This window comes from Rhizobium sp. NLR8a (assembly GCF_019685235.1).
GTDB lineage: Bacteria > Pseudomonadota > Alphaproteobacteria > Rhizobiales > Rhizobiaceae > Rhizobium.
Window position 1 is genome coordinate 390,977 of sequence record NZ_JABDWI010000004.1, and the last position, 55,651, is coordinate 446,627.

58 protein-coding genes and 1 pseudogene (2 of these 59 cut by a window edge) are annotated in these 55,651 nt (G+C 60.9%); 44 read left to right on the forward strand and 15 right to left on the reverse strand.

From position 1 onward, the window contains the following. Positions 1-586, reverse strand: the 5' portion of a protein-coding gene (locus HJC04_RS10120) for a PAS domain S-box protein (RefSeq protein WP_210629234.1). It extends 1,559 nt beyond the left edge of the window; the window shows 586 of its 2,145 coding nt (coding positions 1-586); it begins with the start codon at positions 584-586; its stop codon lies beyond the left edge, outside the window. Between the two features lie 194 nt (positions 587-780). Between HJC04_RS10120 and HJC04_RS10125 the strand changes: the two genes are divergently transcribed. The 3 genes from HJC04_RS10125 to HJC04_RS10135 all read left to right on the forward strand — a co-directional run bounded on the left by HJC04_RS10125 (position 781) and on the right by HJC04_RS10135 (position 2,807). Beyond that, positions 781-1,158, forward strand: coding sequence for a PleD family two-component system response regulator (locus HJC04_RS10125; RefSeq protein WP_221145980.1), 378 nt, complete (start codon positions 781-783; stop codon positions 1,156-1,158). 478 nt (positions 1,159-1,636) lie between these two features. Beyond that, positions 1,637-2,341 (forward strand): helix-turn-helix transcriptional regulator, encoded by a 705-nt coding sequence (locus HJC04_RS10130; protein WP_210629232.1) that lies wholly within the window; start codon positions 1,637-1,639, stop codon positions 2,339-2,341. A gap of 28 nt (positions 2,342-2,369) precedes the next feature. After that, on the forward strand, positions 2,370-2,807 hold the full coding sequence (locus HJC04_RS10135) for a response regulator (RefSeq protein ID WP_210629231.1): 438 nt from the start codon (positions 2,370-2,372) through the stop codon (positions 2,805-2,807). A 136-nt stretch (positions 2,808-2,943) separates the two neighbouring features. Here HJC04_RS10135 and HJC04_RS10140 read toward each other — a convergent pair whose 3' ends face one another. The 4 genes from HJC04_RS10140 to ybaL form a co-directional block, all read right to left on the reverse strand. Next, positions 2,944-3,660 (reverse strand): ATP-binding protein, encoded by a 717-nt coding sequence (locus HJC04_RS10140; protein ID WP_221145982.1) that lies wholly within the window; start codon positions 3,658-3,660, stop codon positions 2,944-2,946. A 173-nt stretch (positions 3,661-3,833) separates the two neighbouring features. Next, a complete protein-coding gene (secD, locus tag HJC04_RS10145) occupies positions 3,834-6,383 on the reverse strand; it encodes a protein translocase subunit SecD (RefSeq protein ID WP_210629229.1) in 2,550 nt (849 codons plus the stop codon). Between the two features lie 85 nt (positions 6,384-6,468). Next, positions 6,469-6,846 carry a hypothetical protein gene (locus HJC04_RS10150; RefSeq protein WP_210629228.1) on the reverse strand — a complete coding sequence of 126 codons (378 nt, stop codon included), beginning with the start codon at positions 6,844-6,846 and terminating at the stop codon, positions 6,469-6,471. Positions 6,847-6,900: 54 nt separating this feature from the next. After that, positions 6,901-8,718: a YbaL family putative K(+) efflux transporter gene (gene ybaL, locus HJC04_RS10155; RefSeq protein WP_221145984.1), complete on the reverse strand. Its 1,818-nt coding sequence runs from the start codon at positions 8,716-8,718 to the stop codon at positions 6,901-6,903. Positions 8,719-8,797: 79 nt separating this feature from the next. On the opposite strand from ybaL, the gene HJC04_RS10160 reads away from it, so the two are divergent. Beyond that, a complete protein-coding gene (locus tag HJC04_RS10160; protein ID WP_221145986.1) occupies positions 8,798-9,049 on the forward strand; it encodes a helix-turn-helix transcriptional regulator in 252 nt (83 codons plus the stop codon). A gap of 16 nt (positions 9,050-9,065) precedes the next feature. Here the strand turns inward: HJC04_RS10160 and HJC04_RS10165 are convergent, their stop codons facing one another. Then, positions 9,066-10,487, reverse strand: coding sequence for a glycosyltransferase family 39 protein (locus HJC04_RS10165; protein WP_210629225.1), 1,422 nt, complete (start codon positions 10,485-10,487; stop codon positions 9,066-9,068). A gap of 641 nt (positions 10,488-11,128) precedes the next feature. Here HJC04_RS10165 and HJC04_RS10170 point away from each other — a divergent pair. The 13 genes from HJC04_RS10170 (at position 11,129) to visR (ending at position 23,375) form a co-directional block, all read left to right on the forward strand. Continuing rightward, the gene (locus tag HJC04_RS10170; RefSeq protein ID WP_221145995.1) at positions 11,129-12,760 is read left to right on the forward strand and encodes a globin-coupled sensor protein; all 1,632 of its coding nucleotides are present in this window, start codon (positions 11,129-11,131) and stop codon (positions 12,758-12,760) included. 63 nt (positions 12,761-12,823) lie between these two features. Next, the gene (locus HJC04_RS10175) at positions 12,824-13,120 is read left to right on the forward strand and encodes an STAS domain-containing protein (protein WP_210629223.1); all 297 of its coding nucleotides are present in this window, start codon (positions 12,824-12,826) and stop codon (positions 13,118-13,120) included. Next, positions 13,117-13,482: a chemotaxis response regulator CheY1 gene (gene cheY1 / locus HJC04_RS10180; RefSeq protein WP_003570362.1), complete on the forward strand. Its 366-nt coding sequence runs from the start codon at positions 13,117-13,119 to the stop codon at positions 13,480-13,482. The genes HJC04_RS10175 and cheY1 overlap by 4 nt, the downstream gene beginning before the upstream one ends. Positions 13,483-13,499: 17 nt before the next feature. After that, a complete protein-coding gene (locus HJC04_RS10185) occupies positions 13,500-15,779 on the forward strand; it encodes a chemotaxis protein CheA (protein ID WP_210629222.1) in 2,280 nt (759 codons plus the stop codon). A 3-nt stretch (positions 15,780-15,782) separates the two neighbouring features. Beyond that, positions 15,783-16,250, forward strand: coding sequence for a chemotaxis protein CheW (locus HJC04_RS10190; protein WP_011424005.1), 468 nt, complete (start codon positions 15,783-15,785; stop codon positions 16,248-16,250). Next, positions 16,247-17,155, forward strand: coding sequence for a protein-glutamate O-methyltransferase CheR (gene cheR / locus HJC04_RS10195; RefSeq protein ID WP_020920377.1), 909 nt, complete (start codon positions 16,247-16,249; stop codon positions 17,153-17,155). The genes HJC04_RS10190 and cheR overlap by 4 nt, the downstream gene beginning before the upstream one ends. Beyond that, positions 17,152-18,195 carry a chemotaxis response regulator protein-glutamate methylesterase gene (cheB, locus tag HJC04_RS10200; protein WP_210629221.1) on the forward strand — a complete coding sequence of 348 codons (1,044 nt, stop codon included), beginning with the start codon at positions 17,152-17,154 and terminating at the stop codon, positions 18,193-18,195. The genes cheR and cheB overlap by 4 nt, the downstream gene beginning before the upstream one ends. Then, positions 18,196-18,585: a response regulator gene (locus HJC04_RS10205; RefSeq protein WP_004672258.1), complete on the forward strand. Its 390-nt coding sequence runs from the start codon at positions 18,196-18,198 to the stop codon at positions 18,583-18,585. It begins immediately after the preceding gene. Beyond that, on the forward strand, positions 18,582-19,136 hold the full coding sequence (gene cheD / locus HJC04_RS10210; RefSeq protein WP_210629220.1) for a chemoreceptor glutamine deamidase CheD: 555 nt from the start codon (positions 18,582-18,584) through the stop codon (positions 19,134-19,136). The genes HJC04_RS10205 and cheD overlap by 4 nt, the downstream gene beginning before the upstream one ends. A gap of 16 nt (positions 19,137-19,152) precedes the next feature. Further along, positions 19,153-19,542, forward strand: a complete 390-nt coding sequence (locus tag HJC04_RS10215) for a hypothetical protein (RefSeq protein ID WP_088395213.1) — start codon at positions 19,153-19,155, stop codon at positions 19,540-19,542. A 197-nt stretch (positions 19,543-19,739) separates the two neighbouring features. After that, positions 19,740-21,431 carry a flagellar basal-body MS-ring/collar protein FliF gene (fliF, locus tag HJC04_RS10220; protein ID WP_221122741.1) on the forward strand — a complete coding sequence of 564 codons (1,692 nt, stop codon included), beginning with the start codon at positions 19,740-19,742 and terminating at the stop codon, positions 21,429-21,431. A gap of 442 nt (positions 21,432-21,873) precedes the next feature. After that, on the forward strand, positions 21,874-22,620 hold the full coding sequence (visN, locus tag HJC04_RS10225; protein ID WP_210629218.1) for a transcriptional regulator VisN: 747 nt from the start codon (positions 21,874-21,876) through the stop codon (positions 22,618-22,620). A gap of 8 nt (positions 22,621-22,628) precedes the next feature. Then, positions 22,629-23,375, forward strand: coding sequence for a transcriptional regulator VisR (gene visR, locus HJC04_RS10230; RefSeq protein ID WP_210629217.1), 747 nt, complete (start codon positions 22,629-22,631; stop codon positions 23,373-23,375). 64 nt (positions 23,376-23,439) lie between these two features. On the opposite strand, the gene HJC04_RS10235 is transcribed toward visR, so the two are convergent. The 6 genes from HJC04_RS10235 to motA all read right to left on the reverse strand — a co-directional run bounded on the left by HJC04_RS10235 (position 23,440) and on the right by motA (position 28,742). Beyond that, on the reverse strand, positions 23,440-23,880 hold the full coding sequence (locus tag HJC04_RS10235; RefSeq protein ID WP_210629216.1) for a hypothetical protein: 441 nt from the start codon (positions 23,878-23,880) through the stop codon (positions 23,440-23,442). A gap of 5 nt (positions 23,881-23,885) precedes the next feature. Continuing rightward, on the reverse strand, positions 23,886-24,965 hold the full coding sequence (flhB, locus tag HJC04_RS10240) for a flagellar biosynthesis protein FlhB (RefSeq protein ID WP_210629215.1): 1,080 nt from the start codon (positions 24,963-24,965) through the stop codon (positions 23,886-23,888). 232 nt (positions 24,966-25,197) lie between these two features. Further along, positions 25,198-26,238 carry a flagellar motor switch protein FliG gene (gene fliG, locus HJC04_RS10245; RefSeq protein WP_210629214.1) on the reverse strand — a complete coding sequence of 347 codons (1,041 nt, stop codon included), beginning with the start codon at positions 26,236-26,238 and terminating at the stop codon, positions 25,198-25,200. 27 nt (positions 26,239-26,265) lie between these two features. Continuing rightward, complete coding sequence (gene fliN / locus HJC04_RS10250; protein ID WP_210629213.1) at positions 26,266-26,853, reverse strand: flagellar motor switch protein FliN; 588 nt, start codon at positions 26,851-26,853, stop codon at positions 26,266-26,268. A gap of 65 nt (positions 26,854-26,918) precedes the next feature. Beyond that, on the reverse strand, positions 26,919-27,869 hold the full coding sequence (locus HJC04_RS10255; protein ID WP_221145996.1) for a FliM/FliN family flagellar motor switch protein: 951 nt from the start codon (positions 27,867-27,869) through the stop codon (positions 26,919-26,921). Then, positions 27,870-28,742, reverse strand: a complete 873-nt coding sequence (gene motA, locus HJC04_RS10260; protein WP_020920386.1) for a flagellar motor stator protein MotA — start codon at positions 28,740-28,742, stop codon at positions 27,870-27,872. A 253-nt stretch (positions 28,743-28,995) separates the two neighbouring features. Between motA and flgF the strand changes: the two genes are divergently transcribed. The 13 genes from flgF to fliP all read left to right on the forward strand — a co-directional run bounded on the left by flgF (position 28,996) and on the right by fliP (position 37,918). Continuing rightward, a complete protein-coding gene (gene flgF / locus HJC04_RS10265; RefSeq protein ID WP_210629211.1) occupies positions 28,996-29,730 on the forward strand; it encodes a flagellar basal-body rod protein FlgF in 735 nt (244 codons plus the stop codon). 3 nt (positions 29,731-29,733) lie between these two features. Continuing rightward, entirely contained in the window at positions 29,734-31,131 is a 1,398-nt protein-coding gene (gene fliI / locus HJC04_RS10270; protein ID WP_210629210.1) for a flagellar protein export ATPase FliI, read from the forward strand. Positions 31,132-31,133: 2 nt separating this feature from the next. Then, positions 31,134-31,676 (forward strand): flagellar protein, encoded by a 543-nt coding sequence (locus tag HJC04_RS10275; protein WP_210629209.1) that lies wholly within the window; start codon positions 31,134-31,136, stop codon positions 31,674-31,676. Between the two features lie 158 nt (positions 31,677-31,834). After that, on the forward strand, positions 31,835-32,227 hold the full coding sequence (flgB, locus tag HJC04_RS10280) for a flagellar basal body rod protein FlgB (protein ID WP_011424023.1): 393 nt from the start codon (positions 31,835-31,837) through the stop codon (positions 32,225-32,227). A 5-nt stretch (positions 32,228-32,232) separates the two neighbouring features. Then, the gene (flgC, locus tag HJC04_RS10285) at positions 32,233-32,649 is read left to right on the forward strand and encodes a flagellar basal body rod protein FlgC (RefSeq protein WP_064693821.1); all 417 of its coding nucleotides are present in this window, start codon (positions 32,233-32,235) and stop codon (positions 32,647-32,649) included. A 3-nt stretch (positions 32,650-32,652) separates the two neighbouring features. Next, positions 32,653-32,994 (forward strand): flagellar hook-basal body complex protein FliE, encoded by a 342-nt coding sequence (locus HJC04_RS10290; protein WP_210629208.1) that lies wholly within the window; start codon positions 32,653-32,655, stop codon positions 32,992-32,994. 19 nt (positions 32,995-33,013) lie between these two features. Further along, positions 33,014-33,802 (forward strand): flagellar basal-body rod protein FlgG, encoded by a 789-nt coding sequence (gene flgG, locus HJC04_RS10295; protein ID WP_210629207.1) that lies wholly within the window; start codon positions 33,014-33,016, stop codon positions 33,800-33,802. A gap of 16 nt (positions 33,803-33,818) precedes the next feature. Next, positions 33,819-34,301, forward strand: a complete 483-nt coding sequence (gene flgA, locus HJC04_RS10300; RefSeq protein WP_210629206.1) for a flagellar basal body P-ring formation chaperone FlgA — start codon at positions 33,819-33,821, stop codon at positions 34,299-34,301. Continuing rightward, positions 34,298-35,419 (forward strand): flagellar basal body P-ring protein FlgI, encoded by a 1,122-nt coding sequence (locus tag HJC04_RS10305; RefSeq protein ID WP_210629205.1) that lies wholly within the window; start codon positions 34,298-34,300, stop codon positions 35,417-35,419. The genes flgA and HJC04_RS10305 overlap by 4 nt, the downstream gene beginning before the upstream one ends. Further along, complete coding sequence (locus HJC04_RS10310; protein WP_210629204.1) at positions 35,416-35,955, forward strand: MotE family protein; 540 nt, start codon at positions 35,416-35,418, stop codon at positions 35,953-35,955. Before HJC04_RS10305 ends, HJC04_RS10310 begins: the two co-directional genes overlap by 4 nt. Continuing rightward, entirely contained in the window at positions 35,952-36,668 is a 717-nt protein-coding gene (flgH, locus tag HJC04_RS10315; protein ID WP_210629203.1) for a flagellar basal body L-ring protein FlgH, read from the forward strand. Before HJC04_RS10310 ends, flgH begins: the two co-directional genes overlap by 4 nt. Before the next feature lie 12 nt (positions 36,669-36,680). Then, positions 36,681-37,184: a flagellar basal body-associated FliL family protein gene (locus HJC04_RS10320; RefSeq protein ID WP_210629202.1), complete on the forward strand. Its 504-nt coding sequence runs from the start codon at positions 36,681-36,683 to the stop codon at positions 37,182-37,184. Then, on the forward strand, positions 37,181-37,918 hold the full coding sequence (gene fliP / locus HJC04_RS10325; protein WP_221145997.1) for a flagellar type III secretion system pore protein FliP: 738 nt from the start codon (positions 37,181-37,183) through the stop codon (positions 37,916-37,918). The genes HJC04_RS10320 and fliP overlap by 4 nt, the downstream gene beginning before the upstream one ends. 48 nt (positions 37,919-37,966) lie before the next feature. Here the strand turns inward: fliP and HJC04_RS10330 are convergent. After that, positions 37,967-38,499 (reverse strand): annotated as a pseudogene (locus tag HJC04_RS10330) (RBBP9/YdeN family alpha/beta hydrolase). A gap of 104 nt (positions 38,500-38,603) precedes the next feature. Between HJC04_RS10330 and HJC04_RS10335 the strand changes: the two are divergent. Next, on the forward strand, positions 38,604-39,080 hold the full coding sequence (locus HJC04_RS10335; protein WP_210629200.1) for an Lrp/AsnC family transcriptional regulator: 477 nt from the start codon (positions 38,604-38,606) through the stop codon (positions 39,078-39,080). A 54-nt stretch (positions 39,081-39,134) separates the two neighbouring features. Here HJC04_RS10335 and HJC04_RS10340 read toward each other — a convergent pair whose 3' ends face one another. After that, positions 39,135-41,051 carry a glycosyl transferase gene (locus HJC04_RS10340; protein WP_210629199.1) on the reverse strand — a complete coding sequence of 639 codons (1,917 nt, stop codon included), beginning with the start codon at positions 41,049-41,051 and terminating at the stop codon, positions 39,135-39,137. Between the two features lie 430 nt (positions 41,052-41,481). Here HJC04_RS10340 and HJC04_RS10345 point away from each other — a divergent pair, with 430 nt between their 5' ends. From HJC04_RS10345 to HJC04_RS10355, 3 genes are all read left to right on the forward strand, one after another. Beyond that, on the forward strand, positions 41,482-42,387 hold the full coding sequence (locus tag HJC04_RS10345; RefSeq protein WP_210629198.1) for a flagellin: 906 nt from the start codon (positions 41,482-41,484) through the stop codon (positions 42,385-42,387). Between the two features lie 281 nt (positions 42,388-42,668). Then, a complete protein-coding gene (locus HJC04_RS10350) occupies positions 42,669-43,577 on the forward strand; it encodes a flagellin (RefSeq protein WP_184457286.1) in 909 nt (302 codons plus the stop codon). Between the two features lie 245 nt (positions 43,578-43,822). Then, positions 43,823-44,734 carry a flagellin gene (locus HJC04_RS10355; RefSeq protein ID WP_210629197.1) on the forward strand — a complete coding sequence of 304 codons (912 nt, stop codon included), beginning with the start codon at positions 43,823-43,825 and terminating at the stop codon, positions 44,732-44,734. A 1-nt stretch (position 44,735) separates the two neighbouring features. Here the strand turns inward: HJC04_RS10355 and HJC04_RS10360 are convergent, their stop codons facing one another. Next, the gene (locus HJC04_RS10360) at positions 44,736-44,969 is read right to left on the reverse strand and encodes a hypothetical protein (RefSeq protein ID WP_210629196.1); all 234 of its coding nucleotides are present in this window, start codon (positions 44,967-44,969) and stop codon (positions 44,736-44,738) included. A 64-nt stretch (positions 44,970-45,033) separates the two neighbouring features. Here HJC04_RS10360 and HJC04_RS10365 point away from each other — a divergent pair, with 64 nt between their 5' ends. The 10 genes from HJC04_RS10365 to HJC04_RS10410 form a co-directional block, all read left to right on the forward strand. Further along, positions 45,034-45,996 carry a flagellin gene (locus tag HJC04_RS10365; RefSeq protein ID WP_210629195.1) on the forward strand — a complete coding sequence of 321 codons (963 nt, stop codon included), beginning with the start codon at positions 45,034-45,036 and terminating at the stop codon, positions 45,994-45,996. Between the two features lie 202 nt (positions 45,997-46,198). Continuing rightward, complete coding sequence (locus tag HJC04_RS10370; protein ID WP_210629194.1) at positions 46,199-46,828, forward strand: hypothetical protein; 630 nt, start codon at positions 46,199-46,201, stop codon at positions 46,826-46,828. After that, the gene (locus HJC04_RS10375) at positions 46,825-48,162 is read left to right on the forward strand and encodes a MotB family protein (protein WP_210629193.1); all 1,338 of its coding nucleotides are present in this window, start codon (positions 46,825-46,827) and stop codon (positions 48,160-48,162) included. The genes HJC04_RS10370 and HJC04_RS10375 overlap by 4 nt, the downstream gene beginning before the upstream one ends. Positions 48,163-48,172: 10 nt before the next feature. Next, positions 48,173-49,468 (forward strand): chemotaxis protein MotC, encoded by a 1,296-nt coding sequence (motC, locus tag HJC04_RS10380; RefSeq protein WP_210629192.1) that lies wholly within the window; start codon positions 48,173-48,175, stop codon positions 49,466-49,468. After that, positions 49,465-50,904 (forward strand): flagellar hook-length control protein FliK, encoded by a 1,440-nt coding sequence (locus HJC04_RS10385; protein WP_210629191.1) that lies wholly within the window; start codon positions 49,465-49,467, stop codon positions 50,902-50,904. Before motC ends, HJC04_RS10385 begins: the two co-directional genes overlap by 4 nt. After that, entirely contained in the window at positions 50,825-51,409 is a 585-nt protein-coding gene (locus tag HJC04_RS10390) for a lytic transglycosylase domain-containing protein (RefSeq protein WP_210629190.1), read from the forward strand. The genes HJC04_RS10385 and HJC04_RS10390 overlap by 80 nt, the downstream gene beginning before the upstream one ends. Positions 51,410-51,689: 280 nt before the next feature. Then, a complete protein-coding gene (rem, locus tag HJC04_RS10395; RefSeq protein WP_064709879.1) occupies positions 51,690-52,361 on the forward strand; it encodes a transcriptional activator Rem in 672 nt (223 codons plus the stop codon). A gap of 126 nt (positions 52,362-52,487) precedes the next feature. Further along, positions 52,488-53,786 carry a flagellar hook protein FlgE gene (locus HJC04_RS10400; RefSeq protein ID WP_184457300.1) on the forward strand — a complete coding sequence of 433 codons (1,299 nt, stop codon included), beginning with the start codon at positions 52,488-52,490 and terminating at the stop codon, positions 53,784-53,786. 19 nt (positions 53,787-53,805) lie between these two features. After that, on the forward strand, positions 53,806-55,293 hold the full coding sequence (flgK, locus tag HJC04_RS10405) for a flagellar hook-associated protein FlgK (protein WP_210629189.1): 1,488 nt from the start codon (positions 53,806-53,808) through the stop codon (positions 55,291-55,293). Between the two features lie 3 nt (positions 55,294-55,296). Continuing rightward, positions 55,297-55,651, forward strand: the start of a protein-coding gene (locus HJC04_RS10410; RefSeq protein ID WP_210629188.1) for a flagellar hook-associated family protein. It continues 698 nt past the right edge of the window; the window shows 355 of its 1,053 coding nt (coding positions 1-355); it begins with the start codon at positions 55,297-55,299; its stop codon lies off the right edge, out of view.

The following is a 55,651-nucleotide window of genomic DNA, read 5'->3' on the forward strand; positions in this document are numbered from 1 at the left end:
AGGGGCCCCAGCGGTAGCCCTGTTCGGCGTCGGTGAGATAGCCGGCGAGCGCGATCATGCCGAGCGTGACGACGACATAGGCGGTCAGCTCCTGCACCACCTGATTTCCAGACTTTTCCACATGAAGCGAGAGCAGCAGCGAAAGATTGGCGATCAGAAAGATCAGCGCTGTATTGGGTCCCATGCCGCCGCCGATCTCTGCGATGAAATCGGGCGGAATCACCCAGCCAGTGATCAACTGGTCGACATAGTGGACGGTCCGGCCGGCGGTGACGATTTCCACGAGCCGGGCTGCCGCGATCGCCGCTGCAAACCCAGTCATGACAGTTGCCATTGTAAGAAAGCGACGGGCGGAAAACGTCGATGCGGCAAGCCCAAGGCCGGACAGTATGAAGCAGAGCCCGGTGTTGAAGGCCATCGACGGAAAGCCGGGGAAGAGCGAAATGATGAGCTTGATCTGCAACAGCCAGCCGGCAAGGGCGCTCACCCCGAGAAGGAACAGCAGGCAACCGACCGCAATCGCGAAGGCACGGTAGCGCCATCGCCTCCGCTGGTCCTGCAGGTCCACGTTGCCCTTATCCTGCACCCGTGTATCCTCTCTCGGTTCGCGCGGCCATTTTTTCCGAAATCGAGGAATACTCAATAGGCAGTGGACGCCGCCATCGCGCTTTTTCCGAAATGATTTTTCGATCGGGCAGATCGAATTTTCGTGAAATCGCGATATCGTGACGTCGGAAGACAACGAGGTTCATTCGAACAATACCCAGATCACGGTGCCGCATGCCTACGATAGTTTACGTCGACGACAGCAGGGACGATCTCTTCTATCTCGACTATATCCGCAAGAAGCAGCAGATAGACGTCGATCTATTTTGTTTCTCGACGGGCGAGACGGCGCTGGAGGCGCTGAAGCAGCGCGTGGCGGAAGGCTGGGCCCCGCCGGAGCTGCTGGTCGCCGATCTCTACATGCCCCTCGACAGCGGCATTGGTCTGGTAAGCAGCCTGCGCGGGGATGATCGTTTCAGAACGATGCGTCTCGCCATCTGCAGCGGATCGGATGCCGATGAGGATCGCGCGCGCGCGTTCGAAGCCGGTGCCGATCTTTACCTTGAGAAGCCGCTTGACCTCGCCGCGATCCTTCTCAATCTGGAAGTGTAGGAAACAGCGAAACCGAATGGTGCGTTTCCTGGCGTTCGTCCGGGCGAAGTGACAAACCGCAATTGACAAGGCGGAGTGTGCATTTCAAGATGCAACCGAAGCGAAAAGGACGGAACAAAAAATAAGCGCTGAGAGAACCGATTGACCCGTGTTCGCCGCCACGAACTTCCAGCCAACCCCTTAGCTGAATGGGCCTATCGGCTCTCTCGCGCTTACGTCTGGCACTGCCTTCTCGCATTCATGGATGTTGAACGCGCGAAGATTTACGATACCCAGGTAAGAATTACTGCCCCTCAGTATATCTGCCCGTGCATCACCTGTAGTTGAGGCATTTGATGATATCCGCCTTGTATACCGAAAGTCCCCGTTTCGATATCTCTCATCAACCGTCTCGCAATTTTTGTAGCTGTTCGCGTTTAAGACGTATATCCCAAGATTTGGGGATCGGGGGCATGGCGGGAGGAGAGGAAGAGTGGGAATGAACAATGCCGCGGCAACTCCTTTTCATGCCGGACCGGAGCTGAGCCGGGCGATTAACCGCACCGATTTTTTCCGTCTGCTGAAAGCGGCGGCGCAGCATTACCACTTCGACAATTTCGCGCTTGCCCGCATTTCCGAGGCTTCGACTCCTTTCGGCGAGCGCGATATCGTCATCACCAATGTCGCCGAGCGACGGGTCGGCCTTTTCATTGCGACGTTGAGGGAGGCGCTCGGGACCGTCCGGGCAAAGAGCGCCCAGTTTTTGGCGACGCCCGTCCATGGCAGGAGCGCGCAGCCGGACACCTTTCCCTCCGATCTGCTTTTCAACGAGTTCCGCTGCGGCGTCTTCCTCTTCATTCCGCTGTTCACGCCCGAAGGGCGGCGATATTGCCTCGTGCTGAGCGGCGAGCGTGAAGAGCCGGATCAGGGTGAGATCGCCGACATGCTTCTGGATGCCATGCGCATTTTCGACAAGCTCTACGAGGAAATCCTGACGCCTGAGATGTCCGGACGGTTGACCCAGCGCGAATCGGAAATCGTCAAATGGACCAGCGAAGGCAAGACCTCGGCCGAAATCGCCATCATTCTCGGTCTGTCCGAACATACGGTCAATTCGCATATCACTGCGGCCGCGCGTAAGCTCGACGCCGTGAACCGCGTCCACATGGTGGCGATCGCCCTGAGGAATGGGTTGGTTTCGTGAAAATTGGCTTCGGGACTGGGAAAATGAAATGATCACCAAAACGGTCCGACAGAATGCCGTAAAGGTTCTCTTTGTCGATGACGAGTTCATCGAATTCCGCGCGCTCAAAAAGAAGATCGCAGATCTCTCCGAGCCGGCGGTCGAAGTCGAATATTCGCCGTCGATCGGAGACGCATTGGAAAAGGTCCGCGCGGCGCGCTTCGATCTCATCCTGCTCGACAATCGCCTTCTGCCCAATGCCGATTTCCGCGAGACGGTGCCGGAGTTGCGCGGCATCGGCTATACCGGCCCGATCGGCGTCGTCTCGACCGACATATCGGGTGGCTATTTCCAGGAATTCCCGGATTACGGCGTCGACTTCCGCATCGGCAAGGACGAAATCGACGTTCAGACGCTGCAGCACATCATCCGCGAATATGTGAACTATGATGTCCCGGATTTCTGGAAGGACGATTACAGCATTTGAGCGTGGCGCGCAAAATAGCGCGAACGTTTTGCGGTAGCGGCATGCGCAGAAAAGGACTGGAAGCACGTCCAGCGAATCTGAGATCGCAATGCGCTTCAAGCACGGCAAACGAAGCTGAGCGATTGCAATAGGTTGCTTAGCCGGCGGGAAGGCGAATGGTGAAGCGGCTGCCGGTTTCGTCGGAATGCTCGAGACTGATATCGCCGCCAAGCGCCTTCAGAAGTTCCTGCGCCGTCGTCAGGCCAAGGCCGGCGCCGGGGGCTGCCCCCGCCTTCGGCAATTTCCAGAACGGCTCGAAGATCCGTTCTCGATAAGCAGGATCGATGCCTATCCCGTTATCGGAAATCCGGACGAACCAGTTCGCCCCCTCTTGTTCCGCCGTCATCGCCACATGAGGCGGCGATGAGTTCCGATAGGTGAGTGCGTTGGACATGAGCTGCCTCAGCACCAGTCCGAACAGCGCGGGGTCGGTGCGGATGGAGGGGAGTCCCTTACTGGCGAACGTCGCGTCGCGAGCCCCCGTCTCATCGATGAGGTCGCCCCAGATTTTCTCGGCCAAGGCCTTCAGGTCGACCTTTTCGGGCGTTACCTGTGGTGTTCCACCGGCAAGGCTCATCAGTGCCTTGGTGAGGCGTTGTGCGGCTTGCGCCTTTTCCAGGATCATCTTGAGGCTCTGAAGCTGTTCGCCGTCGAGTGTCTCCTCGAGATCGTCGAGCAGCAGCTCGGCATACATGGCGATATGGCGCAGCGGCGATTGCAGGTCGTGCGAGGCGGTTGCGAGAAAGCGCTTGATGCGCTCCTCGTTATCGCCGGCAATATTGGTCTCAGGCGGTTTCGCCGGGTTGGGTGACATCTGGCGGTTTCCCGATCTCTGCTGCGGCGTCGCGCGCCTTTTTCAGCCGCGCGACGGACGCTGTAATATCTTGAATTGCTGCACAATTTTATCCTGGCAATAGGCAACAATAGAAAGAGGGCGCCGGCTCTGCAACCGGCGCCCTCTTCAAGGATACGTTAACAACCCGTTTTTCAGCTCACCGACTTGCGCGAGCGGCCCTCTTCCGGCGGGATGATTTCGGCTGCCGTATCGGTTGCCAGTGCCGCCTTGGCGTGGCGGCGGCGCCAGTCGCCGAGGAACAGCAGGATCGGTGCGGCGATGAAGATCGACGAGGCGCCGGCCACCAGAATGCCGAAGACCATCGGGATCGCAAAGCTCGAAACGGCGCTGCCGCCCCAGATCGCCATCGGCACCAGGGCGAGGAAGGCCGTTGCGTTGGTGTAAAGGCTTCGCGCCAGGGTCTCGTTGATCGACTTGTCGATGATCTCGCGCAGCGGCATCGACTTGTAGAGCCGCATGTTTTCGCGCATGCGGTCGTAGACGACGACCTTGTCGTTCACCGAATAGCCGACGAGCGTCAGGATGGCGGCAATGGCCGTGAGGTTGAAGTCGAGGCCGGTGATTGCGAAGAAGCCGATCGCCTTGGTGACGTCGAGCACCAGCGTAACGATGGCGCCGACGGCAAACGGCCATTCGAACCGCGCCCAGATATAGATGAGCATCGCGAAGCTGGCGATCACGACCGACAGGATACCGGCCGAGGCAAGCTCGCCGCTGACCTTCGGGCCGATAACGTCGGTACCTTCGACGGTAGCGCTCGGATCGATCTTGGCGACTTCGGCCTTCAGTTTGGTCACCGCAGCCGTCTGCGCCTCCTCGCCGCCTTCCTGCCGCTGCGCCCGAACGAGAATGCTGTTGTTGTCGCCAAAGGTCTGTAGCGTGATTTCGCCGAGGCCGAGACTATCAAGTCCCTCGCGGAACTTCGCAAGATCGGCCGCCTCTTTCGTCTTGACCGACATCTGGATGCCGCCGCGGAAATCGACGCCGTAGTTGAGTCCGGGATGGATGAAGAGCACGACGGAGGCAATCGAAAGCAGCGCCGAAACGGTGACGCCGAAGAAGCGCGCCTTCATGAACTGGATGTGTTTGTCATAAGGGCTGAAGGGGATCAACGGCCGGATGTTCAGCACCTTGAACCTGCGGCGGCGGGTAATCTCGATCATCGCGACGCGAACGAAGGCAACCGAGGTGAACATCGAGATGATCAGGCCGAGCGCCATGGTCACGGCAAAGCCGCGAACCGGTCCGGAACCGAACCAGAACAGGATGGCCGCAGCGATCAGGGCCGTCATGTTGCCGTCTATAATGGTCGAATAGGCACGATTGAAGCCCGTGTCGATGGCGGCAAAGGCGCCCTTACCCTTGCGGGTCTCTTCTCGAATGCGCTCGTTGATGAGGACGTTCGCGTCGACCGCAAGGCCGATGCCGAGAACGACACCGGCAATGCCGGGCAGCGTCAGCGTCGCGCCGACCAGAGTCAGGGCCGAGAAGGTCAGGATCGTGTGGATCAGCAGCGCCACATTGGCGAGGATGCCCCAGGTGCCGTAGAGAACGAAGATGAAGGCGGCAACAAGGGCGAAGCCGACGATGCCGGAATAGATGCCCATCTTGATGGCGTCAGCGCCGAGATCGGCGCCGACCGTGCGCTCTTCGATAACAGTCAGCTTGGCGGGCAGGGCGCCGGCGCGCAGCATGGCGGCAAGAGTCGTGGCGCTGTCGGCCGAGAAGTTGCCGGAGATCTGGCCGGAACCGCCGGTGATCGGCTCGCGGATGACGGGAGCGCTCAGCACCTTGTTGTCAAGGACGATGGCAAAGGGACTACCGACATTCTGGCGGGTGATCTCGGCAAAGCGGGTGGCGCCGGCACTGTCGAAGCGGAAACTGACGATGGGTTCGCGCGTGTTGGGATCGAAGCTGACGCGGGCATCCGAAAGGCGGTCGCCGGAGATTTCGACACGATCGAGCACTGGATAGGATCTGCCTTCGTCGTCCTGCAGCATGGTGACGCCGGGGCCGGGCTGGTTGTTCGGCGCCAGCATGTGGAACGACATCTTTGCCGTGGAGCCCAGAAGTTCACGCAGGCGCGACGGATCCTGCGCGCCCGGAAGCTGGACGAGCACGCGGTTGCCGCCGATGCGCTGGATGGTCGGCTCGGACACGCCGACCTGGTCGACGCGCTGGCGGATGACTTCAAGACTCTGCTGGACGGCATTGTCGACATTGGCGGAGATGCCGGCTGGCGAGAAGCCGACAGTGATGGTCGCTCCGTTTGCGGTGACATTGAGATCTGCCTGGCCGGCGCTGAGGCCGGTGCTGATCGGGTTGGCAAGCGTCTTCAGATCGGTGACAGCCGCATCGCTCTGCGCGGCATCGGCGAGCGTCACGACGATCTGATTCTGGCTGCGCACGACGGCCTTTGGCTGGATGCCCTTTTCGCGCAGGACGCGGCGGGCGTCCTGAAGCAGCGATTGCAGCCGCTCCTTGGTCAGGTCCGCTTCGTCGACTTCCAGGACGAGGTGCGAACCGCCGCGAAGGTCGAGGCCGAGTGACACCTGCTCATGCGGCAGCCATGCCGGAATGCGCTGGAGGGTGGACTGCGGCAGGACGTTCGGCAGGGCGATGAATAAGCCGATCACGATGATCACCGTATAGGTGAACACCAGCCATGGTGAAGTACGCATGTTGTATTCCTTAGATAATCGAGGGCCGGCGCCCGGGCGCTGGCGGCATGTCGTCAATGGTCGGAAGCGCCGCTCGGCGCAGGCCTCAGGCGACGATCGGCGGTGCGCGCGCCTGATGGGTCCTGGAAACTGCCTGATGAAGCGCAGGCTCGAATGCCGCAAGAGGAGCGGCGATGTCCCAGCCGGTAAAGTCGACAGCAGGGGCGGCGGCAAGGGCCGGCGGTCCGGCGTCGTAGCCGGTCTGTTTCGGCGCAAGCTTGCGCTCGGCGACGAGCACCCCGCGCACGGCTTCGCGCGCGCTCAGTTGCTGCGGCTGGGGATCGCGGCCGGAAGAGGAAAGCGTGTTGACGGCGGTCGCCGGCTCAATGAGATTGCCGCCGAAAAGCAGGCCGATATAGGCAAGAATGGCGAAGAGGAGGGAAGCGGCGATACGGCTCGTCAGACGGTGCTGGTCCAGCTCCATCTCCTCCGTCCCGGCGATGTCACTACCGTATCGGCTCAAAAGCGCGCCAATCTCTCATTCTCTTTCCGGCGGAGCAGTGCCCCTCGGGATGATTGTATCAGGCTCCTGCCTGTCTTCATAGGAAACACTCTCATGATGCACTTGAGCGAGCCGGTCAACCATGCCAAGCGCGATTTCGCGTTCGCCCATGATGACGGTGTCGGCGCCGTATTGTATCAGTTCGTCGACCTCGCCGTCGGAATGGGCGCGGGCGACGATGAGGATTGAGGGATTGACGCTGCGCGCCTGCTCGGCGATGCGACAGGCCTCAAAGGCGTTCGGGATGGCGATGGCGAGGCTGCGCGCAGTCGAAAGATTGGCGAGATCGAGCGTCTCCCGCGCCACCGCATTGCCCATGAAGGCTTCGATCCCTTGTGCTTTCAACTCGCCGATGCGCTTGTCGGAATCCTCGATGACGAGGAAGGGCGTGCCGGACGATTTGAGATTCTGCCCGACGATCCTGCCGACCCGGCCATAGCCGACGAGGATCGCGTGGCCGGTTAGCGTGGTCGGATGCGCGTCGTCGTTGTCAGACGCCGCCTGCTCTTGAGCGGGATCCGCAACCGCGGCGGAAGCGGGGTCGGCCACGGTTTCCTCGCGCTTTGCACCTTCGAGAAGAGGCCGCATGCGGTCGCAGAGGAAGAACAGCAGCGGATTGAGGACGATCGAGATGATGGCGCCGGCAAGGATCAGGTCGCGGCCCTCCTCCGGCAACAGCCCGAGTTCGGTGCCGAGAGCGGCGAGAATGAAGGAGAACTCGCCGATCTGACCGAGGCTTGCCGAAATCGTCAGCGCCGTGCCGGGCGGCTTCCTGAAGGCGAGCACGATCAGAAAGGCGGCGACGGACTTGCCGATGACGATGATGAAGACGGTGGCAAGGATCGGCAGCGGCCTGTCGAGCAGGATGTTCGGATCGAACAGCATGCCGACCGAGACGAAGAAGAGCACGGCAAAGGCGTCGCGCAGCGGCAGGCTTTCCTGGGCCGCGCGGTGGCTGAGCTCGCTTTCGGCCAGCACCATGCCGGCAAAGAAGGCGCCGAGCGCCAAGGACACGCCGAAGAGCTTCGCCGCGCCGAAGGCAACGCCAAGAGCGATGGCGAGCACACCGAGCCGGAAGAGCTCGCGCGAGCCGGCGTGGGCGATGCGGTGCATCGTCCAGGGAATGAGCTTGCGGCCGAAGACCAGCATCAGCGCCACGAACAGCGCCACCTTGACAAGCGTCATGGCGATTATCCCGCCGATGCCGAGATCGAGGCCGAGCAGGCTGTTCAGAGCCGCCGACAGCGGCTCGACCGGACCATGGCCGCCGCCGATGCTGGCTGCCGCCGGGATCAGCACCAGCGCCAGCACCATGGCGAGGTCTTCGACGATCAGCCAGCCGACGGCGATCCGGCCGCGCTCCGTCTCCACCAGCCGGCGCTCCTGCAGCGCCTTCAAGAGCACGACGGTAGAGGCGACCGACAGCGCCAGGCCGAAGACCAGGCTGCCGCCGGTCGGCCAGCCCATCAAGGCGCCGAGCCCCCAGCCGAGCAAAGTCGCAAAACTGATCTGCACGATGGCACCCGGCAGCGCGATGCCGCGTACCGACAGCAGGTCTTTGAGCGAGAAATGCAGCCCGACGCCGAACATCAGCAGGATGACGCCGATTTCGGCAAGCTCCGGCGCAAGGCTCTGATCCGCCACGTAGCCCGGCGTGTGCGGTCCCACCAGCACGCCGGCGATCAGATAGCCGACGAGCGGCGGCATGCGCAGCCGATGAGCAAGGGCGCCGAAGATGAAAGCCAGCACGAGGCCGCCGACGATTGTCGAAATCAAGGGCGTATCGTGCGGCATTGCTGTCTCCCGATCTGGAAATCCCGTGCGCAATATGACATATATGGTCTATCTCAACCAATATGGGCAACATTAAACCATGGGTCAAGGCGCAAGGGAAACAATTCTCACCCCGGCTCTCTGCCGCGCGGCGCGCGGCCTGCTAGATTGGACCCAGGCCGATCTGGCCGAAAGAGCCGCCGTCTCGCGCAGCACCATCCGCGATTACGAGGGACGCCACCACGACATCCACCGCGCGACGGAGGCGCAGTTGCGCCTTGCCTTCGAAAGCGGTGGTGTCAGGTTCGTCGAGATCGAAGGGGCAGGCACCGGCCTCTGCCTGCACAATTGAACAGGCTGAAGCCGGCTCAGGGCGCCAGGCAGCCGGCGGAGACTTTGTAGATGGAAAGCGCCTTGCCCTTGTAATAGCCCGCGGTCGGCTGCCATTTCTTCAGTACCTCCGGCGTTTCCGTGGCACAGCTAAGGGGGACGTCCGTCAGGAAAAGCACCTTGCCGGTGACGTCGGCGGGCAGCGCGAACTCCTGCTCGTAGTAGCTCTCCGGAAGTCCTGCGGGCGCCCGGGCGTAGATCCTGTAGGATGCGTCGCGCAGTGTATAAAAGAGGTCGGCGACCATATCGCGGTTGTCGGTGACGATAATGTCGGTGCCGGCCTGAGCTGCAAGGGCTCCCGCCTCGCGGCTGACCTCGGCGCGACCAAGATAGCGCTTCATCAATTCGTCGCCGTTCGGCAGCAGCAATTGCTGCGGAAAGATCGTCGCCAGCGGAAAGAGCAGGCTTGCGATGCCGTTGATGGTGAGCGACAGCCTCAACCCCTTAGGCCACATCCGGTAAAGCAGCCAGACGGCAAGAATGGTCCCCGCGACATAGGCGGTCACGGCCCAGTTGGCATAGGCTTTCGCGACGGTCGCCTGCAAGGTGATCAGCACCACCACCGGCATCGACAGCCAGATCAGCATCTTTTCGCGGTCGTCGCTCCGGCCCTTGATCATGCGATAGACCGCCCAGAGCATTGCGAAAAAGATGATCGGTCCGACGACGCCGAATTGGGCGGAGAAGAATTCGAGCCCGCGCCGCAGATTGATGCCGATGTCGCTCCAATGGGCGATATCCTGCGTATGGCGCACCGTCGTATTGTCGTGTTGCAGGTTCCACCAGAGGTTTGGCAGGGCGACGACAGCCGCAACCGCGACCGCGATGATGAAGTCCCGGACGGCGATGCGCGCCGACGGAATGAGCAGGAGGGCGATCGCGCCGCCCGGCACGACGAACAGCACGGCATATTTCGTCAGGAAGGCGAGGCCGACGCCGAGGCCCATGATGAGCGCCAGTCCGACCGAGCGCCGCTGCGTCAGGCCAAAATAGGCGTGCAGAGCGATCGCGATGAAGAACAGCAGGATGACGTCGGTCGAGAAGAACACTGAAGAAAGCGCCACCCCCGGCAGCGTAATATAGGTGGCGCCCGTCCAGCCTTCGATCTCCGGCCCGACGAAACGCTTTGCCACCTTCATCAGCACCAGTGCTGCCGCCATGTGGATCAGCGGCCCGAGCAGCCTGATGAAATAGATGGCGTTGGAGCCGGAAAGCTCCGTCATTGCCCGGATCACCCAGGCGATCATCGGTGGTTTCGAATAATAGCCGAGATCGAGATTCTGCGACCAGAACCAGTACTGCGCCTCGTCGACAAACAGGTCAGTAGCATCGAAACGCAGCGTGACGACACGCCAGAACGTGAAGCCGAGAACGATGAGGAGACCAGATCTGGGGGACATGAACCGAGTGTTCCGCTGACATGAAAGGCGCGAGTGCGATTACACCAAAGGCGCCGGACTGCCAACGGGGAATGGATCGGCTTGGAGCGGGAGAGCTTTCAGAACACCCGAAGCATGCGGATGTCGCGGTTTGCGGCAAGGAAATCGAGGCTGGCGATGGCGGCAAGTACGCCCATTGCGATCAAGCAGGAACCCAATCCGAGAACAATCATTGCTCTGTCCTTGTCGACGTCATGTCTTGGTTGTCGACCGGCCTATAACACGGAGCTTGCGTGTGCCTTGTAGCAGCCGTGCAACTCCGTGGAAGTATTTCCTGCGAACTGCCTTGAATTGCTCCAAAAGCCTGCGCCTGGAACGGCGTATTAACCTTCGGGCAAGGAATTAACCATAAACATTGGGTTACACGTCGGAATGGGAAGATGTGCTCGTTCCCAGCAGGCATGACGCCGTACCGCCGTACCGGGTCGATCCGGTATCCATCTCTTCAGACAGCTTCGAAACATAGCTGATCAGGGGCTTTTACCTGCCGGTCGTCGCCGGTGGTGAAGACCGGCTCCGCGCTTGCGTTCATCGAATGCTGCAAAAGTTTTTGCCGGGCATTCGCCTGGAAAGTGGGTCGGGGACAGGCGTTGAGGCAGGACATGCCATCAGATCAGGCTCGTGGAGCGCAGGCAGGCAGCTTGCGCGACCGCCTGCGTTTTGCCGGTCTCGATGCCGATCAGTGCGAACTGGTGCGCCGTAACCGACCGGCCCTCGAAGCGCATCTGAAAGCGGGCCTGCGCGATCTCTTCCACAGGTTCCAGTCCTATCCCGACGCCGCTCGCAATTTCGAGAGCGACCGACAGGTCGATCGTCTGCATGATCTGCAGTCCTCGCATTGGGACCTGCTGACGGATGCGCGCTTCGACAGCCTCTATGCCGAGCGTGTCAAGGTCCTCGCCGACACCGAAAGCAAGATGGGCCTCGAGCCGCGCTGGCACGTGGCCGGCCATGGCGTCATGCTGGAACACGTCCTTTCCGGCCTCGCCGAAGAGATCGCCGGCCGGCCCCTGCTGCCCTCGGCCAGGCGCCGCACCCGCGAAATTTCCGATCTGATGACGGCGATCATCCGCATCGTCATGGTCGATGTGGAAATTGCCGTTTCGCTTCGCTTCAATGCGCTGCGAGCCGCCCAGAGCCGCGCGCTCGCCGATCAGCGCGCCGGAAGTGAAGCGGAGATTGGGCGGATCTTCGGTGAGGTTATCGAGGGCCTCGCCGCCCGCGACCTGACGCGGCGCGCGCCTGTCGAGGCCGACGGCGCCTATGCCGGCATCGCCGCCGCCCTGAACGGCGCCTTGGATGGCCTGCAGGCAGAATTCGCCGCCATGACCGAACGCGCTGATAAGGCCGAGACGGCGACCGCTTCGCTTGCCGCTCAGTCGCGGCAGTTCGCCGGCACTGCGTCCGGCCAGGCAGGCCGGCTGCAGCTTTCCGCCGCTGCCCTTGCCGGCATTGCCGGAAGCGTGCGCGACGGCGCCGCCGACAGCCGCGCCGCCGAACAGGCGGCCGCCTCGACGCGCGCTGCGGTCGAACAAAGCGGCGAGGTCGTCGGCCGCGCCATCAGCGCCATGGCCGACATCGAGCAGTCGGCCGAGAAGATCGGCCAGATCATCGGCGCGATCGACGAGATCGCTTTTCAGACCAATCTGCTGGCGCTGAACGCCGGCATCGAGGCGGCCCGCGCTGGCGATTCCGGCCGCGGCTTTGCCGTCGTTGCCCAGGAAGTCCGCGCGCTTGCCCAGCGCTCGGCCGACGCCGCCCGCGAGATCAAGACCCTGGTAACGACGACCAAGGCGCAGGTCGACGCCGGCGTGCAGATGGTCGGACGTACCCAGGATTCGATCGGCAGCATCGTGCGGCAGGTCACCGACATCAACGCCGCCATATCCGGCATCGCCACCAGGACCAGCGAGCATGCCGCAAGCCTCGACGGCGTGGCGGCCGACGTCAAGGGTCTCGGCGCAGAGGTGGCGGACAATGCCGGTTTGGCCGAATGCTCCGCCGAAGGCGCCGACCACCTCCATACCGTCATTCTCGAGCTCGGCCAGACGATTCGCGAATTCCGCATCGCCCGGGAAAATGCGCACACCGGGCGTGCAGCATCGGTCCGCGCGGCGCCGTCGCGCGCGATCGAAGCGGCTGCCCGTCCTGCGGTCGAAGACGAATACGAAAATGATGATTTTGGCCTTCCGCAATCGCTCGTAAGCGTCGGAGGTGGGCGGAATGTTTACTAACCTATCGGATGATCGCCGCAGCTCATCTTTTCGGGCCGGGGACAAAGGGACAAGGACAAGCTGATGGTAGCAAAGAAGAGTGGCAAGACGCTGAATTTGACAGCGGTGCTCGATCTCAACGAGGCTTCCGCCTTGCGTGACAAGCTCCTTTCTCTCAGGGGCAGCGGTCTTTCAATCGACGCATCGGGCGTCGAGCGGATCGGGGCTCTTTGCGCTCAGGTCCTGATGTCCGCCGAGAAGACCTGGGAGCAGGACAAGCAGCCATTCACCTTCTCCAAGGTGTCCGACGCATTTCACAAAACCATGCAGCTGGTTGGCGTCAATATTGACCACCTGCTTGCCAAGGAGATTCGGCAATGAAGAAAAAAGTGCTTACCGTGGATGATTCCCGCACCATCCGAAACATGCTGCTCGTGACGCTGAACAATGCCGGTTTCGAGACGATCCAGGCGGAAGACGGCGTCGAGGGCCTTGAGGTGCTCGAAGAATCCAATCCTGACGTGATCGTGACCGACATCAATATGCCGCGCCTCGATGGCTTCGGCTTCATCGAAGGTGTGCGCCGCAACGAAAAATATCGGGCGATCCCGATCCTGGTCCTGACCACCGAGAGCGATGCGGAAAAGAAGAACCGCGCCCGCCAGGCCGGCGCCACCGGATGGATCGTCAAGCCTTTCGACCCGGCCAAGCTGATCGATGCAATTGAGCGCGTAACCGCTTAAACCCAGGATTTGCTCCTATGGATATGAACGAAATCAAAGAGATCTTTTTCCAGGAGTGCGAGGAACAGCTCGCCGAGCTGGAATCCGGTCTGCTGAAAATGAACGATGGCGATCGCGATCCGGAAACCGTCAATGCGGTGTTCCGTGCCGTGCATTCGATCAAGGGGGGTGCCGGCGCCTTCGGCCTTGATGATCTGGTTGCCTTCGCCCATGTTTTCGAGACCACTCTCGATTGCGTTCGTTCCAACAAGCTCGAGCCGACCCAGGACGTCCTGAAGGTGATGCTGAAGTCGGCCGATGTGCTCGCCGACCTGACCAATGCTGCACGCGACGGCGGCAGTGTCGATGAAAGCCGCAGCCGCGGCCTCGTCAAGGAGCTCGAGGCGCTGGCCAACGGCGAGCTGCCGTCTCCTTCGGCCGAAGCGCCTGCGCCCAAGGCCGCCGCAAAGGCGTCTCCGGCCGCTCCGGCGCCGGCCCCCAAGCCGACCGACGACAGCGGCTTCCAGCCCGTCCCCTTTTCCTTCGACGATTTCGCCGACGAGGACGGCGCAGAGACCGGCCTGCCGGCCTACGAGATCACCTTCAAGCCGCGCCACGAACTCTATTCGAAGGGTAACGACGCCACCCTGCTGCTGCGCGACCTTTCGCGCCTCGGCGAAATGACGATCTACTGCAATACGGATGAGCTGCCGGGTCTCGAAGAGCTCGATCCGGAGGCTGCCTATTTCTTCTGGAACGTCACGCTCAAGACCGACAAGGGCGAGGATGCGATCCGCGCCGTCTTCGAATTCGCCGAGTGGGATTGCGAGCTGACGGTGAAGCCGGTTGAGGAGACCAGTGGCGCCGCTTCGAGCAACGAGGAACTGCCGATGGTGCCGGTTCCCTTCGACCTCTCGATCCTGGACGAGACCGACGCAACGGAGAGCGTTTCCGCTGCACGGTCCGAAGACACGGTCGCTGCCGTTGCCGCCGCCGAAACCGCTTCCAACGTCACGCAGATGGCGGCAGCCGCCGCTCGCGTCGAGAAGAAGGAATCGGCCGCCGCGGCCGCCGCGGCCAATGCCGCCGCCCAGAACAATGCCGCCGGCGCCGGCCAGACAATCCGCGTCGATCTCGACCGCGTCGACCGTCTCATCAACCTCGTCGGCGAACTGGTCATCAACCAGGCAATGCTGTCGCAGAGCGTCATCGAGAACGACACAACAGGCACGTCCTCGATCAACATGGGTCTCGAGGAGCTGCAGCAGCTCACCCGCGAGATCCAGGACTCGGTCATGGCGATCCGCGCGCAGCCGGTCAAGCCGGTCTTCCAGCGCATGTCGCGTATCGTCCGCGAAATCGCCGATATGACCGGCAAGTCGATTCGCCTCATTACCGAAGGTGAAAATACCGAAGTCGACAAGACGGTTATCGACAAGCTGGCCGAGCCGCTGACCCACATGATCCGTAATGCCGTCGACCACGGCATCGAAACCCCGGAAAAACGCGCAGCCGCCGGCAAGAACACCGAAGGCACGGTTCGCCTCACCGCCAAGCACCGCTCAGGCCGCATCCTGATCGAGCTTGCCGACGACGGCGCCGGCATCAACCGCGAGAAGGTCCGCCAGAAAGCGATCGACAACGATCTCATCCCCGCCGACGCCAACCTGTCGGATGAGGAAATCGATAACCTGATCTTCCTGCCGGGCTTCTCGACGGCCGACAAGATCTCCGACATATCGGGCCGCGGCGTCGGCATGGACGTCGTCAAGCGCTCGATCCAGGCGCTCGGCGGCCGCATCAACATCACCTCCAAGCCGGGCCACGGCTCGGTTTTCACCATGAGCCTGCCGCTGACGCTTGCCGTTCTCGACGGCATGGTAGTCACCGTCGCCGGCCAGACGCTGGTCGTGCCGCTGACCGCGATCGTCGAAACCCTGCAGCCGGAAGCGTCCGCAATCCACTCCTTCGGCGCGAACCACCGGCTGATCTCGATCCGCAACTCGTTCTGCCCATTGGTCGATGTCGGTCGCATCCTGAACTTCCGCGCGACCCAGGCCAACCCCGTCGAGGGCGTGGCGCTGCTGGTGGAATCGGAAGGCGGCGGCCAGCGCGCCCTGATGGTCGATGCCATCCAGGGTCAGCGCCAGGTGGTTATCAAGAGCCTGGAGGCCAACTACACCCATGTGCCCGGCATCGCCGCCGCCACCATCCTTGGCGACGGCCGCGTGGCGCTCATCCTCGATGTCGACGCGGTTGTCGGCGCCTCGCGCGGCCAGTCGCTCAAAGCGGAAATGTCGTTAGCAGCGGTAGGGTAAGGAATGTCGTACGCTGTAAAAAGTCTGAACCAGGGGGATCGCGAGCTGATCGCGTTCCGCATCGGAGATCAGGAATTTTGCGTGAATATCATGTCGGTTCGCGAAATCCGGGGCTGGACCCCCGCGACCGCGATGCCGCACTCGCCTGCCTATATGCTGGGGGTCATCAACCTGCGCGGCGCGGTGCTGCCGATCATCGATCTTGCCGCCCGGCTCGGCATGAAGCCGGCCGATCCCACAGCCCGTCATGTCATCATCGTCGCCCAGGTCCGTCGCAAGGTCGTCGGCCTCCTGGTCGACGCCGTCTCCGACATTCTGACCGTCACCGACGAGATCATTCAGCCGACGCCCGAAATCTCCTCCGACCTCGAGCGCCAATTTGCCCGGGGCATTCTCGCCATCGACAAGCGCATGATCTGCCTGATCGAACTTGAAGCCCTCTTTTCCGAGACCGAAAGCGAAGCCGCATGAGTGCAATGGGTGCAAAAGATCAGAGGCAGGGAGCCGATGAGGTGCTGGCGAGCGGAGAATATCCGCTGACGCGCCGCGACCTTACGGAAATCGCCGCCATGATCTACTCGGATGCCGGCATCTTCCTCAACGAGACGAAGGCCTCGCTCGTTTATTCGCGTCTGTCGAAACATATCCGCAATCTTGGTCTGTCCGGCTTCCGGGAATATTGCGAACTCGTCGCTTCGCCGGCGGGGGCTGCGGCGCGCCGCGAAATGCTCTCGCATCTGACGACCAATTTCACTCGCTTCTTCCGCGAAAACCATCATTTCGAGCATCTGCGCGATCATGTTCTGCCGGAGCTTCTGCAGCGGGCGAGATCGGGCGGCAGGGTGCGCATCTGGTCGGCTGCTTCCTCCGACGGGCAGGAGCCCTATTCGATCGCGCTGACCGTGCTGTCGCTGATGCCGAACGTCGCCGATTACGACTTCAAGATCCTGGCCACTGACATCGATCCGAAAATCCTCGCCATCGCCCGGGCCGGCGCCTACGACGAGAGCGCGCTCGAAACCGTTTCACCCGCCATGCGCAAGCAATGGTTCAGCGAAGTCGAGGTGCAGGGCCGGCGCAAGTTCCAGGTCGACGACCGCGTCAAGCGGCTGATCACCTACAATGAGCTGAACCTGATGGCGCAATGGCCGTTCAAGGGCAAGTTCGACGTCATCTTCTGCCGCAACGTCGTCATCTATTTCGACGAGCCGACGCAGATGAAGATCTGGCAGCGTTTTGCCGGCCTGCTGCCGGAAGGCGGCCATCTCTATATCGGCCATTCCGAGCGCGTCTCCGGTGAGGCGAAGCACGTCTTCGACAATATCGGCATCACGACCTATCGCTACACGACCAAGGGTCTCGGGAGGAAGGCATGAGCGCTCCGGCCAGAGTTCTCGTTGTTGATGACTCGCCGACCATGCGGGGTTTGATTACCGCGGTGCTGAGCTCCGACCCGGAAGTGAGCGTCATCGGCCAGGCCGGCGACGCGCTGGAAGCGCGGGAGGCAATCAAGCGGCTGAATCCCGACGTCGTGACGCTCGACATCGAGATGCCGAACATGAACGGCCTCGATTTCCTTGAAAAGATCATGACCCTGCGGCCGATGCCGGTGATCATGGTCTCGACGATGACGCATCGCGGTGCCGAAGCGACGCTTGCGGCGCTTGAGATCGGTGCCTTTGATTGCGTCGGCAAGCCAGGTCCCGGCGAACCCAGGCCCTTCGGCGATCTCGCCGAGAAGGTCAAGGCGGCCGCGCGCACGCAGCGTCAGTTCTCCCAACCGACCGCCGCCGTCGCGCCCCCGCCCTCCGTCGCCGATTTTCGCGTCGGCCGCAAGATCGTCGCGATCGGCTCGTCGACCGGCGGCGTCGAGGCGCTGATCGCCGTGCTGCAGAAATTCCCGGCAAACTGCCCACCGACCGTCATCACTCAGCATATGCCGCCGACTTTCACCAAGAGCTTCGCCGAGCGGCTGAACCGTCTCTGCGCGCCGGTGGTGCAGGAAGCGACCGACGGCGCCCGTCTCGAGATCGGCAAGATCTATCTGGCGCCGGGCGGCGAACGTCATCTTCAGGTCAGCGGCGGCTCCGCGCCGTGCTGCCGTCTCGTCGACCGGGCGCCCGTCAACGGTCACCGCCCGTCCGTGGACGTGCTCTTTGATTCGGTCGCGGAACTCGCAGGCCGCAATGCCGTCGGCGTGATTCTGACCGGAATGGGCCGCGATGGCGCCGCCGGATTGTTGAAAATGCGCCACGCGGGCGCCAGAACGCTCGGCCAGAACGAAAAAACCTGCGTCGTTTACGGAATGCCAAGGGTTGCTCACGAACTTGGCGCCGTCGAGCAGCAGCTGCCACTGACTGCCATCGGTGAAGAAATATTGAAATTGACAGCCGCCCGAAAGGAAGGGACCGAATAAATGTCGATCGCGGAGAAAATCAAAGTTCTGATCGTCGATGATCAGGTAACGAGCCGGTTGCTGCTCAGCGACGCGCTGACCCAGCTCGGCTTCAAGCAGATCACATCCGCAGGCGACGGCGAGCAGGGCATGAAGATCATGACCGAGCAGCCGCACCACCTGGTGATCTCTGATTTCAACATGCCGAAGATGGATGGCATCGGCTTCCTTCAGGCCGTGCGCACCAACCCGAACACCAAGAAGGCGGCCTTCATCATCCTCACCGCCCAGGGCGATCGCGCGCTGGTGCAGAAAGCGGCCCAACTCGGTGCCAACAACGTGCTCGCCAAGCCATTCACGATCGAGAAGATGAAAGCTGCTATCGAAGCCGTGTTTGGAGCTCTGAAATGATCATTGAGGGGGCAGCCCGCCGCGTGCACATCATTCAAGGCGAGTACAAGGTTCTGAGCGATCCGAATGCGGTTCTCTCGACCATTCTCGGCTCGTGCGTGGCTGCGTGCCTCAGAGATCCGGTCGCCGGTGTCGGCGGCATGAACCACTTTCTGTTGCCCGGCTCGGCGACGTCGCCGACATCAGGCGGCGATGCCACACGCTACGGCGTGCATCTGATGGAATTGCTGATCAACGGTCTCCTGAAGCAGGGCGCCCGGCGCGACCGGCTGGAGGCAAAGATCTTCGGCGGCGCCAAGACGATCTCGACTTTCTCCAACGTCGGGGAGCAGAATGCGGCCTTCGCCATGCAGTTCCTGAGGGATGAAGGCATTCCGGTGGTCGGCTCCTCCACAGGCGGAGAGCATGGGCGCAAGCTCGAATATTGGCCGGTCTCCGGTCGGGCCCGGCAATACCCTTTGACCGGCGCCGAAACGCAGAGAACCGTCGCTCTCGAGCAGCGTCCCGCCGCTCCGCAGAAGCCCGCCGAAACCAGCATCGAATTTTTTTGATGGCGAGGATTTTGATATGACATTTACTCCGGTGATGGAGCCGCCCGCGCCTGTCGAAGCGCTGAGCGACATCCTGATGCGCATCGTTTCGGAACTGCACGATGTGGCTTACCTGATCGAGCGCATCGAGCCGCAGCTTCTCGACCTCGGTGGCGCTGAAATTCTGAACTCGCCTGACGCCATGAAGGTCATGCAGGGCATCGACCTGGCCGTGCAGAAGTCACGCGGCCTTGCCGAATTCATCGACACCATCACCGGCGAAATCCCGCTCGGCTGGACGGTCGACGTCGCCACCGCGCTCAGCCTCGTCAAGCTGGCGGAGATGCAGAAGGCGCTGGGCGGCTCCACGCGCCACGGTCATTCGCAGCCGCTGAGCAAGGCCGCCGGCGACTTCGACTTCTTCTGAAGCGAACGGTTTTTCAACTCCGCTTCTCGCGCCTCGGGTCCTTTTCAAGCATGTCGTTCTCGCAAACTCGCCGCGCGACATGCTTCAGCCTTTCGCTCTCGCGCGCTCCTCACGAAACGCTCGCACAAGTTTCGCCTATTATTCGTCGGATGAGGCAATAAGCCTGCTTTGTCTTTGACGGATCGTGCGAGAACAGAATGAATCTGTTAAATCAATTAGTTCAGATTTTTAAGAACTTTGGCGCCCTGGGCCGGACACGCCTGATGATTCTGGGAGGCGTCGGCGCCGTTTCCATCGCAATCATCCTTGCGGCCGCCCTTTTCGTCAACAAACCGGCACAAGAAACGCTCTATGTCGGTCTCGACGCTCCCGATCTCAACCAGATCAGCATGGCGCTTGCCGAAGCCAACATCAATTTCCAGGTCGGCACGGACGGCTCCAGCATCACCGTTCCGGCTGGTATGACGGGCAAGGCCCGCCTGATGCTTGCCGAGCGCGGCCTGCCGAACAGCGCCAATGCCGGCTATGAACTCTTCGACAATGTCGGCTCGCTTGGGCTGACCTCCTTCATGCAGGAGGTGACGCGGGTTCGAGCGCTGGAAGGCGAAATCGCACGCACCATCCAATCGATCTCGGGCATAACGGCCGCGCGCGTCCATATCGTCATGCCCGAGGTTGGAAACTTCCGGAAGGCGGAGCAGAAACCGACCGCCTCCGTGATGATTCGCGCCAGCGCCGCCACCGGGCGCGGCGCGGCGACCTCGATCCGTCACCTCGTCGCCTCGGCCGTGCCGGGGCTTGATGTCGATGACGTCACGATTCTTGATTCTGCCGGCCAGCTTCTCGCGTCCGGCGACGAGGCGAGCAACAGCTCGCTGAACCGCTCGCTCAACATCGTCCAGAACGTTCAGCAGGAAGTCGAATCCAACATCGACAAGGCGCTGGCGCCCTTCCTCGGCATGGACAACTTCCGCTCCAGCGTCACCGCCGACCTCAACACCGATGCTCAGCAGATTCAGGAAACGGTCTACGATCCCGAATCCAAGGTCGAACGCTCCGTTCGCTCGACGAAGGAAGCCCAGCAGTCGCAGCAGAGGCAGTCCGACAACGCAACGACTGTCGAACAGAACATTCCCCAGGCGGCCCCCGATGCCGGCGGCGCAAGCGGTCCGGAATCACAGGACAAGTCGGACAAGCGCGAAGAGCAGACCAACTACGAAATCAACAGCAAGACGACGGCGACGACCCGCAACAGCTATCAGGTCGAGAAGCTTTCGATCGCCGTCGTTGTCAACAAGGGCCGCATCGCCAAGATGGTCGGCGAGCCCGTCGATCAGGCCAAGATCGACGCCTATCTCGCCGAAATGCAGAAGATTGTCGCTTCGGCAGCCGGCATCGACGCCAAGCGTGGCGATGTCGTCACCGTCACGGCGATGGACTTCCTCGAGAACCAGCTGCTGGAAGACGCCACCGGCGGTGTCCGCGTCATGGATATGCTGAGCCGCAACCTTGCCGGCATCATCAACTCGCTCGCCTTCGTGGCGGTCGCCTTCGTGGTGGTCTGGATGGGTCTGCGGCCGCTGGTACGCAGCGTCAGCGGTAACGGCGCGAGCTCGGTGCTTGGCGACGCCACGCCAGAAGCGGCCGGTCTCGAACTTCCGGACTTCGCGCCGGCGGCCGGCGCTCCTGGAGGCGCTCTCATGGACGGCTTCGGCTCCGATTTCGGCTTCGACAGCACCGAGGATCTGCTCAGCCTCGGCGACGACGACGGCAACTTCAACCGACGCGTCAAGGAGGGCCCGGAACGCAAGCTTGCCCGCATGGTGGAGATCAACGAGGAGCGCGCCGCCAAAATTCTCAGGAAGTGGGCGATCGACGACGCAGCATAAGAAAGAGGCCGGGCAACCGGCCCTTTTCATGTCTGTATCAGGCTTTTCACTGCCGGAGCAGGATTGTTATCGGTCCTCCGCGGGGGAGCCGACAGCTCCCCGGTTTGTATTCGGCTCCGGCTGTCGAACGGGAATAGAAACGGCCGCGTGAAGGATTTGAATAATACTGTTGAAGATCACTCGCGTAAAACGCGAATGAAGTTGCGGTACAGCCAGAATCATCTTAGCCTTCCCAGTATTCTGAGGGGCGCAAGTCGTCCTCGAATCACGGCATGAGCGACAGCGAAAGTAAATCCCTAGAAGTCGGAGATGGTGATTTACACCGGCTGGCTTACCCTTAGGTGATTCGAAATGGGATTCGAGCGGGGCTTGAATTGAATCCTTCACAAAAAAATCGCTGTTGCACCGAGTTTGATCGTTCCTCAGCCGCAGGAAATTGCCAATGGATATGACGATATTTCAGGCGAGCAAAGGCGAGAGGCAAATGGCGAATTTCGCGAGCGTGGTGGCGCCGGCTCTCTTGCCGCGCGACGAGCTGATTCGGCGCCTGCACGGTGTCGCCGACACTGGGAGGTTGCAGTCCGGTCTGCGCGCGCTGACGGACTATGTGGGTGCGTCGCACTATCTTCTGGCGCGCTGTGATCTCATCCAGGAAAGCGGTCTCGATTTCATCGTTTCGTCGGACTGGCCGTTCGATCTGGTTAAGGATATCGCCAACGATCTGGTCAGCACCTATGCCCGTTCGACCGAGCTGGAAAAATGCATGCAGGTTTTCCAGCCGAACTTCGCTCTTCTGCCCGATGACGCCGATGTGCCTGATGGCGCCAGCCGCCAATATTGCTCATTGACCTTCAATGTCGGCCGCTCGCGGCTCGCCTTGATGTTCCTGTTCGGCGAAGGCTTCATCCTGTCGCCGGAGCGCCTGCGGGATGTGGGACTGCTTGCCGGCTACGTCGCGAGCTTCCTTCGCTGCGGGGGCGCAAAGGTCGACCGCGATTTCGAACTGACCGACCGCGAGCTGGAATGCCTGTTCTGGATCGCCGAGGGCAAGACCAGCGATGAGATCGCGATGATTCTCGGAATATCCCGCAATACCATCAACAATTACATCACCAGCGTGATGCGCAAGACGGCGACCAAGACCCGGTCGGAGGCCATTGCCTTCGCGGTCCGCAACAATCTCGTATAGGGGAATCCATGGCACATCCATCAAGCAGGGCGATGAACGGCGCCGATCCGCTGCGCGTGGTGCGGGTGAACAGGATTTCCAGCCGTTCGGATCTTTTTCCGCGGCTGGTCGCGATGCAGAAGCTCGCCGACGCTCAAGGCTTCGCGATCTACCGTGTCAGCGGCTCGGGATTGCCGGCAAAGCAGCGCCTAGTCTGTGAGCTCGAGAACTGGGGGCCTTCGAATACCGGTTTTGCCAAGGCCTTCACGGATGCTTATGGCGATATTCTTCTTGACCATATCGAAAAGTCGCTGCTGCCGCTTTCATGGGCCGGCGCTCACGACCGAGCGGCCCCCGGTCCGGCGGATTTCGCGCCCTTCATGACACGCCTGAAGGATGGAATTCTGCCTTTCTCCGGCCTTGCCTTCCCGGTGCGGCTCGGCGCCCTCGGCAACGGCTTCATCCTTTTCACCGGCGATGATATCGATCCTCCAAGCGACACGATCGTCGAGCTGCACGGCCGCTGCTGCCACGTGATGATGGATCTGCTCTCTCTCGACGAACGCCGCTCGGCCGCCGCCGAAGCGCTGAGCGAACGCGAAATCGCCTGTCTCCAGCTCGCCGGCGATGGCCGTATCAGCGAAGAGATCGCCGAAAAACTCGGCCTGTCCGTGCACACGGTCAATGCCTATCTCGGCTCGGCGACCATCAAGCTCGATTCCGTCAACCGCATCCAGGCGATCGCCAAGGCGATCCGGCTCGGCTACATCAGCTGAACCGGTTCCTGCCGCCTTCATGAAAGGCGGCGCGAAAGCGAGGCTGGATTGTCCTGGGGGCAAATCAGCTGGCGAGCGCGCGCGGCGGTTTCACGCTGTAGCGAGACTGCTGAAGGCTCTTTTCCAGAAAGGTAGTGTTCTCGTCGGGGTCGGAGGAGGGGTCCTCGAAGGCGATGTGGTTGATTTCGATGCCGGCATGATTGTCGGCAAGGGTGAGCTGGGCGTAGACGGTGACGCCCCGCGGCTTGATTTCCAAGTCAAGAACGACTTCGGGCTTGCCGCCCCATTCCAGCGTATAGTTTCCACCGAGGCCGAAATTGACCGTGCCCGGATGAAAGAAAAGCTCCGCCGCCGAAGCGACGAGATCGGCCAGATTGCCGTAATACTCGAAGCGCAGCAGTGAAATGAGGTCAGAGGCATCCAGAAGGCGCAGTTCGGTGGCGACGGGGCTGATCGCGTCTGCGAGGATCTTTTCACGCTGGGCAGAGTGAGGGCATTTTTTCATTCGGCTTATCTTACCCGTTTGTTCTTGGCGTCTGCGGCGTAGACCCTGTGTATGAGCTCCGCAACGGCCTTATAGAAGACTGACGGTATGACACTATCGATCGAGACTTGCGCAAACATGGAGCGCGCGAGCGGCGGATCCTCGAACACCGGGATGCCGTTCTGCTCGGCGATCTCTCTGATTTTGAGTGCAATCAGGTCCTGGCCCTTTGCCAGAACCACAGGCGCGTCGTTCTCTTCACGCGCATAGCGCAGCGCTACGGCATAGTGCGTCGGGTTAGCGATGACAAGCGTGGCGCGGTGCACGTTGGCGATCATGCGCCGGCGCGCGCGGTCGCGCATCAGCGAGCGCTGCCGGCTTTTGACAAAGGGGTCGCCCTGCGCCTGCTTGTTTTCTTCCTTCACCTCATGGCGCGTCATCTTGAGCTCGGTGAACCAGTGATGGCGCGTCCAGAAAAGATCGGCGATCGCCACGATCGCGGTGGCGATCAGCATGACGATGATGATCTTGCGCATCGCCGTCATCATCCGCACGAGGATTGTCTGCGGATCGGAGAACATGGCGTCGATTGAGCTGAAATATTCGCTCCTGAGCACAAAAAACAGGACGACCCCGACGACGACGACCTTGAACAGCGACTTTCCGAACTCGACGAGGCCGGGCAGGCTGAAGAGCCGTGACCAGCCCTTGACCGGAGAGATGCGTGAGGCCTGAGGCCTGATGCGTTCGAGCACAGGCGTCGGCAGGTTCTGGAAGATCGAGGAGGCGATGCCGAAGACCATGAACAGGATGAGGGCGGGTGCCAGCAGCGCCGCGCTCGCCCAGCCGAGCCGGACGAAGAGCGCCAGAATGTCCGGTCCCGTCTCGATTTTCCATTGGTCGGGCTGCTCGAAAATGTCGCGCAGCGTTTCGCCCATGCGGCCGACGCTATCGGGAAGGAAGAACACCAGATAGATGAAAGTGGCGAGGATGGTCGCGAAGATCGACAGCTCGCGCGAAAACGGCACATTGCCTTTCTCCGCGGCGTCGGTTTGCTTTTTCGCGGTCGGGGCTTCTGTTTTGCTGTCCTTGTCATCATCGGCCAAGTCGCGGCCCTCCGTCAAAGAAACAGGCCGCAGCGAATGCATGCCACCCCGAACAGGGCAGCGATTCTGGGATGACGAGATGCGTCAAAACAAAAACCCAAGGCGCGGCGCAGGAGCCATGTGCTCTGCGACACGCCATAGAGTGCGGCCGATCGATGAAAGGTAGTCGCCCGCGGCGCGGCGATCAACAGCGGCCTGCTTGCCGGCCGGATTTGTCAACAGTCTCAGAGGGTCAGGCGGCGGCCGAGGCCTCGCCTTCCTTCTCCTTGAGCTCGATCTGGCCTGAGTTGGCCAGGCGAATCGCTTCCTGTGCCACGGCGCGGCGCGCAATGGCGATCTCACGCGGATTGACGCCGCCCATGCCGCTCTGCAGATCCGATTCGATCATGCGGCGCTGGCGCGGACTGATGGCGGACAGAACCGATTCGCGGATCTCGGCCGGCGAGCCGCGCAAGGAGACGGTGAGCACGTCGGTCGAAATATCGTTGAGCAGCAGGACGCGGCTGCGCTGCGGCATGTACATGAGGTCCTCGAAGAGGAAGATCTTCGGCCGAACCTTGTTGACCGCCTCGCGACTGATCGATTCGAGCGAGGTGAGCAGCGTGTCGACCTGCGGCTTGTCGAGCTCGTTCATGAGATCGGCGACCTTCGTCGAGCCGGCAGCGTTGCGCTCTGCCTCGATTTCGGCAAGCAGCGTCATCACCTGGTTCTCGATGATCTGCGCCGCCTTCGGGCTGACGGCCTTCATATTGACCGTCCGGTTCATGATGTCGGCGCGGCGGTTGTCGGGAAGCTGCAGCAGCACCTTGGCGCCGAAGGAGGAGGGCATCATCGAAAGGATGTAGGCGACGGTTTGCGGATGTTCACGCAGCAGGAACTGTGCGACGAATGCCGGCTCGGCTTCGCTGAGGCGATCCCAGATCGAGGTCTCGTAGGCCTGGAATGCCGTGCGGCGGCCGAGCAGGCTGTCCACCTCGTCGGGGGTCAGGCCTTCTTCCAGAATGGCCTCGATCGCTTTGGCATTGTCCATCAGTCCAGCGCCCTCGGTGAAGAGGTCCTCGAACTCGGAGACGAGCGACAGGAGTTCGTCCGGCGGAATGGCGCGCAGTGACTGGGCCGATGCGATAATGGTCTGCAGCTCGGCCTGAGTGAAATATTTCAACAGCCGGCCGGCGACACCCTTTCCCATGGCGAGAAGGACCGCCGCCGCCTTTTCAGCCTGGGTCAACGGTTTCCCGGCTAGCGCGCCGCCGAAATCGTCAAAGTCCATCATGGTCTAACCTCTCCGTCCCCACAGGGATCAGGCTTTTTTCGTACTCAAAACTTCTATCAGCTTCACGCCGAACCGGGTGTCGTCGTTATCAAGAACCGTAATCTCGCCGCGTGCAATCCTGCGGCCGTTCACCATGATCTCAACGGGTTCGCCGATTTTCTTGTCGAGGGCGATCGTCGCTCCTTCATTGAGATTCATCAGACTGGAGACCTGCATCCGGCTGGTGCCGAGCATGATCTGGACATCGATCGGAATGTCCATGATCAGCTCGAAATTCGAGGTCAGCGCGCTGCCGAGCGGCGCCGATGACGCCTCGAACGAAGAGCTGCCGCCGAAATCCATGCCTGCAGCCGGGCTGGCATTGCCGGCGCCGAAATCGCCGCCGAAATCATCGCCGCCGAAAGGGGAATCCGAAATCTCGCCGCCGAAGGCGGTCAGATCCGTTCCTGCCGCGAAGCCATCATTCTCCAGTTCGGCGCCAAACTGCGACAGGTCGCTATCGGCATCCTTCTTCAGCACGCCGCGCAGATCGTCGATCGCTTGGTCGAGATCGGCCTCGCTGCCCGGCATATCCAGGGAGAGGTCACTGTTCTGCTGTGTTTTCTTCGTTGCCATGAAATCACTATTCCAGTTGAAACTTGCCTCAAACTGCCTTTGCAGCCCGGAAGCCAGAGAACCGATCAATTCATTAAATGACGGATGAGTTCGTCATCCGAGTTCATCGTATCCTTGACGCGGACCATGTAGTTTTCGCCAGAACGCCCGAACTCGCATATATACAATTCCTTGCTGTTGGCGCTGACCTCGACGCGGACGTCGCCGCCGTCGCGGAACGGGATGACGTCGCCGACCATCAGCTTCGATATGGTGCGCAGCGTCAGGTCCTGTAGCCGGATCCTGGCCTCGAGCGTGACATGCGAGCGGCGGACCTGATCGCCAAGCTGTTCGGCCCATTCCGGCGAATTGCCGCCAGTCTGGCGCTTCGGCTTCGGCGGCGTCACCTTGGTTTTGAGCAGCGCCGTCTGCGGAATGATCAGTGCGAATTCCGAAACAATGCCGGCGAGCGTGATCGACATGTTGATGGCGGCGGCAAATTCGTCCGGCTTGTCCTCCGCCGGCCGGGGGCTGGCGTCATGGGCGTGCGGGGCCGAAAGACTGGGCTCGAAACCGCCAGGTGCATTGACCGCCGAGCGCAGCACCTTGGCTATCTTGTCGAAGACCATGACCGCCAGATCGAGTTCGATGACCGAGAGCAGCCGCTCGGCCGGCTCCTCGATCGTATCGGCGGTGGCGCCGAGCAGGTGTTCCATCAGCGTGATGACGAAACCGTTGCCGCAGGCAAGCGTGACATTCTGAGACCAGTTGCGCAGCGTCGCGTCGACGAGCGTGACGTTGTGGCTGAGGTCGTCAACCAGGTGGTTCTTGTAGCCGATCTCGCAGCCGAGATAGCTGACGGTCACGTCGAGGCCGGTCTCGCTTTTGATGACGTCGGGAAAGAACTCGCTGTAGACCTCCCCGAAGGCGCTGCAGATCTTGGCGACCCTGCCTCTGTCTCCGAGCCCGCCGGTCAGCTTGGCGAGAAGGGCGGGATCCATTGCCGGTTTGTCATGCGAAGCATCGCTCATGGTCATTTAAGCCGCCTTGTTTTCGCCGCCTGGGTTCATCATTTCCTGTTCGACCGCATCGATGGAAGGACGTTCGTAGGCCGAGATCGTCTTGCGGCCGTATTCGAGAGCGACCTGCGGCACCGAACCGTTCATATAGGCAAGCAGCGTCTGCTTGACGATGACATAGAGGCGATGCTGCTTGTTGCGGACGACCTTGATCTGGGAAACCAGCGGCGAGCAGACGCAATAGGATAGGAGAATGCCGAGGAAGGTGCCGACGAGCGCCGAACCGATCAGATGGCCAAGCACCTCGGGCGAATCGTTGATGTGGGCCATCGCCTTGATGACGCCGAGAACGGCCGCAACGATACCGATCGCCGGGAAGGAATCGCCCATGATCTGGATCGCGTGATAGGGCTTCATCTTGTCGTGCATGATGGTGTTGAGCTCTTCGTCCATCAGCGCCTCGATTTCGTGGCTACGGGCGTTGCCGATAATGATCAGGCGCACATAATCGCAGATGAAGGCCGTCAGTTCCTTGTTCTTCAGAACCGTCGGAGCCTGCTGGAAGATCGTCGATTCGGCAGGATTGTCGATATGGGCTTCGATTTCGTTTCGCGACTTGGTGCGCAGGTCCCGCATCAGCGAGTAGAGCACGCCGAGCGTATCGAGATAATTGCGCTCCTTCGGTACGGCGTGCTTGAAGGCCTCTGCAAGCGCCTTACCGGAATCCTTCACCACCTTCATCGGGTTCGCCATGATGAAGCTGCCGAGACCGGCGCCGCCGATGATGAGAAATTCGAAGGGCTGGAACAGCGCATCCACTTCGCCGCCCATCGCCATGAAGCTGCCGACGATGCAGCCGCAGACAACAATAAATCCGATAATGATGTTCATCGTCAGCCCAATCTGAACGTTGCTTTTCTTCGAGACGGATAGGGTTTCTGCCTTGCGTGAGGCTGATGAAAGGGTCGGTCCCAGGCATTTCCACGTGCCAGCTTCGCGCAAGCATCTGCCGCCAATCTAAAGGAGACGAATGGGCGCTCGCGCCCGTTTCTGAGATGCCGCCTCAGCGAAATCCCGGCCGAACCAGATCAGACGACGCCCGGCTTTTCGTCCCGTTCATCGCCAATGCTTGGAGCTTACAGACATGCAATCCGGTCTTTACGTTTCTCTGTCGTCGCAGATGGCGCTTGAAAAGCGCTTGAACACCATCGCCGACAACATGGCGAACGTGAACACCACCGGTTTTCGCGCCACCGAGGTGAAGTTCGACGAGATGGTGGCGGCCACCAAGAACAAGCTGAACACCAAGGTCGCCTTCGTTTCCCAGGGCAACGACTACCTGAACGAGCAGAACGGCGAGTTGCAGCACACCGGCAACATGCTTGATTTCGCCGTCAAGGGCGATGCCTGGTTTGCCCTCGACACACCGGCCGGCCGCGTCCTCACGAGGGACGGCCGCTTTACGCTCAGGGATACCGGCGAACTCGTTTCGATCCGCGGATATCCGGTTCTCGATGCCGGCGGCGCACCGATCCAGCTCGACACGAAGGGCGGCGAGCCTGCTGTCGGTACCGACGGCATCATCTATCAAGGCGACCGCCAGGTCGGTTCGCTGGGCCTGTTCGAGGCCGATATCGGCAAGGGTTACCTGCGCTACGAAAACAGCGGCATCCTGACCACCGACCAGCCGCGCGCCGTCGTCGACCGCTTCAATGTCGGTGTCGAGCAGGGTTATCTGGAAAATTCCAACGTCAACGCCATGCGCGAGATCACTCAGCTGATCGAAGTCAACCGTGCCTTCGAAAGCATTTCCTCGCTGATGCGCGACAGCGAGGATTCGTTCAAGCAGGCCGTCCAGACGCTTGGGGGCAGCCGCTAAGCAATGAGCACGACGCTACTGTCCGAAGACGGCCTTTCTCCGAAGCTCGCGCATCTGGCGGGTCTCGTCGACCGATACGCATCGCCGGAATTCGCCGTCGCTCATGGCGGTCGCGTCCAGACCATCGCTGCCGGCCACTATACGGTTCGCGGTCTCTCCCGTCATGTTCGTCTCGGTGAATTCGTAGCGCATAAATCGGCGACTGGCATCCATCTCGGCGAGGTCGTTCGTGTCGAGCCGGACCTGATCTATGTCTGCCCGATCGAACCGGGCGAGCCGATCGGCATCCATGACACGGTCATTCGCAAAGGCGCCTTCCGAATTTCGCCATCCGACAGCTGGTGCGGGCGCACGATCAATTCGCTGTGTGAGCCGATCGACGGGCTGGGTCCGATCGGCCAAGGGCTCGATCGCCGCTCGATTTCCAACGCTGCGCCACCCTCGATGACGCGCCAGCGCGTGGCGACCGGCTTCAAGACCGGCGTGCGCGCGATCGACATCTTTTCGCCGCTCTGCCTCGGCCAGCGTCTCGGCATCTTTGCCGGCTCCGGCGTCGGCAAGTCGACGCTTCTGTCCATGCTTGCCCGCGCCGATGCCTTCGACAAGGTGGTCATCGCGCTCGTCGGCGAACGCGGCCGCGAGGTGCGCGAATTCATCGAGGATACGCTCGGCAGCAATATGAAGAAGGCGATTGCCGTCGTCGCGACCAGCGACGAAAGCCCGATGCTGCGCAAGATGGCGCCGCTGACGGCGGTCACCATCGCCGAGCATTTCCGCGACAAGGGCGAAAACGTGCTCTTCATCGTCGACAGCGTCACGCGTTTTGCCCATGCGATCCGCGAGGTGGCGACCGCCTCCGGCGAACCGCCGATCGCCCGCGGTTATCCTGCCTCTGTCTTCACCGAATTGCCGCGCCTGCTCGAACGCGCCGGTCCTGGCCCCGAAGGCGCCGGCACGATCACCGCCATTATCTCGATCCTCGTTGATGGCGACAACCACAACGACCCGATCGCCGATTCGACGCGCGGCATTCTCGACGGCCATATCGTCTTGCAGCGCAGTCTCGCCGAAGAAGGGCGCTATCCTCCGATCGATCCGCTCGCCTCGATCTCGCGTCTTGCCCGCAAGGCCTGGACTCCGGATCAGGAAAAGCTGGTGTCGCGCTTGAAGGTATTGATCCACCGCTTTGAGGAAACGAGGGACCTGCGCCTGATTGGCGGTTATCGCCAGGGGGCCGATCCTGATCTCGACATGGCGGTCAAGCAGGTCCCTATCATTTACGACGTCCTGAAACAGTCTCCGGGCGATCGCGACTCGGTTGACGCTTTTGCCGATCTCGCCGGCGCGCTCAAGGCTGCTGCCGGCATGGGCAATCAGGGCGCACCCATGCAGAGGAGATAAAAGTGGCTGATTTTGATGATGAACGCATCGCTTCCCTGAAGCAGCGCAAAAAGACCGCCACTCTGGATCGGTTTCTCACCTTCGCCGGCCTGGCGCTTGCCGGCGCCTCCGCCTTTTTCCCCTGGTATGTCTTCTTCAATGCGGACAAGTTCGGCATCAACGTCGCCACCAGCAGCAATTCGCGCGAACTGCCGGATTGGCCCGCCCGCAACGTCTTCAGCGTCTCACCGCTGGCCATGGTCAACAAGAACGAGGCAGCCAAGAAGGCTCCGCCGATCGATCCGCTGACGACGGCGACGGTCTCCGATCTCGGCAAGCAGCGTGACGGCGGCGTGATGCTGGAAGACCAGCCTTTCCCGGGCAAGTCTTCCTTCCGCCTTCTCCACGTGTCCAACGGCCGGGCGCTGATCGAGGATCCCTCGGGCATGTATGTGGTGCGCATCGGCTCGGTCCTGCCCGACGAAAGCCGCCTGGCGATGATCGAGCAGCGCGAGGGCAAGTGGGTCATCATCACCTCCAAGGGCGATATCTACAAGAACGACTGAATCCCTTCGCAACGGCTGAAGACAAGAGGGGCTCCGCCGCGAACCGGCAGGGGCCCTTTTCTATTGCGGTTTTCGGCGAGGCCTCGAAGGCCGAATTCCCGTAAGTCCCACGCAAGATTACCGCTCTAGGTTCCGGATAGTAAAAACGGAGAGTTCTCATGCAACCGATCCAACTTTTCGACTTGGCTTCGCGACAGGCGGAATGGCTGACGATCCGTCAGCAGGTTGTTGCCGGCAACATCGCGAATGCCAATACTCCGAAATTCCGCGCCAAGGACGTCACGCCCTTCGATGCCGTGCTGGACAGATCCGACATCACCATGGCGCGCACCAATCCGGCGCACTTCAGCGGCAACGATTTCAGCGACAGCGGCGATATCGACGTCAAGGAAGCAGCCCTCGACCAGGAGATCGGCATTCAGGAATCCGGCAACACCGTCGGTTTGGCCGAAGAGCTTTCCAAGTCGGGTGACATCAAGCGCCAGTACGATCTGAACACCTCGCTGGTCAGCTCCTTCAACCGCATGATGTTGATGACGGTCAGGAAGTAATTGTCATGGATCCGCTTTCCGCAGCTATGAAAATCGCCGGTTCGGGGCTCGAGGCGCAATCGACGCGCCTGCGCATCGTCTCGGAAAACATTGCCAACGCCCGCTCGACCGGTGACACGCCGGGCGCCGACCCCTATCGCCGCAAGACGATCACCTTCGGCCAGCAGATGGACCGCACCAGCGGCGTCGAGACAGTCAACGTCAAGAAGGTCGGCGTCGACGAAGGCGATTTCAGCACCGAGTTCGACCCCAGCAATCCGGCGGCGGACGCCAAGGGCGTCGTCAAATTGCCGAACGTCAACATCCTCGTCGAGATGGCTGACATGCGTGAAGCCAATCGCTCCTATGACGCCAATCTGCAGACCATCAAGCAGACCCGCGACCTCATCTCGTCCACGATCGATCTTCTGAAGAGCCAATAATCAATGATCAGCAGCGTCCAGAATGTCAGCAATCTTTCGATGTCCCGCGCGCTCGGCGCCGTCGACACCGAAAATTCCGCCTCGTCCTCCGCAACGACCATGCCGGGCACCGCCGGTGCGGCCAATGGCCTGAGCTTCGCCTCGGTCCTGGGCGGCATGGCGACCGACGCCGTCAACAGCCTGAAGGGTGCCGAAAACATGTCCTTCGCCGGCATCAAGGGCACGGCGACGACCCGTGAAGTCGTTGATTCCATGCTCCAGGCCGAGCAGACGCTGCAGACCGCGATTGCCATCCGCGACAAGGTCGTTTCGGCCTTTCTCGAAGTCACCAAGATGCAGATGTAACTGATTTGAGGACGAATACATGAGAGCGCTCGCCATCGCAGCAACGGGCATGGATGCCCAGCAGACCAATCTGGAAGTCATCGCCAACAACATTGCGAACATCAACACGACGGGCTTTAAGCGGGCCCGCGCCGAGTTCACCGACCTTCTCTACCAGACCGAACGCGCCAAGGGCGTCGCCAACCGGGCCAATCAGGCCGTCGTTCCTGAAGGCGCAAATATCGGCCTCGGCGTCCAGACCTCCGCGGTCCGCAATCTGCATCTCCAGGGCGAACTGACACAGACTGGCAACGACCTCGACGTGGCGCTGATCGGCAAGGGCTTCTTTCAGATTCAGTCGACCGATGGCACGACGCTCTATACCCGCGCTGGCGCTTTCAACAAGAATGACCAGGGCCAGCTCGTCACCATCGACGGCTATGAAGTCCTGCCTGGGATCACCATCCCTCAGGGTTCGACCGAACTGACCATCAGCCGCTCCGGCGAGGTCTCGGCGAAGCTGCCGGGTCAGACCGATCCGACTGTTCTTGGACAGCTGACGCTTGCCGACTTCGTCAACGAAGCGGGTCTTCAGCCGATCGGCGACAATCTCTTCCAGGAAACGCCGGCCTCGGGCGATGCGGTCGTCGGCAACCCCGACGAGGAAGGCTTTGCCTATATGAAGCAGGGTTATCTGGAATCCTCGAACGTCGACCCGGTGAAGGAAATCACCGAGCTGATATCGGCTCAGCGTGCGTACGAAATGAATTCCAAGGTGATCACGACCGCTGATGAAATGGCCTCCATCGTCAGCAAGAACCTGAAGTAAAGGGAAGGGCCGAAACATGATGTTTTGCCGGGCAGGACGCATCTCAGGATGGGTGGCGGCAGCCACGATCGCACTCGCGGGCGTGGTCTTGCCTGCGGACGCGGGTGCCGGCATGGGTTATGCCGTCGTCCCGACGACGATCATCTACCCCGGCGACACATTGTCGGGCAGCCAGCTTCAGGAGGTTGAGGTCACCAACCCCAACCTCGCCGGCGATTATGCCAAATCGATTTCGCAGGTCGAAGGTCTGGTTTCCAAACGCACGCTGCTACCGGGGCGCACAATCTCGGTTTCAGCCCTGCGCGAGCCCTATACGGTGACGCGCGGCTCTTCGATCCGCCTGGTCTTCTCTCTCGGCGCAATGACGATCTCCGCTGCCGGCACGCCGCTCGAAGACGGCGCGACGGGGCAGGTGGTCCGTGCACGTAATATGGATTCCGGCGTCATCGTCAGCGGCACGGTGCTTGCGGACGGCACGATCCATGTGAGGGCGAAATGAAATTGTTCTTCCGTATCGTCGCCTTTGCTGCGGTTGTCGCCATGAGTTTGGCCGACGTGGCGCCCGCCTGGGCGCTGACGTCACGCATCAAGGATATCGCCTCGCTTCAGGCCGGCCGCGATAACCAGCTGATCGGCTACGGTCTGATCGTCGGCCTGCAGGGAACCGGCGACGGCTTCCGTTCCTCGCCCTTCACCGAGCAGTCGATGCGGGCAATGCTCCAGAATCTCGGCATCTCGACACAGGGCGGCCAGTCCAACGCGAAGAACACCGCGGCCGTGATGGTCACCGCCAACCTGCCGCCCTTCGCAAGCCCCGGCAGCCGTCTCGATGTTACGGTGAGCTCGCTCGGCGATGCGACCTCGCTGCGCGGCGGCACGCTCGTCATGACCTCGCTTTCCGGTGCCGACGGCCAGATCTATGCTGTCGCCCAGGGCTCTGTTATCGTCTCCGGCTTTCAGGCGCAGGGCCAGGCGGCGACGGTGACCGAAGGCGTCACCACCGCCGGCCGCGTACCCGGCGGCGCGATCATCGAACGCGAACTGCCGTCGCATTTCAAGGATTCAGTCAATCTCGTCCTGCAGCTGCGCAATCCCGATTTCTCGACGGCGATCCGCATTGCCGACATCGTCAATGGCTATGCCTCCGCGCGCTTCGGCGGCCCGGTCGCCGAAGCCAAGGATTCGCAGGAAGTGGTGATCCAGAAACCGCGCACGGCCGATCTCACCCGGCTGATGGCCGACGTCGAAAACCTCATCGTCGAAACCGATACGCCGGCCAAGGTGGTTATCAACGAGCGCACTGGAACGATCGTCATCGGCTCCGATGTCCGCGTCTCGCCGGTCGCCGTCAGCTACGGCACACTCACGGTTCAGGTCACCGAGACGCCGCAGATCATCCAGCCCGAACCCTTCTCGCGCGGGCGGACTGCCGTTCAGCCGCAGACCGATATCGCGGCTGAGCAGACCGGCGGGCGCGTTGCCATAATCGACGGTCCCGACCTCAGGACCCTTGTTGCCGGTCTCAACAATATCGGCGTGAAACCGGATGGGATCATCGCCATTCTCCAGGGCATCAAATCGGCGGGCGCCCTGCAGGCGGAGCTTGTATTGCAATGATGACGATCCTGAATCCTGACATGACCGTGCTGCAGCTGCTGCGCCGCCTGGCGCTGCCGGCAGCCGGCCTCGTCCTGCTGTCGATCCCGGGTGCCTTCGCACAGGAGCACCCGGAGGGAGACATCACGTCTCAGGACGAGATCAAGCAATTCTGCACCAACATCGCCGATCCAGCCCGCGACCAGCGCTACCTGCTGCAGAAACAGGAGCTGGAAAGGCTCCGCGCCGACATCGACGCCCGGATGGAGGAGATGGACAAGCGCAAGGCCGAATACCAGGACTGGCTGAAGCGGCGCGACGACTTCCTGCAGCAGGCGGAAGCCGGCCTCACCGAAATCTATAAGAAGATGAAGCCGGATGCGGCGGCGCTCCAGCTGCAGGACATGAAGGTCGAAGTGGCCTCGGCCGTCATCATGCGGCTCGGTCCGCGTCAGTCGAGCCTCATCCTCAACGAGATGGACCCGCAGAAAGCCGCCATCATCGCCGGCATCATCGCCAGTGCGTCCGATCCCAATACGTCGAAGGATCCTTCATGAACATGCGTTTCCCGGCCGCGGTCGCCGCCCTCGCACTCCTAGCGGGCTGCCAGTCCCCGACGGCAGTCAGCGAGATCGGCCGTGCGCCCGCCATGAGCCCGATCGGCAGTGGACTTGCCTATGGCCAGACCCCGCAGATGGCGCTTTATCCGAAGCAGCCGCGTGCCGTGGCGCAGGGCTATTCGCTCTGGAGCGATTCGCAGGCCGCGCTCTTCAAGGATGCACGCGCGCTGAACGTCGGCGACATCCTGACCGTCGACATCCAGATCAACGACAAAGCCTCCTTCGACAACGAGACCAACCGCAGCCGCAAGAATTCGAGCGGCATGAACTGGGACGTCAATGCCCAGATCTTCGGCTGGACCCCGGAATCGAAGACCGATCTGACCTACGGTTCGGATACCAGCACCGACGGCAAGGGCAAGATCGAGCGCACCGACAAGCTGACCCTTCTCGTTGCGGCCGTCGTCACCGGTATTCTTGAAAACGGCAACCTCGTCATCTCTGGCTCGCAAGAAGTCCGTCTGAACCAGGAGCTGCGCATCCTGAACGTCGCCGGTATCGTGCGTCCGCAGGACGTCAACGCCGACAACCAGATCTCCTACGACAAGATCGCCGAAGCCCGCATCTCCTATGGCGGCCGCGGTCGCCTGATGGAAGTGCAGCAGCCTCCGCGCGGGCAGCAGGCCGTCGATCTTTTCTCGCCGCTTTGAGGCCCAACGACGATGGCAGACGAAGACGTAAGCGCAGGTCAATCGAAGAAGAAATCCGGCCTGATGACGATCATCGGCATTGCCGTCCTGACGCTCCTCGGCGCCGGCGGCGGCTGGGCGGTCGGCACGATCGTCGCGCCCCAGATCAAGGGCGCCAAAGAGGCAGAGCAGGCCAAGGAAGCCGAGGCCAAGAAGAAGGCCGAGGAGGGGCTGGCGCGCATCTCGACCGAGGCCAACAACGTCGTCCAGCTCGAGCCGATTACATCGAACCTTGCTTACCCGTCGGAAAACTGGGTCCGACTAGAAGTCGCGCTGTTGTTCAACGGGCCGCCCGACGTCAAGGTCGCCGAGGACATTCATCAGGATATCCTCGCCTATGTCAGGACCGTTTCCCTTCAGCAGATCGAGGGGCCGCGGGGCTTTCAATATCTCAAGGATGACATCCAGGAACGTGTTGACCTTCGCTCGCAAGGGCGGGTATCGAAGGTCATGTTCAGGACCTTTGTCATCGAATGATTCGTTTCATAGTTTTCCTTGCCGCCATGATGGCGGTGCCGGAACTGGCGGTGGCACAGCAGCTGCCGACCGACTTGTTGAACGTGCCGGTCGATGGCTCCGTCGCCGCCTGGATCATCCGCACCTTCGGCCTGCTGACCGTACTTTCGGTCGCGCCCGGCATCCTGATCATGGTGACGAGCTTCCCGCGCTTCGTCATCGCCTTCTCGATCCTGCGCTCGGGGATGGGCCTCTCCTCGACGCCTTCCAACATGATCCTCCTGTCGCTGTCGCTCTTCATGACCTTCTACGTCATGTCGCCGACCTTCGATCAGGCCTGGCAGAACGGCGTTCAGCCACTGCTTGCCAACCAGATCAACGAGACGGAGGCGGTGCAGCGTATCGCCGAGCCCTTCCGCACCTTCATGGCGGCCAATACCCGCGACAAGGATTTGGCGCTCTTCGTCGATCTGGCGCGTGAGCGCGGGCAGAACATCCAGACGACCGATCCGGTCGACTATCGCGTGCTGATCCCTGCCTTCATGATTTCGGAGATTCGCCGCGGTTTCGAGATCGGCTTTCTCGTCGTGCTGCCGTTCCTCGTCATCGACCTCATCGTCGCAACCATCACCATGGCGATGGGCATGATGATGCTGCCGCCGACTTCGATCTCGCTGCCTTTCAAGATTCTCTTCTTCGTCCTGATCGACGGCTGGAATCTGCTCGTCGGCAGCCTGGTGCGCTCGTTCAGCTGACCGGCTGGGGCGATGAGGAACTTCGGTTCCTCGATCGAGCGGTTTATGCTATGCGCGGCTCGCGAAATCCATCAGCAATGCCAGACCTTCCGGCCAGTCACCAGATCGCTTTGGCCATTGATGTGGCCGGCCGCGCCGATGATTTTCAACTCGCTACCCCATTGCTTTGCTCGCGTTTCGGCGTAGGGGAGCGAACCATAGGGATCGGTGGTGCTAGCGACGATCAGCGATCGAAAGCCGAACTGCACCTGCGGCACATCTGCAAAGCCTGCGGCGTCCGCAGGAAAGCTCGGAGAAAGAGGGTCTGGCACGGCGGCGAGGAACGCTCCCTTGATCGGCGAAGAGGTCCGCTGATGCCAATGTGCTACAAGCAGGCAGGAGAGGCTATGCGCCACGAGAACAGGTGGTGTTTTCGCTCTGCGCACCGCTTGCTCCAAGGCTTGGATCCAGTCGGAAAGATCCGGCTGATCCCAACTCGTCGGTGCAAAACGGCGTATGGCCGGATTGGCATTCTCCCAACGGCTCTGCCAGTGAGCGTTTCCGGAATTGCCGATGCCCGGCAAATGAATGAATTCGGTCATATCTCGCCTCTTCTTCGCTTCAGCGGGAGTATGGCGGTTTACACCTGCGAACCAAATTGGCATCTATCGGAAAAGCACCGGATAATCCGATAGATTGAAGGTTGATGGCAAAGCGCACCGATATCAGTCCAGATCTTGATCCAACCGACATCGCCATCATCGAAGTCTTGCAGGATGATGGACGCATCAGCGTCTCCGAGCTCGGAAGGAAGGTCGGTCTTTCCCAGCCGGCCACGTCGGAGCGTCTCAAACGGCTTGAAGAACGCGGTATCATTGAGGCGTACAGAGCCGTCATCGACCCCGCCGCAGTTGGGCTTGGCATGATGGCCGTCATTCGCCTGCGCACCACGCACGAGCATATCAAGACATGCTTGAAGCAATTTTCCGATATGCCTGAGATCATCGAGGTTCTAAGGCTGACAGGAGAGGATTGTTTTCACCTGAAAGTCATTGTTCCTACGCCGGGCGGCCTTGAAAGCATCGTCGATGCCATTGCGCGCTATGGCTCGGTCACGACGGCCGTCGTTCTGCGCAGAGAGCCGCCTAAACGCATCGGGCGTGAACTGATCGCAAAGAAGTAAAGACCCGCTGAAGCGAACAGGACCGCTTCGGCGGGTATTCCGTCTCGGAAAACATCACTCGGCTGCGAACGGTGTCGTGCGCGGCGGCAGCGCCGGAATATCCATGTGATCGGGTGCGAGGCCCTGCTTGGCGCGCTCTGCCATGATTTCATAGGCCTGCTCGAGATGATGGCAGAAGCGTTCGGCGTCGAAGAGCGGCGCGATATAGCGCCTCTCCTTGAGGTGTGCCTTGTATTCGGCGATCCGTCCCGGGTTCTGCGCCAGTTCGACGGCAAGGTCCTCATAAGCCTGCAGGTCGCTTGCGACGAGCTCGGGCAGATCGATCGCCCTGAGCAGGCTTTCGCTGACGCGTGAGGCGAAGTTGGTGCCCTTGACGGTCAAAACCGGCAGGCCGCCCCAGAGCTGCTCCGAGGTGGTCGTATGGCCGTTGACCGGGAAGGTGTCGATCCCGAGGTCGGCTGCCTGCTGGCGGCTGATGTGATCTTCGTAGGGCGCGCGCGGGCAGAAGATGATGCGCTTGGGCGCAATGCCTGATGTCTGGAACTGCTTCAGCAGGTTTGCCTGGTTGCGCGGCGAATTGGCCATCAGCCAGAGCACACTGTTCGGCGCCCGCTTGAGGATCCGGCACCAGCTGTTGACCACATCAGGCGTAATCTTGCGGTTGCCGTTGAAGGAGGCGAAGATGAAGGCCTCTTCCGGCAGGCCGAGCTGCTCGCGGGTGACCGGACGCGGCTTCGGGCGATGCATCGGATCATTCGGCTGGTAGCTCTCCGGAAGCCGGCAGAATTTCTCATGGAAGAATGGCTTGGCCAAGTCGGGCAGCACCGAATGGTCGCCGATGACGTAGTCGAGATCGATGTTGACGGTGCTGCCGGGAAAACCGAGCCATCCGACATGAACAGGTGCGAGCGGCAGGTTGAAGGCTGACGCGCGGCTGCCCGACGTATGACCCTTGAGATCGACCATGATGTCGATATTGTGCTCGCGTACGATTTCCAGCACGGCCTGGTCGGAGAAGCCGTGAATGTCGACGATCCTGCCCCAGCGGCTGCGGTCGGTGACGTTATGCTTCAGGTATTCGGGACCTGTATGGCAGAAGAGCGTCACCTCGAACCTGTCCCTGTCGTGCAATTCGAGAATGCGCTGCAGCAGCTTCATCGTCGCGTGGCGATCCCAGAAGTCCGATGACATGTAGCCGATGCGGATCTTGTTCGACCATGTGTGCGGCTGGTTGCGGCGGAAAGCGATGCGTTCCTGGTTAAGCGGGGCCGTGCCGATCGTCGCATACCGGTTGAAATCTTCGTTGCCGCACCAGTGCAGATGATAGAACGGGTTGTCCTTGCGCAGGATCTCGACATTGCCCTTTGCCAGCGCGTCGTCGATCACTGCCTGATGCTTGGCCGCCTCGTCGAAATCGTTGAATTCCCGGGCAAAAACGAGGTGAAGAAAGCGGAAGGCGTGATTGCCCGGGAAGCGTTTGAAGATGTTGCGGGCAAGCGTCTGGTTGGTTGCGTCGTTGAGATCGTCGCTGAGCAGCAGGGCCGCCAGGCGCATGTGATCGGGGTTCATGCTTTCCGACAGAACCGTCTTGAACGGGCGGATGATATCCCGCTGCTGGCGCTTCAGATAGATCGCGGTGATGATGAAGGCGAGTTCGGGATCTTCCTGCGCTCTGGTGAGGTTGCGCATGGCGATCAGCAGCGCTTCGTCCTCGTTGCCGGTTTCGTAGTGCAGCTTGGCAGCCTGCTTCTGATATTCGTAGGCGTTTGGTCCTTCGCAATTGCCGGCCAGACCATAGGCTTTCGCGGCATCGGCCTTGAAGCCGAGCTGCACGAGGTTCTTGGCCAGCAGCGCATAGGTCTTGGCGTCCTGCTGAGTATCGATGAGCTGGTTGAGCGTCGCCAAGGACTTTGTGTAGCGGCCTGCCTGGTAATCTTTGGATGCCGCAGAGAACGAAACTTTGCTGTTCAAAACCCAACTCCGTGAAGGAAATTTTCTCGCATGGCTGTCGATTGCCGAGCGCCCACGATCCGTCCTCCCGGACAACGGGTGGATTGATCCGATGATGCTATCCCGGCACCTGCCATGTTGCCATTCGAAGCTTGCTTGAAACAGGTGCGCCTCATGAAGACATTGTCTTGTCCGAGGGAAAACGGCTTCTTTCCCGATATGTTAGCATGCGAAGGGATAGATTCAGCCGGTATTAACTATGGGATGTAAGGAGCCGGAACGGAGCCTCTATTTTTAAGAAGTTGGCAAGCATTGGCTGCGAGATTGCCCTGGACATGACGGGTTTGGGCCAAACAAGCAGGCGCCGAGTAGCATGAAGCTGGTCCGTCATCGCCGGTATTACAGTCCGGTATGTCCTCCTTTTTGTATCTAGTTTCCAGGGGACAGATTTATGACAAGCATTAACACGAATTCTTCCGCACAGGCCGCTCTCCAGACGCTGCGCAGCGTCAACCAGGGCCTCAACAAAACGCAGAACCACGTTTCGTCGGGTTATCGCGTTGAAAAGGCTTCCGACAACGCTGCTTACTGGTCGATCGCAACGACCATGCGTTCGGACAACAAGGCACTGTCGGCCGTTTCCGACGCCCTCGGCGTTGGTGCTGCGAAGGTCGATACCGCTTACACCGCCATGGACAGCGCCATCGACGTCGTCGGCGAAATCAAGGCCAAGCTGGTTGCCGCAACTGAAAACGGCGTTGACAAGGCCAAGGTGCAGGAAGAAATCGGTCAGCTGCAGCAGCAGCTCCTGAGCATCGCTCAGTCGGCTTCCTTCAACGGCGAGAACTGGGTTGCCGGCGCTAACGGCACCAAGAGCGTCGTTTCGTCGTTCGTCCGTGACGGCTCCAACGCCGTATCGATCACCACGACCGACTACGTCCTCGACAGCGGCTCCGCCGGCAACGTTCTGTTCGGCATGAGCGCTGGCGCGGTTGAAACCTCCACGGGTATTCTCGGTACCTCGACGGGCGCGACCGGTTCGATCTACTCGATGGACATCACCAGCTTCACGGCCGGCCAGATCCAGTCGGCTCTGACGAACGTCGAATCGGCTCTGAAGTCGATGACCAGCGCCGGTGCTGCTCTCGGCTCGCTCTCCAGCCGCATCGACAGCCAGGAAGACTTCGTCTCGGCTCTCAGCGACTCGATCGACTCCGGTATCGGCCGTCTCGTCGACGCCGACATGGAGGAAGAATCCTCGAGGCTCAGCGCTCTGCAGACCCAGCAGCAGCTGGCGATCCAGTCGCTGTCGATCGCGAACTCCTCTTCGCAGAACATCCTGTCGCTCTTCCGTTAAAACGGTCGGCACAAGGCTTTCAAGTTTCGCGGCCGGCTCATCCCCGGCCGCGAAATGTTTTAACATAAGGTTAATGTAAATCTCTGTAAGTATCAGATATTTTTACGCAATTTCGATTTTGAATTTAGCTTTCCTTAACCATCTTGCTGTTTTCTAGGCCCATCGAAACGGCGAGTTAACCCTAACGAGAATGGTTAACAGGCATGATGCTGATCGCTGTGGGCCGGCCGAAAATCCGGAATGTCCCTTCTTAAAATCTGCCAACAAGGGGCAAACAAACTATGACGAGCATCAATACCAATAATGCTGCAATGGCAGCCCTCCAGACTCTGCGTGGCGTCAACCAGGGTCTCCAGACGACCCAGGCTCACGTTTCGTCCGGCTACCGCGTCGGCAAAGCTGCCGACAACGCTGCTTACTGGTCGATCGCAACGACCATGCGTTCGGATAACAAGGCTCTTTCGGCTGTTTCCGACGCTCTCGGCCTCGGCGCCGCCAAGGTCGACACCGCTTACTCCGCCATGGACAGCGCCATCGATGTCGTCGGCGATATCAAGGCCAAGCTCGTTGCCGCGACTGAAAACGGCGTCGACAAGGCCAAGGTCCAGGAAGAAATCAGCCAGCTGCAGCAGCAGCTCCTGAGCGTCGCTCAGTCGGCCTCCTTCTCCGGTGAAAACTGGGTTGCCGGCGCTAACGGCACCAAGAACGTCGTTGCCTCCTTCGTCCGCGACGGCTCCAACGCCGTTTCGGTCGTGATGACCGACTACGTTCTCGACAACAGCTCCACTGGCAACGTTCTGTTCGGCATGAGCGGCGGCGCGGTCGAAACCTCCACAGGTATCCTCGGTTCTTCGAACGGCGCGACCGGTTCGGTCTACGCGATGGACATCACCAACTTCACCCTCGGCGAGATCCAGTCCGCTCTGACCAACGTCGAATCGGCTCTGAAGTCCATGACCAGCGCCGGTGCTGCTCTCGGCTCGATCTCCAAGCGTATCGAACTTCAGGAAAACTTCGTGTCGGCTCTGAGCGACTCGATCGACTCCGGTATCGGCCGCCTCGTCGACGCTGACATGGAAGAAGAGTCCTCCAAGCTCAGCGCCCTCCAGACCCAGCAGCAGCTGGCTGTCCAGTCGCTGTCGATCGCGAACTCCTCTTCGCAGACCATCCTGTCGCTCTTCCGCGGCTAATAAGCGCCGGAAAATATGGCCCGCCGGTCTCCGGCGGGCACCTCGTGCCGAGCCGCGCTTCGACGAAGCGCGGCTTTCTTATTTCCGTTAACGATTGATTAACCATAATGTTGTCTTCTCAGCTCAACGAGACGGCGGGTTAACCGAAATTAACAACCGGTTAACAGGCATGAGGCTGATCCCCGTTCCCGGTAACATTCCGGAATGTCCCTTTTTCCCAGATGCCAACAAGGGGCAATCATTTCATGACCAGCATTTTGACGAACGTCGCGGCAATGGCCGCTCTTCAGACACTCCGCGGAATCAACGACAGCCTCGAAGACACGCAGAACCACGTCTCGTCGGGTTATCGTGTTGAAAAGGCTGCCGACAATGCCGCCTACTGGTCGATCGCAACGACCATGCGTTCGGACAACAAGGCGCTTTCGGCCGTGTCCGACGCTCTCGGTCTAGGCGCCGCCAAGGTCGACACCGCTTACTCCGCCATGGACAGCGCCATTGACGTCATCAGCGAGATCAAGGCGAAGATCGTTGCCGCAACCGAAAAGGGCGTCGACAAGACCAAGGTCCAGGAAGAAATCGGTCAGCTGCAGCAGCAGCTGCTCAGCATCGCACAGTCGGCTTCCTTCTCCGGTGAAAACTGGGTCGCCGGTGCCGACGGCACCAAGAGCGTCGTGTCGACCTTCGTCCGCGACGGAAACGGCAACGTCTCGGTCAAGACGACGGACTACGTCCTGGACACGAGCTCTACGGGCAATGTTCTTTTCGGCATGACCTCGACCGGTACGATCGAGACGAGTTCCGGCATTATCGGCACGTCCTACGGCACGATCGGTTCGATCTACTCTATGGACATCAGCACCTTCGGTTCGGCTGAGATTTCCATGGCCCTGACCTCGATTGAGGCCGGCCTCGAAGCGATGACCAAGGCTGCATCGCAACTCGGTTCGATTTCGACGCGTATCGAATTGCAGGAAAACTTCGTCGGAGCGCTCACCGATTCGATCGATTCGGGCGTCGGCCGCCTCGTCGATGCTGACATGGAAGAGGAATCGAGCAAGCTGACGGCGTTGCAGACCCAGCAGCAGCTGGCGATCCAGTCGCTGTCGATCGCCAACTCCAGCGCTCAGAACATCCTCACGCTGTTCCGCAGCTAAATCAGCCGCTGAAGCTGGACCGAATCTTGCGCCGCCGTTCGGCCGCAAGCAGAAAACCTTCCGGACCGCGCCCGAAACGGCGCGGTTCTTTCTTTGACAACAATGGTTTGACTTGCGAGGCAATCCGAATGTCGCGCTCGCGGCGCCGCTCTTGCCCAACAAGTTGATATCGAGTTAACTTCGCCTTGAGTTGATTTGCTTTTGCGACGCGCCGGTGAAATTTCGCCGGAGGCATGAGGCCACTTCAGTCGCCGCCGGCAATCCGGCCTGCCCTTTCATCTTATTCCGAGACCCTGTCGATGACCGTTAAGATTACCAGCGCGGCCGCGGTGAATGCACTTGCGGTGCTGCGCAGCATCAACAAAGAAGCCAGTCAGACCCAGCAGCAAGTTTCTTCGGGCTATCGGATCGAGACGGCCGCAGACGATGCCTCCTACTGGTCGGTCGCCACTGTCATGCGCTCGGATAGCACCAATCTCGGCACGATCGGCGATGCGCTGGGTCTCGGCGCTGCCAAGGTGGATGCGACCTACACGGCAATGAATTCGGCGCTCGATCTCGTCAGCCAGATCCGCGCCAAGCTGGTTGCTGCAAGAGAGCCCGGCACCGACAAGGACAAGATCAATGCCGAGATCAGCGAATATAAGGAGCAGCTGAAGACCGTTGTCGAATCAACGTCGTTTGCAGGCGAGAACTGGTTGCTGAACAGTGACAAGACCGCGCCGCCGGCATGGTCGGTCATTTCAGGCTTCGTGCGCGCCTCGACGGGCGAATACCAGGCCCAGACCATCGACTTCCCTTCGTCGCAGACCATCCTCATCGACAAGAACAATGCGAGCGGTGGCCTGTTCACCAAGGCGATTGACGCCCAGGCGATCAACAACAGCGGCACCGGACCGCGGAATTATTACCTGCTGGACGCCGGTTCGACCACGCCGGCGACGGGCAGCGAAATCGCGATCGGCAAGAACACCACCGACGCCCAGCTCGTCGACATGCTCGATGTGACCGACTCCCTGTTCTCCTCACTGACGACGACGGCAGCCTCCATCGGTGTGATGAAGACGCGTATCGACGATCAGATCGATTACGCCGCTGATCTGTCGGATTCGATCGACAAAAGCGTCGGCGCGCTCGTCGATACCGATATGGATGAGGCTTCGATCCGCCAGAAGGCGATTGAAACCCAGAAGCAGATGGCCGTCGAAGCGATCTCGATCCTCAACACGGCAGCGAGCAAGATCCTCATTCTGCTGGAATAGAGCTGGGCGTGATCACTGATGGCGGCGGCGCCATTCATCTTCGCGCAAGTTTGACTTCCTAGTTTCCGGCATGAAGGCATCGTCCGAAAATCGTGCCGGTGCAAGGTCAAGCCCTTGTTCGCTGCGAAGGACATGTCGCGCACAAGGTCATTTTGAACGGGGGCGGGCATGCCGCACGTCTCCCGGACGCTGGATGGTTTCTATGAGCATTTCGCTTTCTCGGTATTTGAAGGACTTCGGCGAACCGAAGCCGTCAGGGCCGATCATCGATATCGACGATTTGGCCGGAGATGTTTTTCCGGAGCCGCCGAGCGAACCGCCGGTCGACCTCGAGGCGGAGCGGCGTGACGCCTATGCGCAAGGCCATGCCGCGGCGACCGCTGATTTGGCCGAGAAATACGAAAGCGAGGCGCGCGCTCTGGCCGAGGCCCATGCGCGCGCGCTCGAGGAACTGAAGATTCGCTATGAAGTGGAGGCGGCGGCGGTCATTGCATCCCGCGTCCGCGATATCGCCGAAGAAGTCGCTCAGCTGGTCAGCGCTGGCGCAGCCACGGCCATTGCGCCCGTCGTGACGGACGCGCTTGCGGCGAAGGCTGCCGAAAGTCTCGCCGCTTTGCTGCGTGAAGCGATTCTCGAAGGCGCGGCCGGACCGATCGTCGTCAGGGGTCCGACCAGCCTCTTCGACATATTGAAGGCCGAGCTCGGCGAACATGCTGCCGCGGTTCGGCACATCGAGGCAGACGATGTCGATCTAGCCGTCGAAATCGGTGAATCCGTCATCGTCACCCGAATGTCCGCCTGGGCGGCCAGCTTGAAGAAAGTTCTCGAATGAGCGACGGCGAAAACCATCACCACGGCAGAAACGAGATCATTATCGTCAAGCGGCATGGCGGCGGTGATCACGATGGTGCCCACGGCGGTGCGTGGAAAATTGCATATGCCGACTTCATGACAGCGATGATGGCATTCTTCCTGGTCATGTGGCTGGTCAACGCCGCCAACGAGGAGACCAAGGCCGCGGTCGCGACCTATTTCAATCCGATCAAGCTTGCCGACGAAAAGCCGACCGAGAAAGGCCTGAAGAAGCCTGTCGACCATGCCGAGGGCGAGGAGAAGAAGGAAAAGTCGAAACAGAAGGAAGATAATCCGACCGAGGGCAAGTCCGCCGCCGATGGTGACGACCAGACATCGACCTCAGGCGACCAGACCAATTATTCCGAGGCCGATTTCTTCGAGAATCCTTATTCGGTACTCGCCGAGATCGCCCAGGAGGTCGGCCAGCAGGCCAATGTCAGCGCCAAGGGCGATGGCGGCGCGGCCGATTCCGGCCCTGCCACCGGCGCCGATGGCGGTCAAGCCTATCGCGATCCCTTCGATCCGGATTTCTGGACGAAGCAGGTGGAGGTGACAACGGCCGGAAAACCCCTGCCGCCCGGCAAGAGCGAGGAGCAGGCGGCCGAGAGCGAGACGACGGAGATCGCCAAGGCAGAGGATATGAAGCCGGTGCCTTTGGCGAGCGATCAGAAGCCCGCTAAGGAAGCGCCCGCCAAGGAAGCCAAGCAGACCAAGGAAACGACCGGCCCCGCCGAGACCAGGGACGGCAAGGCGACGGATGGCAGGGCGCCTGAGGAGAAGAAGGCGGAAGCTCGGAAGGACGTCGAGCATCAGAAGGAAGCCGACAAGAGCGCGGCTGGGACCGAGCAGCAGAAGAAGGAAGCCGAACAGCTTCAGGCGGAGATCGCGCAACAGATCGGCGGTGTTGCCGGCAAGCTCGCCGAAGGCCTGACAGTGACGGCAGCCGAAGGCGGCCTGCTGGTCAGCATCTCCGACCAGAACGACGATTCGATGTTCAATATCGGTTCGGCCGTTCCGCGCCAGGAGATGGTGCTCGCCATGGAAAAGATCGGGACGATCCTGAAGGAGAGGGGGGGCGCAGTCGCCGTCCGCGGCCACACGGACGGGCGCCAATACAAGGGCGGGCAGAACGAGAACTGGCGGCTTTCGATGGATCGCGCCCAGAGCGCCTATTACATGCTCGTGCGCGGCGGGCTGGACGAGACGCGCGTCTCCCAGGTCTCCGGTTTCGCCGACCGTCGGCTGAAGCTTCCCGCCGACCCGTTCAATGCGGCCAACCGTCGGATCGAGATCCTGGTGCAGGCGGAATAGGGATAGTCGGATGGCGCGTCGGCAGCATCGCTACGTCGGATTTATGGCCCTCGGCCTGGCGATGCTTTCGCCTGCCGCAGGCAAAGCGCAGGATCCGGACGATCTTGCGCCGTACAAGATGCTGCGGTCGCTGCAGTTCGTACAGGATTCCGTCGTCGCCGGCGATCATTCGGCCGGCGAAATGCAGCGCTTCATGTTGGGAACCATCGACGAACGGCTGCGAACGGCCGATACAAAGATTTTCGATGACGACCGCAATGTCGATGCGGCGCTGATCTATACGATGAGCGGCGGCAATCCCCAGACGCTCGAATATCTGATCGCCCATGACGTCAACGGCTATTTCGACAACCGCGTCACCGATGTGCTGCGCAAATATCTGACGGGCAAGGGGCTGCTCGTCGCCAAGACGCTGGAGGAAACCGCTAAGGAATATCGCGACAAGAAGATCGGTCCATACCTGGCGCTGATCGGCGGCAACGTGATGATCGCCAGCAAACCGACAGATGCGCTTGGCCTCTACGACCAGGCACGTCTGGCCGCGCCGGGCACGATTGTCGAGGAGGCGGCCTTGCGCCGTTCCCTCGCCATCTGCGTCGACAAGGGAATGCTCGACAAGGGGCTCGCCTATTCGCAGCGTTATGCCAGACGCTTCCTGCATTCGCCCTATGCTAGCCAGTTCGCCGATCTTTTCGTCAAGCTCGTCGTCGCCCATGATCACGATGTGAAACCGCATGATGTCGTCGATATCCTCTCCTTCATGGATGCCCCGCGCCAGCGCGAGGTCTATCTGCGCATCGCCCGCGCTGCAGCGATAGCGGGCAAGCCTGAGCTGGCGCGCATGGCGGTCGAACATGTGCAGCTGCTTAGCGCGGGTACCGACAATGCCTTCGGCCCGCTGGCAGATTTTTATGGCGGTATGGCCGGCCTTCCGACGGACGATATCGACCAGGCGGCGAAGAACGTCAGCGACATCGATGGTGAAACGCTTTCGCCGCGGGATCAGGCGCTGCAGGCGGCGGCGCGGTCCGTTGCCGAGCAGATCCTGCGTGCGCCGGATCCGGCAAGCTTGACGCAAGCATCCAATCCTAACACTTCTCATCAAGAAATCACTTCTGAAAAGGCTGCTGCGATAGCCACGCAACCGGGGACGCCAAGCGCGCCTCCCGAGCCTGTTCCGGGAGGTGTGGCATCGACTGGCCAGAGCCAGGATACCGACTCCTCATTCAACGCATTTGTGACGACCAGCCGGTCCAAGCTCGACGAGATCGATGGTCTGCTGGCGCAGGAAGGCAACGAACAATGATGGATTTGAGCGTCTCGGGCGGAGCCTCTGGTGCGGAGGCGGCTGCGGCCGCGAAATCCGCCAAGGCTGGAAAGGGCGATGCCACCGGTCAGCAGGGCGGCTTCTCCGATGTGCTTGCCAAGACAGGCGGCAGCGCCTTCGACGACGCGCCCGACGATGCGCAGCCGGATCAAAGTGTCGCCGATGGCGATCCAGGGAAAGTGACACGAACGATCCGCAGCCGCAGCGGCGCCAAACCGCTGATCGATCTCGGCGGCGCCGCGCTCAAGGCACAGGCCGAGGTGCAGCCGGAGACGATCGCCAATGTCGAAAAGGCCGCGGCAAGACCTGCAAAGGATGGGCTCAAACCGCCGGTCGGCGTCGGCAAGCTCGATGCCGAGGATCAATCCGCCGACGAGGCCGCGCAGGCGGCCAAGGGCGTCAAGCGCGTCAAGGCGGAGATCCCGAAAACAGATGCGGATACGGACAGTGAGGCCGATGACGGCGGCATTTCCGATGTGCTCGGGCTGCTGAAGCAGGAGGCCGCCAATGGCACGGCTTCGCCAGCCGTGGCAGCCGTCCATCAAGCCCTCACCAAGACCGGCGAGGCCGGATCTGCCGAGAAGACGACCGTTGGTGTCGACGCCAAAACGAGCGGGCACGCATCCGACGCCCTGGCGGTCGTCAGCGGCAATGTCGAAAGCGTCAAGGCTGATGATATCAGGGTTCCCGGCGCCGAGAACACCGAAGCCGCCGACGGCCGGACGTTCCGGATCAGTCGCGCCGATGGCCGCGGCGTGTCGATGGACGTTCACCGCGGCGCGGAACAGGCCGGGCCGAAGGACGGTGCGAAGAAGACCGATGTCGAAAACGTCTCGGTCCTCGAATCGCGCCGCTATATCGGCTTGGCGCAGAACACCAATTCCGCCGCGGTCACCGCGGCTCTCGCTGGTGACTCCGAATGGGCGCGCGCCATGCAGCCGAGTTCGGCGCTCTCCAACGCGGCGGAATGGACGAGCACCGGCAAGGTGGTCAATACGCTGAAGATCCAGATGAACCCGATCGATCTTGGCCTGGTGACGGCGACCATGCGCCTGGCTGGCGACGCCCTGAACGTCGACCTCAAGGTCGAAACCGGCACAGCCTACCGGCAGCTGAAGGAAGATCACGGCAAGATTCTCGAATCTCTGCGCAGCCAGGGCTATGCGGTCGAAAACGTTACCATCAGCCTGGCCCCCGTCGAGCGGGCCGACGTTGGCAACCAGGCCGACGGCCAGGGGCAGGCCTCCCAGCAGCAGTCGCTGCCGCAGCAAGGGCAGGGCAGCGAGGCGCGCGAGCGCCACAATCAGGTGGCGCAGCGGACGGATGGAGGCTTCAATGGCGCAGGCGAGACCGGTATCGAAGACGTCTTTGCTGGCGGTGCTCGCAGCAGCAGCGCTGGCGGCGTTTACCTCTGAGGCAGCCGCTTCCACCGGTGCCTGCGAACGCGAAATCCAGTCGGCTGCGGTCAAATACGGCATCCCGGAAGGCATCCTCTATTCGGTTGGGCTGACGGAGACCGGTCGCAAGGGCTCACTTTATCCCTATGCCATGAACGTCGAAGGCAGGGCGATTTTTCCGCCTTCGGAAGAGGATGCGATGAGGCAGTTCGATGTCGCCCGAAGAAGCGGGGCGAAGCTAATCGACATCGGATGCATGCAGATCAATCACTATTATCATGGCGAGAATTTCGCCTCCGCCGAAGATATGTTCGATCCGCATCGCAACGTCGAATATGCGGCGAAGTTTCTCCGCAACCTGCATGACCGTCATGAGACGTGGACAATGGCGGTAGCCAGATACCATGCAGGGCCAAATAACAACCCGGCGCAGAAGCAATATGTCTGTCGCGTCATCGCCAATTTGGTGGCCACGGGCTATGGCAAATGGACTCCCAATGCGAGTAACTTCTGCCAAAATTAATTCAACCAAAAATGGAAGTGCCAAATTGTGACGGAACTGTGTCATAATGTGGCAGGAATCCGGCGTCAAATCGACGTGCAAGTCACATTTAACTGCTCGTTAACTTTTCCACGAAACTTTTGTGTGGATATCCGAGCCAGGCCACTAGATGTAGATCAAATCGCAACGCGGGTCTTAATCAATTATTAATTTCCGCCATTCACTTTAACGAGTTGTCGCCGATTCGTGCGATTCGTACCCATAGATCATCGAAGTGCCACACTGATTCGGAGGCGGACGAATGATCGTAGTGGTTGATGAGCGTGAGCTCGTGAAAGACGGATACACATCCCTGTTTGGCCGGGAGGGCATTCCCTCCACCGGCTTTGATCCATCGGAATTCGGCGAGTGGGTACAGACCGCTGCCGATTCGGATATTGCGGCGGTCGAGGCCTTTTTGATCGGTCAGGGCCAACGCAGCTTCGAGCTGCCCCGGGCGATCCGGGACCGCTCGATGGCGCCGGTGATCGCGGTCAGCGACCAGCCCTCGCTCGAAAACACCCTTGCGCTTTTCGATTGCGGCGTCGACGACGTGGTACGCAAGCCTGTCCATCCCCGCGAAATCCTCGCCAGGGCGGCCGCGATCCGGCGCCGGCTGAAGGCGATCGCCAACTACACCGATATCGGCGGCATCCGTGTCTTCTCGGATGGTCGTGACCCCGAGATCAACGGCGAAGTCTTCGCGCTTCCCCGGCGCGAGCGCCGCATCCTCGAATATTTGATCGCCAATCGCGGTCGCCGGGTCACCAAGACCCAGATCTTCAACGCCATCTACGGCATCTTCGATGAGGAGGTCGAGGAGAACGTCGTCGAAAGCCACATCTCGAAGCTGCGCAAGAAGCTGCGCAAGAAGCTCGGTGTCGATCCGGTCGATTCCAAGCGCTTCCTTGGCTACTGCATCGACTGGGCCTGATTTTTCCGGCCGGACAGCGGCGTCCGGCTGAACCTCGAGATTGGCCTCGCTGCTCGCCATCACAGACAGCTTCACGCAAGGCCCGACAAATACTCTCGAGTTTAACAGGTAAAACGAGGTTTTCAGATGAGCATTTTCGGCAGCATGAAGACGGCAGTGTCGGGCATGAACGCGCAGGCAAACCGCCTCAGCACCGTCTCCGACAACATTGCCAACGTGAACACCACCGGTTACAAGGCCGTGTCGACGAGCTTCTCCTCGCTGGTTCTCCCCTCCTCGGGCGGCAATTACAACTCCGGCGGCGTTCAGACCTCCGTGCGCCAGGCGGTCTCCGACCAAGGCGATATTTCTTACACGACCTCCTCCACCGATCTTGCGATTTCGGGCGACGGCTTCTTCATTGTCCAAGGGCCTGACGGCACACCGGTTCTGACCCGCGCCGGCGACTTCCAGAAGGACGACGAAGGCAATCTCGTCAATGCCGCCGGCTTCCAGTTGATGGGCTATTCCTACGACTCCGGCGCTCCTGCCGTCGTCGTCAACGGCTTCGACGGCCTCGTCCCCGTCAACGTCAATCAGGATGGTCTGACCGCAATCGCGTCGACATCAGGTGTCTTCAAGGGGAACCTTGATTCCAACGCCAACGTCGCGCCGGTTGCCCCGGCGACCCTTCCAAGCGCAAACCTCGCGACCACCACCGCCGACACCAAAAAGGTCTCGATGGTCGCCTATGACCGTCTCGGCAACAAGGTGATGTACGACTTCTACTTCACGAAGACCTCGGTGGTTACGCCGCCGCCGGCAACCGGTACCGCTGCGACTTGGGAGGTTGCAGTCTTTCGCAACGCCAACGCGGCGACGGGTGGCACAACTTCATTTCCGTACAGCGCCGGTGGCGCTGTCGGATCGGGATCGCTAACCTTTGACCGTGACGGCAAGATGCTCACTGGCGGCACCCTCAGCATCAACGATACGACCACCGGCCAGACGATAGCAATGGATCTCTCCGGCTTTACTCAACTCGGCGCCGCCTTTTCCGGCACCGGTACGCCGAACGGTCAGGCGGCGACCCCGGTCAAGGACGTCACCATCGACGGCGACGGCATCGTCTACGCCAAGTATGAAGACGGCAGCACCAAGCCGCTTTACCGCATTCCGCTCGCCAACGTTGCAAGCCCCGACAAGCTGACGCTGATGAGCGGCAACGTCTACAGCGCCAACGGACAATCGGGCGTCACCGTCACCGGCTTCCCGCAGACCAACGGGCTCGGCACGATCAAATCAGGTGCTCTCGAGGGTTCGAACGTCGATCTCGCCGGCGAACTGACCGAGATGATCGAAGCGCAGCGCAGCTACACCGCCAATTCGAAAGTGTTTCAGACGGGGTCCGACATCATGGACGTCCTCGTCAACCTCAAGAGATAAGTAAGGTAACGGCTAAGCCATGTCGCTCACGTCCGCACTGAATACCGCGCAGAACATATTCAACAATACCGGCACGCAGAGCAGTGTCGTATCGAACAATATCTCGAATGCGGGCAACAAGGATTACGTGCGCCGACAGGCGATGCTCACCACGTCACTCAACGGCGCGCAGGTGGTCAAGATCAACCGGGCACAGGAAGATGCCCTACTGCGTCAGTATCTGAAGACCTCCTCTCAGGATAGTGCCCAGCAGACCCTGCTGGGCGGTCTCGAAGACCTCAAATCGATCATGGGCGGCAACGACTACGAAACGTCGCCGTCCACTTATCTCGGTGTTTTCCAGCAGAAGCTCCAGGCGTTCCGCACCACGCCCGGCAGTACAGTCGCCGCGCAGGGCGCCGTCACCGCCGCCCAGGACGTCGCCAACTCGCTGAACAATGCCTCGCAGTCCGTTCAGGACGTTCGCGCCAACGCCGACAAGGAAATCACCACCGCCGTCGATACGCTGAATACGCTCCTCAGCCAGTTCGAGAAGGCTAACAATGCGGTCAAGACCGCCACCGCCTCCGGTACGGATGCATCCGGCGCTCTCGATGAACGCGAGAAAGTTCTGAAGCAGATTTCGCAAATCGTCGGCGTCAGCGCGACGACGCGCGACAACAACGACATGGTGTTGAGCACGCCGGACGGAACGATCCTCTTCGAGACGATCCCGCGCAAGGTGACGTTCAAGTCCCAGGATATCTATACCGCCACCACGGTCGGCAATTCTGTCTATATCGACGGCGTGGCGCTGCCGCTCGGCAAGGGTTCGACAACGACGGGGCAGGGAAGCCTCCAGTCGCTCCTGCAGATTCGCGACGAGATCGCCCCCAACTTCCAGAAGCAACTCGACGAAATCGCCCGTGGCCTCGTCTCGCTCTTCAAGGAGCAGAACACGGCAGGCCCCCCGGCCTATGTGCCTGGCCTCTTCACCTGGAGCGGCGGCACGGTAGATACTGGCGCCACCGCGGTCGCCGGCATGGCGTCGACCATCACGGTCAGCACCCGCGTAATCACCTCACAGGGCGGCGATCCGATGCGTCTGCGCGATGGTGGCGTCAACGCCGCCGGCGTCGTCCTGAATACGTCAGGCGTCAGCGGTTATACGGCTGAGCTCGACCGCCTTTATACGGCGATGACATCCGACATGGATTTCGACCCGGCAGCTGGAGCGCCGGTCGGCTTCGACGCCACGACGGGCATCGATTCCAACGTGAGCATCATGGAATATGCCACGAATTCACTCGGCTGGCTCGAGCAGTACCGCAGCAACGCAACGACGGCGGCCGAAAACACTTCGGCGGCACTGTCGCGCTCCGACGAAGCCTATTCCAATGAGACCGGCGTCAACCTCGACGAGGAGCTGACGCTGCTCCTCGACATTGAGCAGTCCTACAAAGCGGCGACCAAGATTCTGAACGCCGTAGACGAAATGTTGAAGTCATTGCTGGATATCGCGAGTTAAGCCATGAAGAGCTCATTTATTTCAAGTTCGGCCATTCAGAATGCGATGCGGTTGACGATCCGTCAGGCGCAGAACCAGATGACGAAGGCGACGATGGAAGCAACGACGGGAGTCTATGCAGACATCGGCATCTCGCTCGGCGGTAATGCGGCCAGGAGCGTGGATTTCACCCGCGAGACCGACAGAATAGACTCGATCAAAGCAAGCAATTCGCTCGTCAGCGCACGCATGGAATCCTCGCAGCTCGGTCTTTCCAAGATGAAGGACGTTGGCGATGGCCTCGTTTCGAAGCTGACGGCGCTGCAGGGCAGCCACGATCCGGGCAGCATAACCGTCGCCATTCAGTCGGCCACCAGCG

Bases quoted from the DNA above. Each gene is read 5' to 3' on its own strand.
- HJC04_RS10125 (WP_221145980.1), top strand. From the start codon at position 781: ATGCCTACGATAGTTTACGTCGACGACAGCAGGGACGATCTCTTCTAT.
- HJC04_RS10130 (WP_210629232.1), top strand. From the start codon at position 1,637: ATGAACAATGCCGCGGCAACTCCTTTTCATGCCGGACCGGAGCTGAGC.
- HJC04_RS10135 (WP_210629231.1), top strand. From the start codon at position 2,370: ATGATCACCAAAACGGTCCGACAGAATGCCGTAAAGGTTCTCTTTGTC.
- HJC04_RS10140 (WP_221145982.1), bottom strand. From the start codon at position 3,660: ATGTCACCCAACCCGGCGAAACCGCCTGAGACCAATATTGCCGGCGAT.
- secD (WP_210629229.1), bottom strand. From the start codon at position 6,383: ATGCGTACTTCACCATGGCTGGTGTTCACCTATACGGTGATCATCGTG.
- HJC04_RS10150 (WP_210629228.1), bottom strand. From the start codon at position 6,846: ATGGAGCTGGACCAGCACCGTCTGACGAGCCGTATCGCCGCTTCCCTC.
- ybaL (WP_221145984.1), bottom strand. From the start codon at position 8,718: ATGCCGCACGATACGCCCTTGATTTCGACAATCGTCGGCGGCCTCGTG.
- HJC04_RS10160 (WP_221145986.1), top strand. From the start codon at position 8,798: ATGGGTCAAGGCGCAAGGGAAACAATTCTCACCCCGGCTCTCTGCCGC.
- HJC04_RS10165 (WP_210629225.1), bottom strand. From the start codon at position 10,487: ATGTCCCCCAGATCTGGTCTCCTCATCGTTCTCGGCTTCACGTTCTGG.
- HJC04_RS10170 (WP_221145995.1), top strand. From the start codon at position 11,129: ATGCCATCAGATCAGGCTCGTGGAGCGCAGGCAGGCAGCTTGCGCGAC.
- HJC04_RS10175 (WP_210629223.1), top strand. From the start codon at position 12,824: ATGGTAGCAAAGAAGAGTGGCAAGACGCTGAATTTGACAGCGGTGCTC.
- cheY1 (WP_003570362.1), top strand. From the start codon at position 13,117: ATGAAGAAAAAAGTGCTTACCGTGGATGATTCCCGCACCATCCGAAAC.
- HJC04_RS10185 (WP_210629222.1), top strand. From the start codon at position 13,500: ATGGATATGAACGAAATCAAAGAGATCTTTTTCCAGGAGTGCGAGGAA.
- HJC04_RS10190 (WP_011424005.1), top strand. From the start codon at position 15,783: ATGTCGTACGCTGTAAAAAGTCTGAACCAGGGGGATCGCGAGCTGATC.
- cheR (WP_020920377.1), top strand. From the start codon at position 16,247: ATGAGTGCAATGGGTGCAAAAGATCAGAGGCAGGGAGCCGATGAGGTG.
- cheB (WP_210629221.1), top strand. From the start codon at position 17,152: ATGAGCGCTCCGGCCAGAGTTCTCGTTGTTGATGACTCGCCGACCATG.
- HJC04_RS10205 (WP_004672258.1), top strand. From the start codon at position 18,196: ATGTCGATCGCGGAGAAAATCAAAGTTCTGATCGTCGATGATCAGGTA.
- cheD (WP_210629220.1), top strand. From the start codon at position 18,582: ATGATCATTGAGGGGGCAGCCCGCCGCGTGCACATCATTCAAGGCGAG.
- HJC04_RS10215 (WP_088395213.1), top strand. From the start codon at position 19,153: ATGACATTTACTCCGGTGATGGAGCCGCCCGCGCCTGTCGAAGCGCTG.
- fliF (WP_221122741.1), top strand. From the start codon at position 19,740: ATGAATCTGTTAAATCAATTAGTTCAGATTTTTAAGAACTTTGGCGCC.
- visN (WP_210629218.1), top strand. From the start codon at position 21,874: ATGGATATGACGATATTTCAGGCGAGCAAAGGCGAGAGGCAAATGGCG.
- visR (WP_210629217.1), top strand. From the start codon at position 22,629: ATGGCACATCCATCAAGCAGGGCGATGAACGGCGCCGATCCGCTGCGC.
- HJC04_RS10235 (WP_210629216.1), bottom strand. From the start codon at position 23,880: ATGAAAAAATGCCCTCACTCTGCCCAGCGTGAAAAGATCCTCGCAGAC.
- fliG (WP_210629214.1), bottom strand. From the start codon at position 26,238: ATGATGGACTTTGACGATTTCGGCGGCGCGCTAGCCGGGAAACCGTTG.
- fliN (WP_210629213.1), bottom strand. From the start codon at position 26,853: ATGGCAACGAAGAAAACACAGCAGAACAGTGACCTCTCCCTGGATATG.
- HJC04_RS10255 (WP_221145996.1), bottom strand. From the start codon at position 27,869: ATGACCATGAGCGATGCTTCGCATGACAAACCGGCAATGGATCCCGCC.
- motA (WP_020920386.1), bottom strand. From the start codon at position 28,742: ATGAACATCATTATCGGATTTATTGTTGTCTGCGGCTGCATCGTCGGC.
- flgF (WP_210629211.1), top strand. From the start codon at position 28,996: ATGCAATCCGGTCTTTACGTTTCTCTGTCGTCGCAGATGGCGCTTGAA.
- fliI (WP_210629210.1), top strand. From the start codon at position 29,734: ATGAGCACGACGCTACTGTCCGAAGACGGCCTTTCTCCGAAGCTCGCG.
- flgB (WP_011424023.1), top strand. From the start codon at position 31,835: ATGCAACCGATCCAACTTTTCGACTTGGCTTCGCGACAGGCGGAATGG.
- flgC (WP_064693821.1), top strand. From the start codon at position 32,233: ATGGATCCGCTTTCCGCAGCTATGAAAATCGCCGGTTCGGGGCTCGAG.
- HJC04_RS10290 (WP_210629208.1), top strand. From the start codon at position 32,653: ATGATCAGCAGCGTCCAGAATGTCAGCAATCTTTCGATGTCCCGCGCG.
- flgG (WP_210629207.1), top strand. From the start codon at position 33,014: ATGAGAGCGCTCGCCATCGCAGCAACGGGCATGGATGCCCAGCAGACC.
- flgA (WP_210629206.1), top strand. From the start codon at position 33,819: ATGATGTTTTGCCGGGCAGGACGCATCTCAGGATGGGTGGCGGCAGCC.
- HJC04_RS10305 (WP_210629205.1), top strand. From the start codon at position 34,298: ATGAAATTGTTCTTCCGTATCGTCGCCTTTGCTGCGGTTGTCGCCATG.
- HJC04_RS10310 (WP_210629204.1), top strand. From the start codon at position 35,416: ATGATGACGATCCTGAATCCTGACATGACCGTGCTGCAGCTGCTGCGC.
- flgH (WP_210629203.1), top strand. From the start codon at position 35,952: ATGAACATGCGTTTCCCGGCCGCGGTCGCCGCCCTCGCACTCCTAGCG.
- HJC04_RS10320 (WP_210629202.1), top strand. From the start codon at position 36,681: ATGGCAGACGAAGACGTAAGCGCAGGTCAATCGAAGAAGAAATCCGGC.
- fliP (WP_221145997.1), top strand. From the start codon at position 37,181: ATGATTCGTTTCATAGTTTTCCTTGCCGCCATGATGGCGGTGCCGGAA.
- HJC04_RS10335 (WP_210629200.1), top strand. From the start codon at position 38,604: ATGGCAAAGCGCACCGATATCAGTCCAGATCTTGATCCAACCGACATC.
- HJC04_RS10345 (WP_210629198.1), top strand. From the start codon at position 41,482: ATGACAAGCATTAACACGAATTCTTCCGCACAGGCCGCTCTCCAGACG.
- HJC04_RS10350 (WP_184457286.1), top strand. From the start codon at position 42,669: ATGACGAGCATCAATACCAATAATGCTGCAATGGCAGCCCTCCAGACT.
- HJC04_RS10355 (WP_210629197.1), top strand. From the start codon at position 43,823: ATGACCAGCATTTTGACGAACGTCGCGGCAATGGCCGCTCTTCAGACA.
- HJC04_RS10360 (WP_210629196.1), bottom strand. From the start codon at position 44,969: ATGCCTCCGGCGAAATTTCACCGGCGCGTCGCAAAAGCAAATCAACTC.
- HJC04_RS10365 (WP_210629195.1), top strand. From the start codon at position 45,034: ATGACCGTTAAGATTACCAGCGCGGCCGCGGTGAATGCACTTGCGGTG.
- HJC04_RS10370 (WP_210629194.1), top strand. From the start codon at position 46,199: ATGAGCATTTCGCTTTCTCGGTATTTGAAGGACTTCGGCGAACCGAAG.
- HJC04_RS10375 (WP_210629193.1), top strand. From the start codon at position 46,825: ATGAGCGACGGCGAAAACCATCACCACGGCAGAAACGAGATCATTATC.
- motC (WP_210629192.1), top strand. From the start codon at position 48,173: ATGGCGCGTCGGCAGCATCGCTACGTCGGATTTATGGCCCTCGGCCTG.
- HJC04_RS10385 (WP_210629191.1), top strand. From the start codon at position 49,465: ATGATGGATTTGAGCGTCTCGGGCGGAGCCTCTGGTGCGGAGGCGGCT.
- HJC04_RS10390 (WP_210629190.1), top strand. From the start codon at position 50,825: ATGGCGCAGGCGAGACCGGTATCGAAGACGTCTTTGCTGGCGGTGCTC.
- rem (WP_064709879.1), top strand. From the start codon at position 51,690: ATGATCGTAGTGGTTGATGAGCGTGAGCTCGTGAAAGACGGATACACA.
- HJC04_RS10400 (WP_184457300.1), top strand. From the start codon at position 52,488: ATGAGCATTTTCGGCAGCATGAAGACGGCAGTGTCGGGCATGAACGCG.
- flgK (WP_210629189.1), top strand. From the start codon at position 53,806: ATGTCGCTCACGTCCGCACTGAATACCGCGCAGAACATATTCAACAAT.